Source organism: Trichloromonas sp., assembly GCF_034006665.1.
Classification (GTDB): Bacteria; Desulfobacterota; Desulfuromonadia; order Desulfuromonadales; family Trichloromonadaceae; genus Trichloromonas.
On record NZ_JAVESI010000024.1, the window covers coordinates 1 to 55482 of the forward strand.

At 59.1% G+C, this 55482-nt stretch carries 52 protein-coding genes and 1 pseudogene; 20 read left to right on the forward strand and 33 right to left on the reverse strand.

Annotated elements, in window-relative coordinates; translation table 11 throughout:
- Positions 1-418: 418 nt before the first annotated feature.
- The 5 genes from RBR25_RS10290 to RBR25_RS10310 all read right to left on the reverse strand — a co-directional run bounded on the left by RBR25_RS10290 (position 419) and on the right by RBR25_RS10310 (position 4936).
- Entirely contained in the window at positions 419-1285 is an 867-nt protein-coding gene (locus tag RBR25_RS10290) for a chemotaxis protein CheX (RefSeq protein WP_432819462.1), read from the reverse strand.
- Between the two features lie 66 nt (positions 1286-1351).
- Complete coding sequence (locus RBR25_RS10295) at positions 1352-1711, reverse strand: response regulator (protein ID WP_432819463.1); 360 nt, start codon at positions 1709-1711, stop codon at positions 1352-1354.
- Positions 1712-2189: 478 nt separating this feature from the next.
- Positions 2190-3362 (reverse strand): PAS domain-containing sensor histidine kinase, encoded by a 1173-nt coding sequence (locus RBR25_RS10300; RefSeq protein WP_432819464.1) that lies wholly within the window; start codon positions 3360-3362, stop codon positions 2190-2192.
- Positions 3363-3390: 28 nt separating this feature from the next.
- A complete protein-coding gene (locus RBR25_RS10305) occupies positions 3391-4137 on the reverse strand; it encodes a tRNA threonylcarbamoyladenosine dehydratase (protein WP_432819465.1) in 747 nt (248 codons plus the stop codon).
- A 19-nt stretch (positions 4138-4156) separates the two neighbouring features.
- Positions 4157-4936 (reverse strand): TatD family hydrolase, encoded by a 780-nt coding sequence (locus RBR25_RS10310; protein WP_432819466.1) that lies wholly within the window; start codon positions 4934-4936, stop codon positions 4157-4159.
- 154 nt (positions 4937-5090) lie between these two features.
- Here RBR25_RS10310 and RBR25_RS10315 point away from each other — a divergent pair, with 154 nt between their 5' ends.
- Entirely contained in the window at positions 5091-6821 is a 1731-nt protein-coding gene (locus RBR25_RS10315; RefSeq protein ID WP_432819467.1) for a methyl-accepting chemotaxis protein, read from the forward strand.
- A 252-nt stretch (positions 6822-7073) separates the two neighbouring features.
- Here the strand turns inward: RBR25_RS10315 and RBR25_RS10320 are convergent, their stop codons facing one another.
- Genes RBR25_RS10320 through RBR25_RS10330 form a run of 3 tightly spaced genes read right to left on the reverse strand, consistent with a single transcriptional unit; the run spans position 7074 to position 12736 of the window.
- Positions 7074-10295: an efflux RND transporter permease subunit gene (locus RBR25_RS10320; protein ID WP_432819468.1), complete on the reverse strand. Its 3222-nt coding sequence runs from the start codon at positions 10293-10295 to the stop codon at positions 7074-7076.
- 3 nt (positions 10296-10298) lie between these two features.
- Positions 10299-11405 (reverse strand): efflux RND transporter periplasmic adaptor subunit, encoded by a 1107-nt coding sequence (locus RBR25_RS10325; protein WP_432819469.1) that lies wholly within the window; start codon positions 11403-11405, stop codon positions 10299-10301.
- A complete protein-coding gene (locus tag RBR25_RS10330) occupies positions 11402-12736 on the reverse strand; it encodes a TolC family protein (protein WP_432819470.1) in 1335 nt (444 codons plus the stop codon). Before RBR25_RS10330 ends, RBR25_RS10325 begins: the two co-directional genes overlap by 4 nt.
- A gap of 290 nt (positions 12737-13026) precedes the next feature.
- Between RBR25_RS10330 and RBR25_RS10335 the strand changes: the two genes are divergently transcribed.
- From RBR25_RS10335 to RBR25_RS10405, 15 genes are all read left to right on the forward strand, one after another.
- Positions 13027-14034 carry a TRAP transporter substrate-binding protein gene (locus RBR25_RS10335; protein WP_432819471.1) on the forward strand — a complete coding sequence of 336 codons (1008 nt, stop codon included), beginning with the start codon at positions 13027-13029 and terminating at the stop codon, positions 14032-14034.
- Between the two features lie 124 nt (positions 14035-14158).
- Positions 14159-14644, forward strand: a complete 486-nt coding sequence (locus RBR25_RS10340) for a TRAP transporter small permease (RefSeq protein WP_432819472.1) — start codon at positions 14159-14161, stop codon at positions 14642-14644.
- Entirely contained in the window at positions 14641-15942 is a 1302-nt protein-coding gene (locus RBR25_RS10345) for a TRAP transporter large permease (RefSeq protein WP_432819473.1), read from the forward strand. Before RBR25_RS10340 ends, RBR25_RS10345 begins: the two co-directional genes overlap by 4 nt.
- A gap of 222 nt (positions 15943-16164) precedes the next feature.
- A complete protein-coding gene (locus RBR25_RS10350; protein WP_432819474.1) occupies positions 16165-17208 on the forward strand; it encodes a TRAP transporter substrate-binding protein in 1044 nt (347 codons plus the stop codon).
- A 64-nt stretch (positions 17209-17272) separates the two neighbouring features.
- The gene (locus RBR25_RS10355; protein ID WP_432819475.1) at positions 17273-17767 is read left to right on the forward strand and encodes a TRAP transporter small permease; all 495 of its coding nucleotides are present in this window, start codon (positions 17273-17275) and stop codon (positions 17765-17767) included.
- Positions 17768-17819: 52 nt separating this feature from the next.
- Positions 17820-19115: a TRAP transporter large permease gene (locus tag RBR25_RS10360; protein WP_432819476.1), complete on the forward strand. Its 1296-nt coding sequence runs from the start codon at positions 17820-17822 to the stop codon at positions 19113-19115.
- 19 nt (positions 19116-19134) lie between these two features.
- On the forward strand, positions 19135-19560 hold the full coding sequence (locus tag RBR25_RS10365; protein WP_432819477.1) for a universal stress protein: 426 nt from the start codon (positions 19135-19137) through the stop codon (positions 19558-19560).
- A gap of 286 nt (positions 19561-19846) precedes the next feature.
- Positions 19847-20248, forward strand: coding sequence for a hypothetical protein (locus tag RBR25_RS10370; RefSeq protein WP_432819478.1), 402 nt, complete (start codon positions 19847-19849; stop codon positions 20246-20248).
- 81 nt (positions 20249-20329) lie between these two features.
- Complete coding sequence (locus tag RBR25_RS10375; RefSeq protein ID WP_432819479.1) at positions 20330-21259, forward strand: hypothetical protein; 930 nt, start codon at positions 20330-20332, stop codon at positions 21257-21259.
- Positions 21260-21370: 111 nt separating this feature from the next.
- Complete coding sequence (locus RBR25_RS10380; protein ID WP_432819480.1) at positions 21371-21724, forward strand: hypothetical protein; 354 nt, start codon at positions 21371-21373, stop codon at positions 21722-21724.
- Positions 21725-21771: 47 nt separating this feature from the next.
- A complete protein-coding gene (locus tag RBR25_RS10385; RefSeq protein ID WP_432819481.1) occupies positions 21772-23172 on the forward strand; it encodes a DUF4384 domain-containing protein in 1401 nt (466 codons plus the stop codon).
- 4 nt (positions 23173-23176) lie between these two features.
- Positions 23177-23485 (forward strand): hypothetical protein, encoded by a 309-nt coding sequence (locus tag RBR25_RS10390; RefSeq protein WP_432819482.1) that lies wholly within the window; start codon positions 23177-23179, stop codon positions 23483-23485.
- Positions 23486-23496: 11 nt separating this feature from the next.
- Positions 23497-24240 (forward strand): hypothetical protein, encoded by a 744-nt coding sequence (locus RBR25_RS10395; protein WP_432819483.1) that lies wholly within the window; start codon positions 23497-23499, stop codon positions 24238-24240.
- Between the two features lie 14 nt (positions 24241-24254).
- The gene (locus RBR25_RS10400; RefSeq protein WP_432819484.1) at positions 24255-24566 is read left to right on the forward strand and encodes a hypothetical protein; all 312 of its coding nucleotides are present in this window, start codon (positions 24255-24257) and stop codon (positions 24564-24566) included.
- A 55-nt stretch (positions 24567-24621) separates the two neighbouring features.
- Entirely contained in the window at positions 24622-25338 is a 717-nt protein-coding gene (locus tag RBR25_RS10405) for a head GIN domain-containing protein (protein WP_432819485.1), read from the forward strand.
- Between the two features lie 421 nt (positions 25339-25759).
- Here RBR25_RS10405 and RBR25_RS10410 read toward each other — a convergent pair whose 3' ends face one another.
- Both RBR25_RS10410 and RBR25_RS10415 read right to left on the reverse strand, forming a co-directional pair.
- Positions 25760-26089 carry a hypothetical protein gene (locus RBR25_RS10410; RefSeq protein WP_432819486.1) on the reverse strand — a complete coding sequence of 110 codons (330 nt, stop codon included), beginning with the start codon at positions 26087-26089 and terminating at the stop codon, positions 25760-25762.
- 201 nt (positions 26090-26290) lie between these two features.
- A complete protein-coding gene (locus RBR25_RS10415; RefSeq protein WP_432819487.1) occupies positions 26291-26794 on the reverse strand; it encodes a rubrerythrin family protein in 504 nt (167 codons plus the stop codon).
- A gap of 239 nt (positions 26795-27033) precedes the next feature.
- On the opposite strand from RBR25_RS10415, the gene RBR25_RS10420 reads away from it, so the two are divergent.
- On the forward strand, positions 27034-27480 hold the full coding sequence (locus RBR25_RS10420; RefSeq protein WP_432819488.1) for a hypothetical protein: 447 nt from the start codon (positions 27034-27036) through the stop codon (positions 27478-27480).
- 9 nt (positions 27481-27489) lie between these two features.
- On the opposite strand, the gene uvrA is transcribed toward RBR25_RS10420, so the two are convergent.
- The 6 genes from uvrA to nadA form a co-directional block, all read right to left on the reverse strand.
- Complete coding sequence (gene uvrA, locus RBR25_RS10425) at positions 27490-30324, reverse strand: excinuclease ABC subunit UvrA (RefSeq protein WP_432819489.1); 2835 nt, start codon at positions 30322-30324, stop codon at positions 27490-27492.
- 23 nt (positions 30325-30347) lie between these two features.
- Positions 30348-31343 carry a 4-hydroxythreonine-4-phosphate dehydrogenase PdxA gene (gene pdxA, locus RBR25_RS10430; RefSeq protein WP_432819490.1) on the reverse strand — a complete coding sequence of 332 codons (996 nt, stop codon included), beginning with the start codon at positions 31341-31343 and terminating at the stop codon, positions 30348-30350.
- A 101-nt stretch (positions 31344-31444) separates the two neighbouring features.
- A complete protein-coding gene (locus RBR25_RS10435) occupies positions 31445-32398 on the reverse strand; it encodes a SurA N-terminal domain-containing protein (RefSeq protein WP_432819491.1) in 954 nt (317 codons plus the stop codon).
- Positions 32399-32455: 57 nt separating this feature from the next.
- A complete protein-coding gene (locus RBR25_RS10440; protein WP_432819492.1) occupies positions 32456-33379 on the reverse strand; it encodes a peptidylprolyl isomerase in 924 nt (307 codons plus the stop codon).
- Between the two features lie 86 nt (positions 33380-33465).
- Positions 33466-36942 carry a transcription-repair coupling factor gene (gene mfd, locus RBR25_RS10445; RefSeq protein ID WP_432819513.1) on the reverse strand — a complete coding sequence of 1159 codons (3477 nt, stop codon included), beginning with the start codon at positions 36940-36942 and terminating at the stop codon, positions 33466-33468.
- A gap of 74 nt (positions 36943-37016) precedes the next feature.
- On the reverse strand, positions 37017-37931 hold the full coding sequence (gene nadA, locus RBR25_RS10450; RefSeq protein ID WP_432819493.1) for a quinolinate synthase NadA: 915 nt from the start codon (positions 37929-37931) through the stop codon (positions 37017-37019).
- 178 nt (positions 37932-38109) lie between these two features.
- On the opposite strand from nadA, the gene RBR25_RS10455 reads away from it, so the two are divergent.
- On the forward strand, positions 38110-38430 hold the full coding sequence (locus RBR25_RS10455) for a twin-arginine translocase TatA/TatE family subunit (protein WP_432819494.1): 321 nt from the start codon (positions 38110-38112) through the stop codon (positions 38428-38430).
- Positions 38420-39208, forward strand: coding sequence for a twin-arginine translocase subunit TatC (gene tatC / locus RBR25_RS10460; RefSeq protein WP_432819495.1), 789 nt, complete (start codon positions 38420-38422; stop codon positions 39206-39208). The genes RBR25_RS10455 and tatC overlap by 11 nt, the downstream gene beginning before the upstream one ends.
- An 87-nt stretch (positions 39209-39295) precedes the next feature.
- On the opposite strand, the gene RBR25_RS10465 is transcribed toward tatC, so the two are convergent.
- The 4 genes from RBR25_RS10465 to RBR25_RS10480 form a co-directional block, all read right to left on the reverse strand.
- Positions 39296-39550 carry a GlsB/YeaQ/YmgE family stress response membrane protein gene (locus RBR25_RS10465; protein WP_432819496.1) on the reverse strand — a complete coding sequence of 85 codons (255 nt, stop codon included), beginning with the start codon at positions 39548-39550 and terminating at the stop codon, positions 39296-39298.
- Between the two features lie 25 nt (positions 39551-39575).
- Positions 39576-39965 (reverse strand): DUF3597 domain-containing protein, encoded by a 390-nt coding sequence (locus tag RBR25_RS10470; RefSeq protein WP_432819497.1) that lies wholly within the window; start codon positions 39963-39965, stop codon positions 39576-39578.
- 427 nt (positions 39966-40392) lie between these two features.
- On the reverse strand, positions 40393-40959 hold the full coding sequence (locus tag RBR25_RS10475) for a class I SAM-dependent methyltransferase (RefSeq protein WP_432819498.1): 567 nt from the start codon (positions 40957-40959) through the stop codon (positions 40393-40395).
- Between the two features lie 908 nt (positions 40960-41867).
- Positions 41868-43631 (reverse strand): DUF3373 family protein, encoded by a 1764-nt coding sequence (locus RBR25_RS10480; RefSeq protein ID WP_432819499.1) that lies wholly within the window; start codon positions 43629-43631, stop codon positions 41868-41870.
- Positions 43632-44637: 1006 nt separating this feature from the next.
- Between RBR25_RS10480 and RBR25_RS10485 the strand changes: the two genes are divergently transcribed.
- On the forward strand, positions 44638-44835 hold the full coding sequence (locus tag RBR25_RS10485; protein WP_432819500.1) for a hypothetical protein: 198 nt from the start codon (positions 44638-44640) through the stop codon (positions 44833-44835).
- On the opposite strand, the gene RBR25_RS10490 is transcribed toward RBR25_RS10485, so the two are convergent.
- The 13 genes and pseudogenes from RBR25_RS10490 to RBR25_RS10550 all read right to left on the reverse strand — a co-directional run.
- Positions 44832-45755 (reverse strand): HD-GYP domain-containing protein, encoded by a 924-nt coding sequence (locus tag RBR25_RS10490; protein WP_432819501.1) that lies wholly within the window; start codon positions 45753-45755, stop codon positions 44832-44834. The genes RBR25_RS10485 and RBR25_RS10490 overlap by 4 nt on opposite strands.
- Before the next feature lie 248 nt (positions 45756-46003).
- Positions 46004-46714, reverse strand: coding sequence for a GntR family transcriptional regulator (locus tag RBR25_RS10495; protein ID WP_432819502.1), 711 nt, complete (start codon positions 46712-46714; stop codon positions 46004-46006).
- A 255-nt stretch (positions 46715-46969) separates the two neighbouring features.
- Positions 46970-47383 (reverse strand): F0F1 ATP synthase subunit epsilon, encoded by a 414-nt coding sequence (locus tag RBR25_RS10500; protein WP_432819503.1) that lies wholly within the window; start codon positions 47381-47383, stop codon positions 46970-46972.
- Between the two features lie 57 nt (positions 47384-47440).
- The gene (gene atpD, locus RBR25_RS10505) at positions 47441-48847 is read right to left on the reverse strand and encodes a F0F1 ATP synthase subunit beta (RefSeq protein ID WP_432819504.1); all 1407 of its coding nucleotides are present in this window, start codon (positions 48845-48847) and stop codon (positions 47441-47443) included.
- Positions 48848-48901: 54 nt separating this feature from the next.
- Entirely contained in the window at positions 48902-49771 is an 870-nt protein-coding gene (gene atpG, locus RBR25_RS10510; protein ID WP_432819505.1) for an ATP synthase F1 subunit gamma, read from the reverse strand.
- Positions 49772-49797: 26 nt separating this feature from the next.
- Positions 49798-51306 carry a F0F1 ATP synthase subunit alpha gene (atpA, locus tag RBR25_RS10515; RefSeq protein WP_432819506.1) on the reverse strand — a complete coding sequence of 503 codons (1509 nt, stop codon included), beginning with the start codon at positions 51304-51306 and terminating at the stop codon, positions 49798-49800.
- A gap of 8 nt (positions 51307-51314) precedes the next feature.
- Positions 51315-51857, reverse strand: a complete 543-nt coding sequence (gene atpH / locus RBR25_RS10520; RefSeq protein ID WP_432819507.1) for an ATP synthase F1 subunit delta — start codon at positions 51855-51857, stop codon at positions 51315-51317.
- Positions 51854-52435 carry an ATP synthase F0 subunit B gene (locus tag RBR25_RS10525; RefSeq protein WP_432819508.1) on the reverse strand — a complete coding sequence of 194 codons (582 nt, stop codon included), beginning with the start codon at positions 52433-52435 and terminating at the stop codon, positions 51854-51856. The genes atpH and RBR25_RS10525 overlap by 4 nt, the downstream gene beginning before the upstream one ends.
- Positions 52436-52456: 21 nt before the next feature.
- A complete protein-coding gene (locus tag RBR25_RS10530; RefSeq protein ID WP_432819509.1) occupies positions 52457-52882 on the reverse strand; it encodes an ATP synthase F0 subunit B in 426 nt (141 codons plus the stop codon).
- A gap of 217 nt (positions 52883-53099) precedes the next feature.
- On the reverse strand, positions 53100-53456 hold the full coding sequence (locus RBR25_RS10535) for a bactofilin family protein (RefSeq protein ID WP_432819510.1): 357 nt from the start codon (positions 53454-53456) through the stop codon (positions 53100-53102).
- 40 nt (positions 53457-53496) lie between these two features.
- On the reverse strand, positions 53497-54348 hold the full coding sequence (locus RBR25_RS10540) for a ParB/RepB/Spo0J family partition protein (protein ID WP_432819511.1): 852 nt from the start codon (positions 54346-54348) through the stop codon (positions 53497-53499).
- Between the two features lies 1 nt (position 54349).
- The gene (locus RBR25_RS10545) at positions 54350-55114 is read right to left on the reverse strand and encodes a ParA family protein (protein ID WP_432819512.1); all 765 of its coding nucleotides are present in this window, start codon (positions 55112-55114) and stop codon (positions 54350-54352) included.
- A 156-nt stretch (positions 55115-55270) separates the two neighbouring features.
- Positions 55271-55482, reverse strand: a pseudogene (locus tag RBR25_RS10550) (hypothetical protein); the annotation flags it as partial.

Consider the following 55482-nt stretch of genomic DNA (forward strand, 5'->3'; position numbering starts at 1 on the left):
ACGCCTTGCGACGTCGGTAGCACGAGGCAGATTGACAGACCTCCCAGGGTAATGCGCGTGACCTTCCTCCCATATACCCGCCGCATCTACAGCCCCACCCTCCCGGATGACTATCGGGCTTTGAAGAGATTTGCCTTCTCGCCCGGATGGGACTGCCTCGTATGCGATTTCTGTTCGTCGGGCCGGGATTTTGCCTGTGGCTTCCTTCAGATTCCACCTCGCGATGGACACCCTTGCCGTTCGGCTAGCGGTTCCCGTCATCAGGGTCCGCAGAGGACTTTCACCTCCAAGTCCTTGATTGACCACCACGATCAATCATCTGGTGCTTGCGCACCACGTGCCATGCCTGGCGCACCCAAAAAAGCGGCGAAGGACTTTCACTTCGCCGCTTCCGCAATGGTATCGCCAATGGCGAAACTCAGTCTTTGATGAACAAGGCCAGGATGATGGCGTCGCCATCGGCGACATGAATGGGAAATGTGAGGATTTTTTCCCCAGGCTGAGCATTCAGAGAACCTGCCGAGGACGGATGCATGTAAGGAGGGTCGATTTCGAAGGAGACTCCGAGTTGCGCCGACTTGGCGGCGATATTGCCGCAGATGATATTGACAAATTCCAGCACCGTATCATTGAGCACTTCTTCCGCCTCTCCGGCCACGGAATCCTCTTTGAGAATCGCCTTGGCAATGGCGAGACGCGTCGCTTCGGTGACGCACAGAGCATAACGACCCTGTACCGTTCCTTTGAAGGGCATGATGGCCGCCTGAAATAACGGATCCAGAGTGTCGGAAATTTGACCTGCGGTCGTTCGCGTAGCGAGACCTGCCACGCGCAACAGCAGCTTGAAAGTCAGATCGGCACAGATTTCCCACACCTGGGGATGGGAAACTTCAGCGGGGATGACGATCCGATCGACCACATAGGGGGCCTGATCTTCCTTGAAGGCATCGAGATAATGCTTGAGATCCTCGGAGCTCAAGGCGCCGATGCGCACCAACGCCTCACCGATATACAAATGGTTGTTTTTTTGGCGGATCAGTACCTGTTTAACCTGTTCCTCAGTCAAAATGCCGAGTTTGATCGCCATATCCCCGAATTTGAGATCTTCCAGACGTTGAGCATTGTGGACGCGTTCGAAGGAGGTCAAGGAAATCAACCCCATGGCGAGAGCGGTGGCACCAAACTTGAGGTTGGTGGTCTCCTGCAACTCGATCGCCTTCAGCAGATCCTCTTGCTTGACCGCATGATGCTCCAACAGAAACTGACCGAAAAATTTGACAGCCATGAACGGCCCCCTTGTCAAAAAATATTTTATCTCCCTGGCGAATGGCCTCCAACCAGCAGGGTCCGGTCAAAGATCACGCAGAGTCTGAAGCACCGCATCGGCGTCAAACGGTTTGGAGATTACCGTTTTTGCTCCCAGGCGCAAAGCTTCAGCAAACTTGTCTCCAACCCCGCCGAGGGAAGTGACCATGACCACCTTGGCGTTGGGATCCATGGCCATCAGTGTGCGCAGGGCGGTTAACCCGTCCATGACCGGCATATTCATATCCATGCAGATCAAATCCGGCCGGGTTGTCTGCTTCATCTTAATCGCCTCGGCACCGTTTTTAGCGTGTCCGGCCACTTCGAACTCCTCGGAACCGGTCAGAATTTTTTCAAGCTGTCGGGCGACGGCGATACTGTCGTCCACAATCAGAACCTTTTTCATAACAAGACCTCCCATCGTGGCATACGTTGACAACACCGACCCGATATGCAATATCGAATCCAATTTCAGAAGAGAAAAGGCGTATCGCGTATCCCTTCCCTGGCTGGAACAGCGAAATCAAAAATGCGTTTTCGCTACAGAGCGGCAGGGTTCGAGAGGCGTCCATTTCCAGGTCATGATCCGGGTAGCCGACATAGCTGTTTTTTTACAAAGAAGCCGGGCATAACGAGCGTTACAGACGGTAACGGCGATCTCGCCAACGCCCCCATTCCCGGAATCCTCTGTCTGTACCCGAGTCCAATTGCGGTTGTCAGTCGACAGATACAGCTCGTACTCAACAGCGTCATTGGATGCCCGTTGATCACCACCCAGTTGATCTGTGCCCGTTGCATCAGATCGTCCATCAACCCCTCACTGCCGTCATCCCGAAACCGGCAGCACCAGCAACGGCAGGCGGACAAAATAATGGAGCAATTCTTTACCCGATACCGTTATCTCCGCGATCCTCCCTTCGAACATCCGGCCAACCCAGCGGCAGGCGCAGAGCGAAGCGGGTTCCCGTCTCATGGGCGCTGGTGAAACGGACCTCGCCGTGCAGATAGCCGCTGAGCAGGCGCATGCCGTAGGTGCCGAGACCGCGATCACCCCCCTTGGTGGAAAAATTTCTTTTGAAAATCTGCCGCTGGATGCGGGGAAGAATGCCGCCGGGATTGTGCACGAAAAACTCCGCCCAGGGCGCTTCGCCGCCACAGCCAAGGGTCACGGTTTCTCCCTCGGCGCAGGCCTCCAGGGCATTTTTCAGCATATTACCGAGAATCCGCCTGACCAAGGCACGATCGCTGACCAAGGGCACCGGCTCACCGGCAACCGCAAGCTCGATGCGCCGCCCGCCGCAAACAGGGTGGGCTCGATAAAGCTCGGCCAGGTGCGCCAGCAACTCCCTGCCGTCGAAGGGTTCCGGCTTGAGCTGCAAACCACCCCGTTCAGCGGCGAGAAGCAGGCGTTGCCCCTCGATTTCGTCGATGACCTGATCGGCGGCCTCATGCAACAGGCGATAGATCTCGGGGCGCCGATCCATGTCATAGGTCTGCAACAGCTCGGTAAAGCCGCGAACGCTCCCCATCAGATTAAGCACATCGTGAAAAAAGATGCTCTCCAGCACTTGGCGCCGTTTCTCGTGGCTGATGTCGGTCAGGGCCATAATCACGAAATCCTCTCTCCGGTAACGCAGAGGAGTCGCTTCAGCACGCAGATCAAGGGCCTCCAGACGCTCGCCGCGCAAGCGGGTCAGGCGACACTCGCGGCTCGCGCCGACACCGGCCAAACCGGAGAGTGCGGCGAGAATCGCGCCGCAGCTTTCGCAGGGTCCGGCACAACCGCAACCGTCCGAAGCTTGGACGGCGTGTTCGCATTCGAGCAGATCGCCGATCCGCCTGCCGATGCAGGCCGCCACATCGGACAACCCGCAGAGGTCGAGCAGGGCACGATTGGCGTGCACGATCCGACGCTGGCCATTAAGCACCAGCAGCACCCCCGGCAAGGCATCGAGCAGTTGCCGCGCCAGCGCTCCGTCGGCAAAATAGGCTTCCTGACGCCGAACATCGTTTAGTGCCGACGAAGTGGAATTCGTTGAGGAAAGGGAAGGGGACACGGTCATCAACCTCCAAAAAGAAATTTCATCAGATTTCATCTACCCCCCCGCGACGGGCCGGGTCCGCGACCAGTTCACGGATGACTTCGCCGGCCATGGTCAGGCCGAAGAGCGGGGGGATATAGGAAGAACTGCCAAGGGTCACCCGTCGCCTTCCCGCTTCCGGATCCGCACCGGTGAGCGGACGAAATTCCTCCGTCGAGTAGACCACCGGAACTCCGGACTCAATCCCGCGCTTGCGCAGTTCCTTGCGCAGGATCTTGGCCAGCCGGCATTTCTGGGTCTGAAAGAGATCCGCCGTCGTCACTTTGGTGGGATCGAGCTTGTTCGCCGCCCCCATCGAGGAAATGATCGGCAAGCCCCGCTCCTTGCAGCTCTGGATCAGATGCAGCTTGGCGGTAATGTGATCGATACAGTCGAGCACCCGATCGTAGCCGCGCCCAAGGAGCATTTCAGAGTTCTCTGCGCCGTAGAACTCGCGCAAGGGTTCCACCTGGATCAGCGGATTGATCGCCCGGCAACGCTCGGCCATGACCTGCACCTTGGCGCGGCCAACCGTCTCCTCCAAGGCATGGATCTGGCGGTTGATATTGCTCGGCGCGACAACATCGAAATCGACCAGGGTCAAGCGGCCGACCCCGGCGCGGGCCAGAGCCTCGACGGCGTAACCGCCGACACCACCGACCCCGAAGACCGCCACCGAGGCCTCCGCCAGACGGCGCAGACCGTCGCCCCCAACCAGCAGTTCCATGCGACTGAAGCGATTTTCGGACAAAAGTGCCACCTCCTGCTCGTCAATAAGGATGCAAGCCCAGCACCCGCCGGGCATTGGCGGTGGTGATCGCCGCCGTCTCCGCCGGCGACCAGCCGCGCAGGGCGGCCAAGCGCTCGGCCACCAAGAGCAGATAGGCGGGACGATTGCTTTGCCCCCGGTAAGGCTCCGGCGCCAGATCGGGGGCGTCGCTCTCCAGCACCAACCATTCACGGGGAAGGACACGGGCCAGTTCCGGCCCACGCCGGGCGCCGGTGAAGGTCAGGGCACCGCCGAAAGCGATGGCGAAATTCAACCGCAAAGCTTCCCGGGCCGATTCCAGACTGCCGGAAAAAGCGTGAAAGATCCCCCCCACCCGCTGTGCTCCTTCGTGCCGCAGAATCTCCAGGGTGCGCCCCATGGCTTTCCGGCAATGAATCAAAATCGGCCGCCGCGCCACCACCGCCAGACGCACTTGGGCACGAAAGGCCCGCTCCTGAAGAGCCGGGGAGGGGAGATAGCCGTCCAGCCCGATTTCACCGACGGCCACCGCCCCATCGAGCAGGGCCGTCAGGACGGCCGCAGTCTCCTCGTTCCACTCCCCCGCCGCCAGGGGATGCACCCCCGGCGCCGCCAGCGCTTCCGGAATATCTGCGGCCGTCGCCATCAGCGCCGGCCAGCCGTCGGGGCGGACCCCGGGAACGACCCAGGCGCCCACCCCGGCGGCGCGGGCGAGGGCGAGTTCCGCCGCCAGATTTTCCCGCAACGGAGACAAATCCAGATGCGCATGGGTATCGAAAAACAGAGGCGGGTCAATCATCATGGCCTGATGCTAGCACAGCCCCCCTTCCGGTGAAAGTTTTCCCCCTTCCCAAGAGATTCACTCAAGATAAAGACCTTGTCATGACCATCATTCTGTGTTATTTGGCAAGGCACCGATTTTTCTTGGAAAGCGGCAACAACAGCGGGGAGGATCTATGCCGGACGAGGGTTACAGCAAAATCTCCTATCTTCGCAAGCTCTTCTATCTGACCCATGGCCTCGGACTAGGCGCCGGATTTCTCTTCCCGCTGGCGATCGGTCCTCTGCTCGCCACCGAGACCTCCTTTCCCCTCGTTTTCGCGGGCTGTCTACTCGTCGGCCTGCTGCTCTCCTCAGCCATGTTCTGTGTCGGCCGACTGACCCTGAAAAAGCAACTGCGTCGCCAGATCGATCTCTTACGTCCTCTGGTCGGTGACATCCCCATTGCCCAGGAGAGTGTTGAAGCCCTGGACGAAGCGCTGACCGCCGCCGTCGGTCGGGCCGACACCCTCGTTCGCCAGTTACTGGCAACCACCGACCAGTTTCTTCCCCATCACCGGGGACTGACCCAACTCAGCCATTTCCTCTCCGAACGCTCCAAGGAGGGGATCAAAGCAGCCACCCACGCCCGTCAGGACATGCAGACCATGGAAGGGCAGCAGCAGGAGGTCATTCTGCAAGTCGAATCCCTGAGTGAAAAAGCCCAGGACGAGGCGGCCTGGTCGCGGGAGCTTTCCGCGTCTCTGGCGGAAATGAGCGGCGCCATGGAACATTCGACGGCCAAATTCCTGGAAACTACCGCGACCGTTGACCAGATGGCCGCCAGTATTCATGAAATCGTCACCCAGACCGAGGCCGTAACCCATTCCGTGGAAGGGACCACCCACGATCTCGATTCCATCGGCGAGACCCTGGCGCGAGTGCAGTCCGGCGCCATCGCCAGCGCCCAGTCGGCAAACATGGTCAAGGAAGATGCCGAAAACGGTTTGCAGGTTGTGCGCAGCTCGATGGCCGAGATGGCCCGGATCGAGGAGGAAAGCCGCAAGGCCACCGACGCCATGGAACGCCTGTCCCGGCAGACCCGGGAAGTGGCGAAGATCATCGAGGTCATCAAGGAACTGGTCTCCGATACCGAGCTCCTCGCCTTCAATGCCGCCATCATCGCCGCCAAGGCTGGGGAAGAAGGCAAGGGATTTTCCGTCGTCGCCGAGGAAATCCGCGACCTCGCCGACCGGACCACGACCAGTGCTCAGGACATCCAACAGATCGTCAAGGCCATCGGCGGCGATACCCAGGAAGTCACCACGGCGGTCGACGCCACCGCCCGAGCCATTGCCAAAGGGCGGGAGCTTTCCCAATCCGCCGGCGAGGCGCTGAGCAAGATCTTCGAAAGCTCCAACGAAGCGGCCGCCGCCTCCGACGAAATCGCCGAACTCACCGAACAGCAGGGGCGCCGCGCCCGTGCCCTGCTCAATGACGCCGGCCGCAGCCTGCAGTCGGTCAAGTCGATCACCCGTATCGTTCAGGAGCAGCAGGTCGCCATCGCCCAGACCCAGGAAGGGGTTTCGGAAATGAAGGCCGCCGCCGACCAGATTGCCCGGGGCATGGCCGAACAGGTCAAGGCCAACCGGCAGTTCGACCATGGCCTCGCCGAGCGGGAAGTTCAGGTCCGTACCATCTTCGAGGCCACACGCCACCAGCGGACTATGGCCGAGCAGATTCTCGCCCACTTCGCCAAGTCGGAAGAGCGCCTGAAGAATAACGCCCTGAAATCCGAAGCCATCGGCCGGGAAGCGGCGGAACTGGAAAACCTCACCCGGCAGCTCAAGGAGCTGGGCGGCACCTTTATCCACTTGGAAACGCCCGGTACCCCTACCGCCGCCGACAAGGAAAAAAGCCGCCGCTGATTTCTGCGCACAGCACAAAAAAATCCCCGCGATCCCAAGACAGATTGCGGGGATTTTTTTGTTCAGCGTCCGGGGTTTCTCGTCCTTGACTCCCGGTCTGCGCAGGACGGTCATTAACCGCTGAGAAGGCTCTGAATCAGGCGGCGAGCGACGAAGGCAGTCAGCCACAGCCCGTGGCCGGCGTGATCGGCGCGAGCAGCACGCTGAGCAGGACAACAGAGCCGGCGAAGAGACGGAGAGGGCGGTGGACGGTCATGAGTCGCGCCTTCCTTGTGAAGGTTGCTCGGCTTTGCCGTAAATGAGCCAGTAAACCACGGGGATGACGACCAGGGTGAAAGCGGTAGAGGCGAAGACCCCGAAGATGATCGACCACGCGAGACCTGAGAAGATCGGGTCGAGGGTGATGATCCAGTTGCCCAAGAGCGCCGCTCCGGCGGTAAGCAGGATCGGCCGCAGGCGCGTCGCACCGCTCTCCACCAGAGCCTCTCGGAGAGGCAGACCGCGCTTCACCGCATGCTGAATAAAGTCGATGAGAATAATCGAGTTGCGCACGACGATACCGGCGAGGGCGATCATGCCGATCATGGCGGTGGCGGTGAAAAACACCGGCGTATCGTAGCCGCCCACCGGACGGTTCAACAGCAAATTGAGCAGCCAGAAGCCGGGCATGATGCCGATCATGGTCAGGGGAATCGCCCCCATGATGATCATCGGCAGGCCGTAGGATTTGGTTTCGATGAGCAAAAGCAGATAGATCAGCAGCAGCGCGGCGCCGAAGGCGATGCCCAGGTCGCGGAAGACGTCGAGGGTGATCTGCCACTCCCCTTCGCCGCTCCAGACGACCCGCGTCCCCGCAGGCAGGGGGTTTTCCCGGAAATGGTTGCTGAGATTGAGAACGGCGTTGACCGGACTCTTTCCCGCCATCTCGCCGAAGACGTAGACGACCCGTTGCAAATTCTTGTGGTAGATGGTCGGCTCCAGATGCTCGGGAAGGAAACGCCCCAACTCGGAAAGGCGCACCAGCTGTCCCGCTCCCCCCTTGAGCAGCAGCCCTTCCAGGGCCGCCAGGGAGGAACGCTCCGCCGTGGACAGCCGCAACAGGATACTGAGCGGGTGGCGCTCGCTGTCCACATGCACCGTCCCCACCCCGGCGCCGCCCAAGGCGACGGCCAGCGTCTCGGCGATGCGGGTGGTGTCGATCCCGGCCAAGGCCGCCTTCTCCCGGTCGGGGACGAAAACGAAACGACGCTGGGCATATTCCACCGTGTCATCCACATCCCGCACCTTGTCTTCAACGACCATGCGTTCCCGTACCAGCCGGGCGGCCGCTACCTGCTCGGCGTAAGGAACCCCGGGTTCGGCATAGATCTCGGCAGTGAGGGTGGCAATGACCGGCGGCCCCGGCGGCGATTCCACCACCTTCAAGCTGGCGCCGTGACGGGCGGCGATGGCGGCAAGATCGTCGCGCAAGCGCAGGGTTAGGGCGTGGCTCTGCAGGTCACGCCGGCTTTTGTCCACCAGATTGACGCGGATATCGGCGAGGTTCGCCCCCTGGCGCAGATAGTAATGGCGCACCAGACCGTTAAAGTCCATGGCGCTGGCGGTGCCGACGTAGGCCTGGAAGTCGGTGACCTCGGGAACGGTCGCCAGATAGTCCTCCAGCGCCCGCGCCGCCGCGTCGGTGCGCTCCAGGGTCGTCCCTTCGGGGAGGTCGAGCACCAGCTGAAACTCGTTCTTGTTGTCGAAGGGGAGCATCTTCATCGGCACCAAATTGAAGGCCGGCATCGCCATGGAGCCGACCAGCAGCGCCACCACGCCCCCCATCAGCAACCAGGCCCGGCGCCGCGACGCCAGAAAGGGGAGGAGCAGGCGCCGGTAAAGCCGGTAGGTGCGGGTCTCTTCGAGGACGAACTCTTTTTCCTCCTTGCCGTATTCGCCCTTGAGCACATGGTAACTCATCCACGGCGTGATGGTGAAAGCGACAAGCAGCGACATGACCATGGTCAAAGGCAGATTGATGGCCATCGGCCGCATGTACGGCCCCATCATGCCGGTGATAAAGAGCATCGGCAGAAAGGAGAGAATGACCGCCAGCGTCGCCAGGATCACCGGCGGCCGCACTTCGTCGATGGCGGTGAGAACGGCGTCCCGGGGGGGCTCTTTCTTCATCTTGAAGTGGCGGAAGATGTTCTCCACATCGACGATGGGATCGTCGACCAAAAGCCCCAGGGCGAGGACCAGGGCGAAGAGGGTGACGCGGTTGATGGTGTAGCCGAACCAGTAGTTGACCAGCAGGGTCAGAGAATAGATGATGGGGATGGAGACCGCAACGATCAGCGCCTCGCGCCAGCCGAGGGCGAAGAGAACCAGACCGAGGACGGTAACGATGGCAATGACCAGATGGGTGATCAGCTCGTTGACCTTGTGGTTCGCGGTTTCGCCATAATCGCGGGTGACCCGGACCTCGACACCATCGGGGATGATCGTCCCGCGCATGTCCTCCACCGCGCCGATCACCTCCTCGGCGACGCGCACGGCATTGGTCCCCTTCTGCTTGGCCACGGCAATATGCACCGCCTGATACTCACGCCCCTCGGCGGCGGCCTCGGCATCCCCGGCCGGGCCGAAGCGCAGCCGGGTATAGCTGTCAGGTTCGGCCATACCGTCCTCCACCCGCGCCACCTCCCGCAGGTAAACCGGACGCCCCTGATGGACGCCGATCACCAGATCGGCGACCTCGGCGGCGGACTGGAAGAAGGCGCCGCCGCGCACCAGCAGTTCTTCGTCAAGCTGCTGAAACGTTCCGGACGGCAGTTCCAGGTTACCCCCGGCCAGGGCGCGCCGGACGTCGAGCAGATCGAGACCGCGCCCAGCCAGGGCCGTCGAATCAATCTCGACCCGCAGTTGCCGGGGGCGACCACCGATGACCGTTGTCGCCGCGGTCTTACCCACCGCTTGGAGACGATCGACCACCTCCTCAGCGACCCGGCGCAGCTCGTGATCGGATGCGCTTTGCGAATAAAGGGAGAGGTTGACGATGGGCACATCATCCACCTCCACCGGCTTGATCACCCAGCCGGCGACCCCCGGCGGAACGATGTCGGTGTGGGTGGCGATCTTGTTGTGCAGCTTGACCAGCGATTCGATGCGGTTCTCGCCAACGTAGAAACGCACCGTGACGATGGCCAGATCGGGCCGGGACATGGAATAGACGTACTCGACCCCGTCCACCTGCCAGAAGAGTTTCTCCAGGCGGGTGGCAACCTGATTCTCCACCTCCTCGGCGCTCGCCCCGGGGAGATGCACATAGACGTCGGCGAGGGGGACGACGATCTGCGGTTCCTCCTCGCGCGGGGTCAGAAGCAGAGCGACGGCGCCGGCGAGCAGCGCCAGCAGGATGAGGATCACCGAGAGATTGCCGTCAAGAAAGTGCTCGACAATGCGGGTCGGCAGGGCGTGCTTCTTCGCGCTCATCCCCTAGTCCTCCACCCGGGCGCCATGTTTCGCCCGCGCGACGCCTTTGACCACCAGCGTTTCTCCCGTGCGCAGGCCAGAAAGGATCTCCACTTGGTCACCGACGACCCGGCCGGTACGCGCCAGCCGGTAGCGCAGGATGCCCTCTTCGACGACATAGATCCCGTCCAGCTGTCCGCGCCGGACCAGCGCCGCGCGGGGCACCAGCAGCGCCACCGTGTCGTCACCGTGCGGGCGAACCCGGGCGAAAAGCCCGGCGGGCAGGGGTTCGTCCGTCGCCAGTTCGATCTTCACCTGAAAGGTCCGGCTCGCCGGGTCGGCGGCGGGGATCAGCTCGCGGACGCTCCCCGCCACTTCCCGTCCCAGAGCCGGGATCTCCACTGTAAAGGCGCTGCCAAGAGCAATGCGCGCCGCCAGACTTTCCGGCAGATCGACCCGGGCCAGGGTCCGCCCGACCCGATCGAGCGTGAACAGCGGAGCGCCGGGAAAGACCGTCCCCCCCTCCTTGATCAGCAGCGCAACCACCACTCCGGCATAGGGAGCCTTTATGCGACTGTGACCGAGCGTCACGTCGGCACCGTCCCGCGCCGCCGCAGCGCGGGCAATCGCCGCCTGTGCCGCCGCCTCTAACTGACGGGCTTCTTCCAGCTCGGCGCGCACCTTATCGAACTCCTGAGCGGTCAGGGCTTCGCGCTCGAACAGCCGACGATAGCGGGCCTCGGTCTGTTCCGTCAGACGCAGGCGCGCCTCGGCGGCGGCCGCCGCCTTGCGTGCTTCGGTCAAGGCGCCTTCAGCCTCGCGCCGCCCTTCCGCCGCGCCATGATCGGCGATGACGGCCAGCAGTTGCCCTTCTTCCACCCGCTCTCCCGCCCGCACCATCAGCCGCGCCACCCGCCCGTCAAGGCGGGCCGCCAGCGTCGCCCGATCGGGACTTTCAAGGGTCGCCACATAGGCTTCCCCCGCCGCCAGCGGAGTGACGTCCGCCTTCGCCAGAGTCAATCCTGTGATCGCCTCACCGGCCGGGGAAGCGATCGATCTGTCGCCGGTTTCGCCGCAGCCGAACAGCATGAGCATGAAAAACGCGATCCCGAAAGCCGGCCACCTGTTCATGGTTTATCCTCCCCCTCGATTCCCAGGGTCTGTAAAAAGGTGCCTTGACAATAAGCGATTTCACCGCTCGCCAGCAGCTCCCGGCTGTCGGCAGCGACATTTTCAAAGCGCGCCCGGTCAAGAGCTTCCTGGGCCGCCAGCAGGGTCGAAAATTCTTCCAGCCCCACTTCGTAGCGTTCCAGAAGCAGTCGGCGGCTCTCCTCGGCGGCGGCCAGTTCCTTTGCGGCAACAAACTTCTGCTCCCCGGCTTCCCGCGCCCGCAGGCGCGCTTCCTCCAACTGGTAACGGGCCTGCCACGACGCTTCCCGCAGACGCGCGCCCCGCATCTGCCGTTCAGCCGCGGCCTTCTCCAGCTGATGCGAACGCCGGAAGCCGTCGAACAGCTCCCAGTTCAGTCCGGCCCGCACCGTCCAGGCTCCGGCATCGGTGCCAAAGGGCATTTCCTCGTCGTGCAGGGCATAGTCGGCGCTCAGGCCGAGGCGGGGAAGGTAGGCGGCGCGCCCCTGGTGATAGCCGAGTTCTGCCTCTTCGACACTCAGGGCCAAAGCCTGCAGATCGGCCCGCGCCAAGGGGCCTGGAGCGGGCTCGGAAAGCGGAAGAAGATCAGGACTCGCGACGATGCCGACTTCTTCGTCCTCGCGCCCCAAGGCCAACCCCAGGCCCCGACGGGCAAGACGCAGATCGTTTTCCGCCGCGATCAGCATGCGCTCGCTGCGCCCCAGTTGCGCCTCGGCGCGCAGTACATCCGCCTTCAACCCGACCCCGGCGGCCTGCCGCTCCCGGGCCAGGCGCAGGATTTCACCGGCCTCGGCCCGGGATCCTTCCACCCAGGCCAGAGCGGCCTCGGCCTGGCGCACCTCCAGATAGGCGCAAAAGGCGGAGAAGGCGACATCTTCTCGCGTTTGCCGCAGACCGGCCGCGGCCAGGGCCTTCCCCTTTTCCGCCCGCTTCACCCCATAACCGATATCCGGATCGAACAGAGATTGCTCAAGGGTCAGGCGGGTTTCGAAGTCCTTGCGCGACGGAGGGAAATTGTAGGTGTCGGCATTCTGGCTGAGCCGAAGGTTTTCCTGGTTCATGCTGACAAAAAGACTGCCGGCCGGCTCGTCGGTGGCGTAGAAGCTTTCGGAAAGGGTCAGGCGCGGGAGCCTCCCGGCCCGGGCCACATTGACAGCGGCGGCGGTGGCCCGGGCCTCCTGTGCCGCCGCTTCCACCCGCGGCCGCCGCTGTACGGCTTCGGCCACCGCCTGGCGCAGATCAACCGGATCGGCAGAGGCCGGCTCCCCACCCAACAGTAAAGAGAGAAGCAGGATTGCCGGTTTTTTTTTCATGGGGCACCTCCGTTCAAATTTTCTGTATATATAATAAGATCAATAAATTAACAACCCTTTGAGGGCATTAAATACGGTTTAAAATACCCCATTCCTCGCCCCGAGCAAGCCGGTCCACTCTTCCGCCTCCTCCCCCGCAAAACGCCCGCAATCGTCCGGGTTTTTCCCTTGACCTTTCCCAGGGGCTCGTTTATTTTTGCGAAATTCCCTTAAGTTAGCTTGATTTATCGGGATACCCCGCGCCGCCGGCGGGTGTCCGCCGTGACCAGACCTTTTCCCCGGAGGCTCCCATGCACGTGAAATCCCTCGTATCCCTGCTCGCGACCATCCTTCTGACCCTGCCGGGAATCCTCCTCGCCCCCGGCACCGGCTACGCCAAGAACTATACCTTCAGCATCTTCTTCCCGCCGACTCACGAGCAGGCCATCGCCGCTACCAATTTCGCCAAGGAAGTCGAGAAACGCACCGATGGGCGGATCACCATGACCCCCTTCCCCGGCGGTACGCTGACCAAGGCGCCCCAGGTCTATGACGGCGTCGTCACCGGCATCAGCGATCTGGGCAACTCCTGCTTCGCCTATACCCGCGGCCGCTTCCCGGTCACGGCGGCCCTCGATCTGCCCATAGGCTATCCCAACGGCAAGGTGGCGACTTGGGTCGCAGATCGCTTTACCAAAGCGATCAATCCCGAAGAACTCAAGGATGTCAAGGTGCTTTACGTCCATGCCCACGGCCCGGGTCTGCTCCACACCAAGAAACCGGTGCGCAAACTGGAAGACCTCAAGGGGATGAAGATCCGCGCCACCGGCTTGAGCGCCCAGGTGGTCGAAGCCTTGGGCGGCGTGCCGGTAGCCATGCCCCAGGGCGATACCTATGAAGCCCTGCAGAAAGGGGTGGTGGACGGCACCTTCGCTCCCATTGAAACTCTCAAGGGCTGGAAGCAGGGAGAAGTCATCAAGTACACCACCGAGTGCTACGACATCGGCTACACCACGGCGATGTTCGTGGTCATGAACCTGAAACAGTGGAACAGCCTGCCTGTGGCCGATCAAAAGATCGTCGAGGACGTGGCCGCCGAATGGGTGAAGATTCATGGCGAGGCCTGGGACAGGGCCGACGAGGAGGGCAAGGCCTTTACCCTTGGCCTCGGCAACGAAATGATCCCCCTCTCCGCCGAGGAGAGCGCCCGCTGGCGCCAGGCGGTGGAGCCGGTGATCAATGACTACATCGCCAAAACCCCCAACGGCGCCCAGTATGTGAAAGAGCTGCGTGCCCTGATCGCCGAAACCTCCAAGTAGCCTCGCCCGTGATAACCCTTATGACTCAGCCCCGCCCTCTCCATGGAGGGCGGGGCTGAGCCGTCAAATCTCTTCCGCTCCGTGGGCCTAACGTCTGGCCCCGCCCCGAAGGAACTCGCTTACCATGCACCATCTGAAAGTCACCGCCGGCTTTTTCGCCCGACAGCTCTTCGGCTTGGCCGGCGCGGCTATCGTTGCCATGATGTTGCTGACCTGCGCCGACGTCATGTTACGCCTCTTCGGTCACCCGATTCCTGGAACCTATGAGCTGGTCTCCTTTTTCGGTGCGGTCGCCGTGGCCTTCGCCATGGCCCACACCTGCGTGGAAAAGGGGCACATCGCCGTTAGTGTCCTGGTTCAGCTACTGCCCCGACGCGGACGGGAGACGGTCGACGCCCTGACTTCGGCCCTGAGTCTTCTGCTCTTTGCCCTGATCGCCTGGCGATCCGTGCTGTACGCCGAAGACCTGCGACGTTCCGGCGAGGTCTCCCTGACTCTGCAACTCCCTTTCTATCCCTTCATTCATGGGATCGGTCTCGCCGCCGCCGCCGTCTGCCTGGTGCTGCTCGCCGATCTTGTCCGGCATCTGCAAGGAGCCTTTCGCGGATGAGCATGACCACTATCGGAATCATCGGTATTCTTCTGCTCGTCGTCGGCCTTTTCTCGCGCATGCCGGTGGGCTTCGTCATGGCCATTCTCGGCCTGGCCGGGTTCAGCTACGTCGTCAACTTCGAAGCCGGTCTCAACCTGCTGGCCCGGGACATCTGGGATACCTTTTCCTCTTACGGACTGACCGTCATCCCCCTTTTCGTCTTCATGGGGCAAGTCGCCTACCAGTCGGGAATCAGTCGCCGCCTCTATCATGCAGCCTACGTCATGCTCGGCAACCGCCCTGGCGGACTGGCCTTGGCCACCATCGGCGCCTGCGCCGGTTTTTCCACCATCTCCGGTTCGACCAACGCCACCGCCGCGACCATGGCCACGGTAACCATCCCCGAAATGCAGCGGCGGCGCTATGACATGGGTCTGGCCGCCGGCACCGTCGCCGCCGGCGGCAGCCTCGGCATCCTCATCCCGCCGAGCGTGATCTTCATCGTTTACGGCATCATCACCGAACAGTCCATCGGCAAACTCTTCGCCGCCGGCATCCTTCCCGGCATTCTCCTTTGCGCGCTCTTTTTTCTGACCATTCTGCTCCGGGTGCGCCTCAACCCGGCCTTGGCACCGCCCGGGCCGAAGACTTCGCTGAAACGCAAGATGCGCTCCTTCGCCGGCATCATCGAAACCCTGATCCTCTTCGTGCTGGTGATGGGCGGCATCTTCCTGGGCTTCTTCACCCCAACGGAAGCAGCCGCCGTCGGCGCTTTTCTCACCATCGTCCTCGCTCTGCTCCGGCGCCGGCTGAGTTGGCAGGGCTTCGTCCAGTCCCTGCGCGATACCACCCGGATCAGCTGCATGGTCATGATGATCGTCACCGGCGCGGTGATCTTCGGCAAGTTCATGGCCATCACCCGGGTGCCCTTCGAACTGGCAGGCTGGGTCGGCTCCCTGCCCCTGCCCCCCTATGCGATCATGGGTCTGATCATCCTCATCTACCTCTTCGGCGGCTGTTTCATGGACTCCCTGGCCATGGTCATGCTCACCGTGCCGATTTTTTATCCGGTGGTGCAAGCCCTCGGTTTCGATCCCATCTGGTTCGGGGTCATCATCGTTCTGGTCACCGAGATGGGGGTCATCACCCCGCCGGTCGGGATTAACGTCTATGTCGTTCACGGCATCGCCAAGGACGTCCCGCTGGAAACCATTTTTCGCGGCGTTTTTCCTTACCTGCTGGCGCTTCTCGCCTGCTGCATCTTTTTGCTCCTCTTCCCGCAACTGGCCCTCTTCCTGCCCGGCTTAATCCAGTAAACCTCACAGGCCCGCGGCGTGTTTCAACCGCGGGCCTGTGAGTTGCCCAAAATCATTTTGATTACGCCAAAATTCCGTCGCCGACCCCCGACCTTCTCCTCTTCCGACTAGCCAAGCCTCTTCCTTCACCCTATAATCAAACGCGGTTTTTCTCATCAGAACAGAATTTTTTAGCGCTCCCCATCCCGCGATTTCGCCATTTGTGGAAAGGAAAAACACTTCATGGCCCGAAGACTCATCTGGCTGCTCTCCCTGTTGCTCGTAACCCTGCTTGTCTCGCCCGCCCTCGCGGAGGACAAGGCCGATCCCCTGGCCTCGTGGAAACCGGCTTTCGACCCGAGCAGCGCCGAGTATACCTACCTTCTCTCCAACGTCTCCCATCCGGCCATGGAGGGGATCGCCGCCGGCTACCGGATTCGCGACAAGGCCTGGGAACGCAGCAAGGGTCGGCTCTATGTGGACTTCCGCCCGCTCTCTCAGCTCGGCGGCGAGAAGGACGTGCTGAGCAAACTGCGAATGGGGGCGATCCAGGGGATTATGTGTTCGTCGGTGGCGGCCGCCAACGTGGCCGACAAACTCGGCATTGTCAATCTCCCCTACGTCGTCGATACCTTCGAAAAACTCGACAAATTTCGCGCCAATGAAGAGCTTTTCCGAGAGTTCGCCGAGAGCGCCAAGCCGGCCGGCCTGAAAGTCGTCGACATCACCGGCTACGGCACCTACGGCTGGGCAACCACCGTGCCGGTACGGACCCTGGCCGATGCCGCCAAGGTCAACTTCCGCATCGCCGAAGCCCCGGTGAACACCGATCTCTACAAGGCCTGGAAGCTCAAGTTCACGGTCATGCCCTGGCCCGACGTTCCCCAGGCTCTGCAGACCGGCGTGATCAACGGTCTCGACCACACCCCGACGGTCTGCAATATCACCAAGAAGTTCGACATCGCCAAATACTTCACCGAGGTGAACTACGCCCAGGGACTCTTCATCCACATGATCAATCAGCGCTGGTTTGACCGGCTTCCGGCGGACCTGCAAAAAATCCTCATCGAAACGATCGAAGAGGAGAGCGCCAACTCCCGTGCGCTGACCAAGGCCCAGCATGAGGCGATGATCGCCGACGCCAAGGCCAAGGGGGTGGAGTTCTACACCCTTTCCGCGGACGACAAACAACAACTGATCGAGATGGCGGCGCCGATGCTGGGGACCTGGGGCAAAAAGATCGGTCAGGACTACCTGAACAAGGTCCGGGCCGCGCTCAACCCCTGAGGCGACCGATCCGTTCAAAGCCGGCCGGGGAGAGGAACTCCCCGGCCTTGATGAGATTTTCCCCATGCTGAAAAAAGCCTTCAAAACCATCGACCGAACCTTCGCCGCGATCGAGGACTGGTCGCTCTTTCTCGCCGTCGGCCTGGCTCTGTGCGCGGCCATGGCCAACGTCATCCTGCGCAAAACCACCGACATCAACCTCTACTGGTCGGACGAAGTGGTGCGCAAGGTGATCTATTTCACCACCTTTGTCGGCTGCAGCGCCGCCGTGCGTCACCGCTCGCTGATCCGCATCGACGCCCTGCCGCAGATGCTGCCCATTCTCAAGCGCGCGCTGAACCTGTTCAGCCATCTGGCGGTCCTGGCCTTTTCCGCTACCCTGGTGTGGCTGGGGGGACAGCTGACCCTGGAGATGTACGCCGACGCCTACGCCCGCACCCCGACCCTGCAGATCCCCGAATGGTACTTTTACGCCGTGCTCCCGTTGGTGGGGGGAATGATGTTTCTCCGCACCTTGGTGGTCATGGTGGAAGACTGGCAGGGGGAACGGGAACTCTGATACCTTACCGCCGCTCTCCCGTTTCTTTTACCTTTTCAGCAATCCCGGATTCATGGAAAACAGCTATCTGATCATATTGGCTATCCTGCTCGGCGCGCTCGCCACTACGGTGCCGGTCTTCATGGCGCTCTTCTTCACCGGGCTCCTCGGCCTTTCCTGGCTGATGGGGATCGATCCCCGCATCGTCATCGAAGTCCTCTACCGCAGCATGGACAAATTCGCCTTGATCGTGGTCCTCTTCTTCGTCCTCTGCGGCAACGTCATGACCACCGGGACGATTGTCGAAAAGCTGATCAAGACCGCCAATGTCCTGGTCGGCTTTCTCCCTGGCGGACTGGCCATGGCCGGTATCCTTGCCTGCGGCCTGTTCGGCGCCATCTCCGGCTCGACCGTGGCCACGACCGTCGCCATCGGCGGCTTCATGATCCCGGCCTTGATCGACAACGGCTACGAAGAACGCTTCAGCGTGGGGATCATGACCACGGCGCCGATTCTCGGCATCGTCATCCCGCCGTCGATCGCCATGATCCTCTATGCGATGGTGACCAACGACTCCCTGGAAGCGCTCTTTCTCACTGGGTTCATCCCCGGCTTCCTGATCATGCTCGCCATGTCCCTATACGCCTATGTCGTCTGCCGCTCCAAGGGCTACGCCGTCCGCTCCAAGCCGACCCTGACCGAAGCCATCGCCACCCTGAAGGAGAGCTTCTGGGCTCTGCTCTTGCCGGCAATCATCTTCATCGGCATCTACGGCGGGGTCTTTACCGCCAACGAAGCGGCGGTAGTCGCCTGTTTCTATGCCTTCTTCGTGGAGATCGTCATCCACCGCGACATGCGTCTGCGCGACGTAAAGACGGTGATTGTCGCTTCCGCCGTCACCTCGGCGACCCTGCTCATTATCGTCGCCGGCGCCTCGGTCTTCGGCGAGTACCTGACCTTCGAGCAGATTCCCGACAAAATCGCCAACGCCGTTGTCGGCAACATCCAGTCACCGTGGGTCTTCCTGCTGGCGGTCAACATTCTCCTCCTGATCATCGGCATGTTCATGGACATCATCTCAGCGACCCTCATTCTGACCCCGATCTTTCTGCCGCTGCTCGCCAAGTTCGGCGTCGACACCATGCACTTCGGCCTGCTCATGACCATCAACCTGGGGATCGGCTACTGCACCCCCCCCCTTGGCGTGAGCCTCTATATCTCCGGAGCAACGGTCAACCGCGACCTGCTCTACGTCTCGCGCGCGGTCTTTCCCTTCCTCGTGATCCAGATACTGTTGCTGCTCCTCTTCACGTTCTGGCCCAATCTCGTTCTGCTCCTGCCGCGCCTGATTTACGGCTACGGCGGCTGAGCATCGGAGGCCGCCCGGCATGAGCGACAAAATTCTCGTTCCCCTCAACGGCTCTTCCACCGCAACCCGTGTCGTTCAGGGAATCATCCGCGAACAGCAACGCTTATTCGGCGAGATCACCCTGCTCCATGTCCTCGATGAAGACAAGCTGAACTACCGCATGATCCCCGATTTTCAGGTAGAAATGATTCGGGAGCATGCGCGCAAGGCCGCCCGGCAGATTCTGGAAGCGCACCGCGACACCCTCGCTCGGGGCGGCGTGACGACGGAGATTCGCCTCGCCTCCGGCTCCCCCCGGCAAATCGTCTGTCGCATCGCCAAGGAAGAGAGCTTCAACCTGCTCATTCTCGGCCGGCGGGGGACCGGTGAGATCCGCGACATGCTCTTCGGCTCGGTGGCTAACTACGCTCTGCATAATGTTCTTTGCCCGGTTCTCCTTTTCTGAGGACTCTTCTGTTCCTGCCAGGCCTATTTTTTTACCAGAAAAATCAAAAGATTTTAGCATGTTAAAAATCCTCTAAAGAAAAATACCGGGGCTATTGACAAAAACCCGGCGGTTTCATGTAAAATGAATTCCTATTCGCAGAAGCGCCGTGAATCGGGGGAATTCCCGGCCCCGCCAAATGAATAATTCCGACAAGACATTCAATAGTTTTTCTGTATTGTCCTTCCAAAAAAACGAACATATCTACCAACCGGCAAAGAGAGGAAAATCCCAAAGGACAGCCTGAATGTTTTCTCGGCTTTTGACACTCTCATTTCTGTTTCTTGTTGCGCTGACCCTTGTAGCAGTGCCGGTGGTATCCCAGGAACTTTCCCGGCCGCTCACCTTTTCCGGCCCGCAATTTGAAATCATCGACCTGACAGCCAACTTTCATTCGGACGGGCGAATTTTGGTGGTCAACGGACGAGTTAAAAACAACGGCTTCTCTACCGTCACCGGCTTTGCCACGGTATACTTCAAAAGTGCCGACCACTCTGTTCTCAAGGCCGTGGAAGTGGAAGTCAACCGTAACCATCCCATTGCGCGGGGCCATACGGGTTTTTTTGAAACCAGTACCCGGGTCGACAGCATCGGGGGTCTCGCCAACGTTTCGGTGGAATTTACCGAAACCGCAAGATTGCTTAAATGAAGCATCGGGTTTCAACACACGGGAGGAACCCGTAACCGCCGCAACGGCACTAAACCAACGGGGAACAACGAAGGAGGAAACATGAAGAAGCAGGTCGCAATCGTAGCAGGGATGTTCGTATTGGCCGGTACCACCGCTTTCGCCGCATCGGACATCAAGGGGGCACTGATTAACCAGTCCAACGCCCAAGGCGCTGCCAACATCGCCATTGGTCAGGACAACAAAGCCGCCATGGGCGCCCTAGGCGTCAGCAATTCGGCGATCAAGGGCGCCGTCATCAACCAGTCCAACGCCCAGGGTGCCGCCAACATCGCCATCGGCCAGGGCAATACCGCCAACATGGGCTCCACCGGCATCAGCGGCTCCGACATCAAGGGTGCCGTCATCAACCAGTCCAACGCTCAAGGCGCCGCCAACATCGCCATCGGCAAGGACAATACCGCCAACATGGGCTCCACCAACATCAAAAATTCGGCCGTTAAAGGCGCGGTGATCAACCGTTCCAACGCCCAGGGTGCCGCCAACATCGCCATCGGCCAGGGCAATGAAGCCAACATGGGCTCCACCAACATCAGCGGCTCCGACATCAAGGGTGCCGTCATCAACCAGTCCAACGCCCAAGGCGCCGCCAACATTGCCATCGGCAAGGACAATACCGCCAACATGGGCTCCACCAACATCAAAAATTCGGCCGTTAAAGGCGCGGTGATCAATACCTCCAACGCTCAAGGTGCCGCCAACATCGCCATCGGCCAGGGGAACACCGCCAACATGGGCTCCACCAACATCGTCGGCTCCGACGTCAAAGGCGCGGTAATCAACCAGTCTAACGCCCAGGGCGCCGCCAACATCGCCATCGGCCAGGGGAACACCGCCAACATGGGCTCCACCAACATCAAAAATTCGGCCGTCAAGGGCGCGGTGATCAACACCTCCAACGCTCAGGGCGCCGCCAACATCGCCATCGGCAAAGGCAACGAAGCCAACATGGGCTCGGTGACCGTGAAGTAATCCCGCTCGATACGCCGCCCCCGCCCCAAGCGGGGGCGGTAATGACAGTGCAAGAGTCGATGAACCCGTCGATGCCGGCCAGGCGTGACGGGTTCCCTTTAAGAAAGGACCATGGCGATGACAGGCAAATACTGGGCCACTCTCTTTCTATTCGTCGGATTGCTCCTGGTCGGCACCGGTGTCGCCCTGGCGGATGACCTGGATGACGGCATCAGTAAATTTACTGATGACGGCGTGGATAAATACGATGAACTGGGGGAAAAAGACCGTAACATCAGCTTTATCGTCCAAGACGCTAAAAGCCGCGCCAATGTGCGCGCCCAGGCTGGGCAGGAACAAGGCATGGCCGGCACCACTGGTGGAGGGAACATGAACAGTGTGATCTTGGGTCCGGGCGGCAACGTCAGGGGGGATATCATCATCATCGACCAGAGCAAGGGGGACAAGACCCAGGTGGTCGAATAGCCAAGCCCGTTTCGGTGTATCACATACAGTGATGAAGGGATAGATGGATGGAACGTATTGCTCGCTCTTGTCGATATCTGCTGTTGCCGCTTTTCCTGCTGTTGGCCGCCTGCGCCGGCCTCGATCCAGCCAATGTGGACGTCCAGCTGCCGGATTCGGCGCCTCAGGCGAAAACAACCTCCTACACCCAGGCCTTGCGCGATCTGGGGCTCATGACCGAAATTTACGGCTCTCAGATAGTCAAGATCCAGAGCAATCCCATCGGCGACAATACCGGGACCTCGGGCACTACCGGCGGGGAGATCCCCCGGGATATCACCGAGATGATCAAGAGTTCGCTGAACTCCATCGGCGGGCAGGTAACTTTCATCCCTTACGACCCGGCCTTCATCCAGAATCAGATCGTCACTGGCTATTCCACCTTCGACAACAAGCTGATTCCCGACGTCGTCATCAGCGGTGGCATCACCGAGTTTGACCGCGGCCTGGAAACCCGCGGCAAGGGGACCGATGCCGGTGCCGAAGCCACCTTCACCCATGCTCCCGGCTGGGCTCCTTCCAAGTCGGTGAGCGTTGATTACAGTGATTCGGACAAAGTCGGTCTGGCGCGCATCACTCTCGATTTCAACCTGCTCGACTTTCAGACCATGGCCGGTATTCCCCGCATGAATACCACCAACAGCATGGAAGTGAGCAAGGGCATGGCCGAGCGGGAAATCGGCATCACCCTCTTTGGCCCCACCTTCGGCCGCAAAGGCTCGATCAAGAAAGTTCAAGGTCGCCATGCGGCGGTACGTCTGCTGGTGGAAGCCAGCATGATGCAGATTGTCGGAAAATACCTCAATCTTCCCTATTGGAAACTGCTTGGTGAAGATGCCGAACCGGACCAGGTGGTCATGGACTCCATCTCCCAGGAATTCTACCGCAGCACGGAGGCGGAACGGATCGCCAAGGCGCAGGTCTGGCTCTTCCTCATGGGTCATAACGTTCCGGTTAACGGCGTTCTCGATCAGCCGACACTGGCGGCCCTGACCACGGTCGACTCCTCCGTCTCCATGCAGACGACCAGCGTCAGCGTTGAAACCTACGGCAAGCTTTTCCAGTCCGTTCCTATTAAACCGGCTACCCTTGGACGCAGGAATATGCTTCTCAGCGGCGTGACTCCGCCCGCCACCCCTGTTGCTGCGCCGCCACAGCAGGCGCCAACACCGACACCCGCGACCGTCCAATCCACTCCGGCTCCGACGCCAGCCCCACCGGCTCCGGCTCCGGCTCCGGCTCCCACGCAGCCGGCGTCGCGAAAGGCTCAGGCAAGCAAGGCTGCAGCTGCTGCCGCCGCCAGCAAGCCGACACCGCCACCGGCACCCAAAGCCGCACCGGCTACGGCTACGGCACCTGCATCGACCGGTGCTTCGGTCGGGCGAAAACTCAGCGACGAGGAATGGTGAGAAAATGCCGACCAAAGCACCTCATATTGTCGCTATTTCCCTGTTGCTCTGCGCCTTTGGACCCGGCGCCGCCCTAGCGACCGCCGGTAATCGTGCCATGGTCGAGGAAAGGGTAAAGGAGCTGTCCGAGCTCAATCAACAACTTCTTGATCAGGAAGATCTCTCTCGAGACGGAAAGCTCGAACTTAAAGCCGAGGCCCGATATCTTGAGGACGGAACTATCAATCTGAGGGTTTACAGCCGAAAGTTCTCTACGATCGAGGAAAAACCTATTACCTTCGAAGGCCAGCAAACCAAAATTTCTGCCGAATAAAGGAGCGTTACATGCCTAGCAAGTATCCTGGTTTTTTTCTGGCGGTGCTGAGCTGCCTGCTGCTGGTGGCAACGCCGGCGATGGCCGGCAACAAACGCATCATGAGTGTCAAGGCCGCGAAGGTCATGGCGGAACGCGCTTTGGTTGAATCGGTCTATGGACTCAAGCTGCGGGCCGAAGAGCGGGTTGAGGACATGGTTGCCGCAAGCTTCATCGGCAACACCGAGTCCAAGACCGCCGCCCAGATCAAGGGAATTGTCTTCGAAGAAGTCATTTACGACGCCAACCAGGATATTGCCCAGGTGACGGCCTCAGTGAAAATACCGAGTATCACCAACATCGATGGCCAGACGGTGAACCTTGGAAATAAAGTCTTTCGGCGCGTCGGCTTCGCCACCTCCACCCCCAAGGCGGCTGGTCCACTCAAAGCTCTGCGCGCGGCGGAACTGGACGCCTACAAGGAACTGATCAAACAGCTGGTCGGCTTCGAATTGGAAAGCCATACCACCGTAGAAAACTTCATGCTCACCTCCGACTTGGTAAAAACCAAGGTTATGGCGACTCTCTTCATGGCGGAACTCGCCGAATACGGCTGGACGCCAGAAGGGGATGCCTATGTGAAGATGCAGCTCAACCTGAAGGATGCCTCGGAAGTCTTGGGGCAGAACCTCATCACGGACCGGGAAATCATCGACGTTGAAGGACAGGGCGCTCAAGTTGATGATTTTACTGCCGCTAACGGCAAAAAAAGATAATTTCCGGAGAATCAATGGATACTCAGCCGCAAAAAGGTCGTTTCAAATATTTCTGCCTGGGCTTGCTCGCCGCCTTGGCCGTGATGCTGTTGGCCGGTGCCGGAGACATTGTCGGCACAAACAATTTCGGCCCGCCCAATTATGGTCGTTACCAGATCTCATCATGGAGCGCCGACTTTGGTGAAAAAGGCGGCGGGTTTGGTCTCTTCATGGCCGATACCGCAACCGGCGAGGCCAAGCTCGTCTACAGCCGGGTCTTCGGTGGGCTCGGCAACGGCGAGATCAAAAAGGATGAACTGGGTAAGCCCTTCGGCAGTATCAAGTAGCTACCGCTTGCGATGGCATGCAAATGACCAATCCCCCAGACCTTAAGGAGCTGCCATGTGCGCTCGACATCTTAAAACGTTCTTGTTCCTTTCCTGCGTCGGCATCCTGCTCGCCTCGGGACATAGCTGGGGAGCCGTGCAGATCAACATCGGCTCGAACATCGTCAATACCGGTAACGTCAGCGGCTGCGTTCAGGGAAGCGGCTCCGCCAAGGAGCAAAGCCGCTCTCTGCCAGCCTTTCACGCATTGGAAGTCGACGGTGCCTACACGGTCCGTATCGCCTGTCAAAAGGATCAGAGCGTCGAAATCTCCGCCGACGACAACCTCCTCCCCTTGATCCTGACCGAGGTTCAAGATGGGATCTTACGCGTCACCTCGAAAAAATCGATCTGCGCCAGCGCGCCCATGACCTTGACCATCAGCGTGAAAACCCTCGACTTGATCCGTTCCAGCGGCGCCAATGAGTTTCAGGTACAAAATCTCAACGGAGATGACCTGAAAATCGAACTTTCCGGTTCCAGCAACATGACCCTGGAGGGTAGGGCGGAGCGCCTGAACGCCAAAATCGACGGCGCCTCGGGGCTTCTCGCCCGGCAACTGAAAGCAAAAACAGTTACCGTGGCAATCAGCGGCGCCGGTTCCGCCGAAGTCCACGCCAGCGAGCGTTTACACGGGGAGATCAGCGGCGTCGGCAGTATCCGTTACGCCGGGAATCCCGGCGAAGTGACCCGAAACATCACCGGCTGGGGGGATATCACCCCCTTGAACTGAAACCTGTTTTCACAACGGCGACTCCAGTGCGGAATCGCCATTTTTTGCTTTCACCTTAACCTCGAGCCACCGCTATCCGCTTCTGCGAAACCGACTCCCTTGATAAGAATCGAATTCTGTTATATATTGCTAGACAAATCAAAGGAGGTCGACAATGGAATGGCTCTGGTTTATCGGTCTTATCATCCTGTGGTATGTCGTTAACCGCTGGATTTTACCTCGTTTTGGTGTGCAGACTTGAATCTCCAGTTCCTGCAACCTTCCCGTGCGGAAGGACAAGAACAAACAGTCAGCCAATGACGAAACGGGCAGCCCTTAGGCTGCCCGTTTTTTTAACAGATCATCGGTGGACAATATTGCATTTCTCCGCTGGCAAACAGGTCAACATCCTAGACCACGCCAACCCCTTCACCTCGCTCCGTCAACGCAGGGGGGTAGCGCACCGGGGACAGGTCAGCATGCTGGTGGAAGGAACCTTGTGTCCACAGGTCGGACAGTTGAACCAGTACTTGCAGAACTTGCACTGGGGATCGGAAAGACCCTGCTTCTTCTTACATTTGGGGCACAACCGGTACATCTTGCGGGATTCGATATATTCCTTGAACAACAGTCCACAACGAGGGCAAACGTCCTCTCCCCGCTTCCGAATTTCCGCCCCGCACCCCGGCGCCGGACAGACAAAAACCGTCTTGCAGGCCTTGCACCAATATTTACCCTTTTGCTCTTCCTTACATACCGGACACTTTTCCATAGAAACCTCTCTTCTTCCCTTTCCGGGCATCAACAAGCTCGGAAATGCATGCTCTGTAGCATTTCTGTAAAGCGGTCTTCGTCCCGAACCGAAGACAGGGTGAAGGGCTGATGCGGAGCACGGACCAAGCGGCAGATCGCAGCCTTGAAAGAGGGGAGAACCGGAGCGCCGGTTCTCCCCGGTGCTCCGGCAGGAGGAAAATCAGTCGATCTTCTTGAAAGCGCTTTTCGCAGCGTTGCAGACCGGACAGGCTCCGGCGGGTTCGCCTTCGTGGGTATGCCCGCAGACCTGACAAACGTAGTAGTCCACGTCCTCGTTCCGTCCGAGACTGTCAAGGGCTTTCTGGTAGAGAGTGGCATGCTCCTTTTCTACGGCATTGGCGAACCTGAAATTGCGCAGGGCAACCTGCGCCCCTTCCGCTTCGGCCTCGGCGATCATGCGCGGATACATGCTGGTAAATTCATGGGTTTCACCACCAATGGCAATCCGCAGATTTTCCGCCGTATCGGCAATGCCCCCCATGGTCCGCAAGTGGGCGTGAGCATGCACGGTTTCGGCATCGGCAGCCGCGCGAAAGAGTTTGGCCACCTGAAGAAATCCTTCTTGCTCCGCTTTTTTCGCGAAGGCCAGATAGGTCCGGTTGGCCTGTGACTCTCCAGCAAAGGCTTCCTGAAGATTCTTTTGGGTCTTGCTTGCTTCGGTCATTCCATAACTCCCTGGTGGTTGAGGGTGGGTCTCATACAAACCTGCGGCACTCAAAGCCGGGAGGTTTCACTTATCACAGTCTTAAATTTTAACGAACCACGGCAGCCTGTCAATCACGCCAGAGGCAGCTGCCCCTTTTGCCGCGTGCCTTTTGCTTGCGTCCCACCCCGAAAAAGATTAGCATAAGTCGCTGGAAGCTATTGATATCAACTCCCTTTTTCCGACCAGGAGACAGTTCGATGAACGATTACCGGGTGGAGAAAATCGAACTTCCCGTCACCCTCTTTCTCGCCGACGGCGTAGTGCATGAAGGCATTCTCTTTCTCAGTCCCTTCAGTCCTTCCCACAGCGGACAACAGCGCTTGGTAGAAATATTTCACGAACCGGATGTCTTCTTCCCCTTTCGGGACAAAAGTGGCCGCTTTGCCCTAGTCAACAAGAGCGCGATCACCCATGTCCGTTATCCCCTCCAAGAAGAGGAAAGAGAGTTTGGCAACTGGAACCGCGTACGCCTGACCTTCTACGGCGGCGAACTTCTGGAGGGAGACATTATCATCGCCATGCCCGCCGGCAAAGGGCGGCTGCAGGACTACGTTAATTCAACCCCCGGCTTTTTCTGCCTCTACAGCCACGACGCCCACTATATCGTCAACGGCGACCTGATCCGGGAAATCGCCCCTGCCTGAGCCTCGATCCTACAGGTTGAGGTAAGCGCGCAGATAACGCCCGGTGTGGGAACGGGAGTCCCGCGCCACCTCCTCGGGAGTACCGACAACGACGATCTCCCCCCCCCGGCTCCCGCCCTCGGGACCGAGGTCGATGACGTGGTCGGCGGTCTTGATTACGTCGAGATTGTGTTCGATGATCACCACTGTGTTGCCGCTCTCCACCAGCCGCTGCAGCACGTCGAGCAGTTTCTGGATGTCGGCGAAATGCAACCCGGTGGTCGGCTCGTCGAGAATGTAAATCGTCCGGCCAGTAGCGCGCTTGCCCAGCTCCTTGGCCAGCTTGACCCGTTGCGCCTCGCCGCCGGAGAGGGTCGTGGCGCTCTGCCCGAGCTTGATGTAGCCCAGGCCTACATCGCGCAGGGTTTCCAGCTTGTTCTTGATGCGCGGAATGTTCTCCAGGAATTTCGCCGCCTGGTTGACGGTCATATCCAGCACCTCGGCGATGCTCTTCCCCTTGTATTTCACCTCCAGGGTTTCCCGATTGTAACGCGCCCCGCGACAGACCTCGCAGGTTACGAAGACGTCGGGCAGAAAGTGCATCTCGATCTTGAGAATGCCATCCCCCTCGCAGGACTCGCAACGCCCCCCCTTGACGTTGAAGGAAAAGCGTCCCGCCTTATAGCCCCGTACCTTGGCCTCGGGCAGTTGCGCGAAGAGGTCGCGGATGTCGGTGAAGACCCCGGTGTAGGTCGCCGGATTGGAGCGGGGCGTGCGCCCGATGGGAGACTGATCGATGTCGATGACCTTGTCGAGTCCTTCCAGGCCGAGGATGTCGTCGACCTTGCCGGCCTTCTCACGGCTGCGGTAGAGGCGCTGGGAGAGCGCCTTATACAGGGTATCGATGACCAGGGTCGACTTGCCGCTGCCGGAAACACCGGTGACGCAGGTCATCACCCCGAGGGGGATTTTCACATCGATTCCCTTGAGATTGTTTTCCGCAGCCCCCTTGACCTCGATGCAGCGCTCGCTCCGGCGCCGCTGGGCCGGCAGGGGGATGGTCAACTCGCCGGAGAGATAGCGCCCGGTCAAGGATTTCGGGTTGGCGAGAATCTCCTGGGGCGTTCCCTGGGCCACCACCTCACCGCCGTGAACACCGGCCGCCGGTCCCATATCGATCACAAAGTCAGCTTCGAGGATCGTTTCCTCGTCATGCTCCACCACCAGCACGGTGTTGCCAAGATCGCGCAGCTTTTTCAGGGTTTCCAGCAGCCGCCGGTTGTCCCGCTGATGCAGGCCGATGGAGGGCTCATCGAGGATATAGAGTACCCCCATGAGGCTGGAACCAACCTGGGTAGCGAGACGGATGCGCTGCCCCTCACCGCCGGAAAGAGTGCCGGCGGTGCGATCGAGGGAGAGGTAGTCGAGGCCGACGTGGGAGAGAAAGGAGAGACGCTCGCGGATCTCCTTGAGGATGCGCCGGGCAATCTCCGCTTCCTGCTTCTCGAAACGCAGCTCGGCAAAGAAGCTTTCCGCCTCGGCGATAGAGAGCGCCGTCACTTCGCGGATGTTGCGCCCACCGACACGCACGCAGAGGGATTCCTTGCGCAGTCGGGCGCCGTCACAAGTGGGACAGGGCATGACGTTCATGAACTGGCCAAGATGCTCCCGCACCCCATCCGAATCGGTTTCATGATAACGCCGCTCGAGGTTGGGGATCACCCCTTCGAAGGGCTTGTGGTAATACTGGCGACGCCCGCCCCCCTGATCGAAGTAGAAGCGCACCTCCTCCTTACCCGAGCCGTACAGCAGCACCTGCCGTACCCGCTCAGGGAGTTTCTCGAAGGGTTGGTTAATGTCGAAGCCATAATGGTCGGCCAGCGCCTCGATCAGCTGGAAGTAGTAGCCGCCGCCTCCCCGCGTTTCCCAGGGGACGATCGCCCCCTCGCGCAGGGAGAGGGCTGGATTGGGTACCACCGCCTCGGGGTCGAAATACATCCGCGTCCCCAACCCCGAGCAGTCGGGGCAAGCGCCGTAGGGACTGTTGAAAGAGAACATGCGCGGAGCGATCTCCGGGTAGGAGACGCCGCACTCGACACAGGCGTGCTGTTCGGAAAAGAGGAAGGAGCTTTCCGTCGTTCCCGCGCCGTCAACGATCTCCACCCGGACAATCCCCTCGGCCAGACGCAGGGCGGTCTCCAGCGAGTCGGCCAGGCGCCCGCGCACATCGGGCTTGACCACCAGTCGGTCGACCACCACCTCGATGGAGTGTTTCTTGTTCTTGTCGAGAGCGATCTCCTCGGCGAGTTCGCGCATCTCGCCGTCGATGCGCACCCGCACGAACCCGTCGGCCATGAGCTGCTTCAACTCCTTGCGGTACTCCCCCTTGCGCCCGCGCACGATGGGAGCCAGAATCAGCAGCCGGCTCTTTTCCGGCAGGGCGAGGACGCGGTCGACCATCTGTTCCACCGTCTGCGAGGTGATCTCCTTGCCGCAGGAAGAACAGTATACCCGGCCGACCCGGGCGTAGAGCAGACGCAGATAGTCATAGATCTCCGTCACCGTCCCGACCGTCGAGCGGGGATTGTTCGAGGTGGTCTTCTGCTCGATGGAGATGGCGGGAGACAGCCCCTCGATACTCTCCACATCGGGCTTCTGCATCTGCCCGAGAAACTGGCGGGCATAGGCCGAGAGGCTCTCAACGTAGCGGCGCTGACCCTCAGCATAGATGGTGTCGAAAGCGAGGGTGCTCTTGCCGCTCCCGGAAACGCCGGTGATGACCACCAGCTTGTCCCGGGGAATCTCGACGTCGATGCATTTCAGGTTGTGCTCGCAGGCACCTTTGATAACGATTTTATTAGCCATGAAAACCGGTGATGGGTAATTGGTTATAAATGCGCCGCCATTTTTTCGGCCAGGCGCACCGCCGCGACCAGACTGGCAGCGCTGGCTTTGCCGGTGCCGGCGAGATCATAGGCGGTGCCGTGATCGACGGAGGTGCGAATAATGGGCAGCCCCAGGGTGACGTTGACGCCATCCTCGAAATGGAGGAGCTTGAGGGGAATCAGCCCCTGATCATGATACATGCAGACCACCGCATCATATTCCCCGCGCACGGCGAAATAAAAGAGGGTATCGGCGCTGTGCGGTCCGCTTGCCGCGATCCCCTCAGCCCGGGCGGCGGCGATGGCCGGAGCGATCAGGCGCGGCTCCTCGTCGCCGAACATCCCTTGCTCGCCGGCATGGGGATTGAGGGCCAGAACTGCGATCCGCGGCCGCTCCAGATCGAAGAAGCGGCGAAAAGCGGCATCGGTGATGCGGATGGTTTCGAGAATCTCCCTTTCGCTGAGCACTCGCGGCACCTCGGCCAAGGCCAGATGGGTGGTCACCAGGCAGACCTTGAGGCGCTCGCCGGCCAGCATCATGACCACCTTCTCGACGCCGCAGCGCTCGGCAAGCAGTTCGGTATGGCCGGGAAAGTCGCAACCGGCGGCATGAATCGCCGCCTTGCTGATCGGCGCCGTGACCATCGCCGCCGCCCGGCCGGCCAGACACTCGGCGCAGGCCCACTCGATGTAACGCAGCATGGCCCGGCCGCAAGGGATGTCCGGTCGGCCGTAGATCAGCTTATCCGCCACCAGCGCCGACAACGGTACGACGTCGAGAGCGCGCCCGCCACAGACCAGCCGGAGCCGTTTGCCGGCGGACTCGACCACGCAAGGAACGCCGAAGACCGCTGCCGCCCGGCGCAGAACCGCCCCATCCCCGGCCACCCACAAAGGGCGGGAAAGGGCATCGAAAGCGCCGTCGAGCAGGGCCTTGAGGATGATTTCCGGTCCGATCCCGGTGGGATCCCCCTGGGTAATAACGATCGGTCGCCGCATAAGCCTCCGGACCTTGGGCAAACGCCCAACAAAAAATTATTCTCGTAAAAAAAAGCCCCGCCGGCAAAGGCGGGGCTCATGCTCTCGCATGGACAAGACCGCTATTGCCGGATATCGATCCGCGCCGACTTGCGCAGGCTCTCGGCCCAACTCTTGAATGCCCCATCGGTCTTCTGTTCGGTGAGTGTCTTGGCGATCTCATCCTTGACCGCGTCGAACTGCCGCACCGAACCGGCATTACGCTCCACCACCTTGAAAAGATGAAAGGCCCCGGGGGTCTCCACCGGCTCGCTGATCTTCCCAGCCGTAAGACCTTTCACCGCATCGGCGAAGGCCGCGGTCAACTCTTCCTCGGCCACCTTCCCCATATCCCCCCCCTGGGCACGGCCGGCCCCGGAATAGTCCGCCAGCACCGCGAGAAAATCTGCGCCATCGCGCATGCGATCCCGCGCCTCCACGGCCAGGGAACGCACCGACTCGACCTCGGCGGGTCCGGGTCGGTCGGGGAGAGGAAAAGTCATGCGGGCCAGATGAACCGTCGGCTTCTGCCGATAGTCATCGATGTGCTCACGGAAGTAGTCGAGCAGTTCCTGCTGGGAGACGTCGACTTTGCTTTTGACCTCACGCCCCAACAACTTGAAGCGCAGGATCTGTTCGCGCAGATTTTCCTGATAGGCCTTGAATTCCATCCCCTGCAGGCTCAGGGCTTCGATCAGTTCCTCGCGAGACAGCTGGTTCTGCAGAAGGACATCATTGATGGCCGCCTCGATCTCTTCCTGACTCACCTCCAGCCCCAGCTCCTTGACCCGCTGCCGCACCAGGGTTTCTTCGATCAGGCTGTTCAGCGCCCGCTGTCGCAGTTCGTCCAGATCGCCGGAGGAAAGACGCGCCTGAGCCTCAGCGCCCATCTTCCGTTTTTCCAACTCCCGGTCAATCTGGTACTGGGTGATGACCTCCGCATTCACCACGGCAACAATACGATTAACGGTCTGCGCAGCATAAAGCGTCGCGGGAAAGAGCGCCAACATGAGCAGAAGGGCGAGAAAACGATGCATCGCATATCCTTGTGTGGAAAGTTTGACCGAAGGGGGCGCTCAGCGCCCCAAAAGAGATCAGTCGAGCAGCGACCAGTTGATGGAGATGGCCGCTTGCTCGCGCAGTCCCCGCAGCCACTCCTGATAGGCTTCCTCCTCGGCGCCTTGGCGCAGTCGCGAGCGAATCCGCTCCCGCGCTTCTTCCAGGGAAAGCCGCAGCGCCGGACGGCGCTCCAGAAACTGGAAAAGATGATAACCGTACTCGCTCCGAACCACGCCACCCAGGTCCCCCTCGGCCATATTCCAGAGAACCTCGTCGAACTCTGGGGGCATTTCCCCCTGGGTGAAAAATCCGAGATCCCCTCCCTCCTCGCTGTCGGGGGAAAGGGAATGGAGGCGCGCCAGTTCGGCGAAATCGGCGCCCGCTTGCAGTTCCGACAGCAGCCGTTGCCCTTCAGCCGCATCGGCGACCAAAATCTGCCGCGCCCGCACCTGCTCAGGCTGGGCAAATGCCTCGGCATGTTCCCGATAGTAGGCGGCGACCTGCTCGTCGCCGACCGCGATCCGGTCGTAGACCGCCAGGCGCACGACCTTCTCCATCAGCAGGCTCTCTTCCAGTTCCCGTCGCCAGTCTTTTTCATCGAGGCCACGAGCCTTGAGCCCGGCGCGGAATTCCTCTTCGGGGTAATCGCTGCGCGCCTCGGCCTCCGCCGCCGCCAGCTCCTCCGCCGTCAGAGCGATCTCCAGGCGCTCCGCTTCCGCCAAGGTCAGTTCACGGTCGACGATGCGCACGAGAAAGGCCCGCTCCAGCTCGATCCGCTCGTCGTCGGCAAGCTGCTGATCTTGCGGCAGACTACGGGCGAAATGTTTCTGGAATTCATCGAGACTGACCTCGCGGCCGTTGACCTTGAGCAGCACCTGCGGCGCCGCCTCTCCACGCTCGCGGCAGCCCAGAAGCACCAGCCCGAACAAAAGCAGCAGGAGGAATCGATAGCGGCCCATGACCATGCAGTCCTCACGCGGAACGCCCCGCCATGAAATCTTAAACCAGGGAAAAACAACGAATACAAAAGGGAAAGCTAGCACAGCTAGAGAAACTGCTGCAATTCTTTTTTAGCTACCGCCAGCGCCTCTTCCGGCGCCAGCTTGCCGATGCGCACCGACAGGCGATAGTCGGGGGAGAAGCGGTATTTGCCCGGATCATCCATGAGCTTGAGGATTTTCTCCGGCGGCACCGGCGTCCCGGCATGAAAGGCGAAAAGCAGTTGGCGGCCGTCGTATTCAGCCAACTCGACCTTGAGTCTCTTCATCAGCACCCGCAGCTTCATCACCTCGATGAGCAGAGTCGCCGGTTCAGGCAGTTCCCCGTAACGGTCACGCAGCTCGTCGGCAAGGTCGTACAGCTCCTCCACGGCTTCGGCGGCGGCCAGCTGTTTGTAGAAAACCAGACGCTGATTGGGATCGGGCAAATACTTTTCCGGAAGGAAGGCCGAGAGCCCCAGGCGGACTTCGGGGTCGATCTTCTCCTCCCGCTCCAGGCCTTTGAGCTCGTGGATCGTCTCCTCCAGCAGTTCGCTGTACATCTCGAAGCCGATGGCGGCGATCTGCCCGGCCTGGCGGGCGCCCAGCAGATCGCCGGCGCCGCGCAGCTCCAAATCATGGCTGGCGACGCGGAAGCCGGCGCCGAGTTCGGTGAGATCCTGCAAGACTCGTAGCCGCTCCCGAGCCTCGCGGGTCAGACTCCCCTCACCGGGGATGAGCAGGTAGGCGTAGGCGCGGTGGCGGCTGCGCCCGACCCGGCCACGCAGCTGGTAGAGTTGGGAGAGACCGAAGCAGTCGGCGCGATTGATGATGATGGTGTTGGCCCGAGGGATATCGATGCCGTTCTCGATGATGGTGCTGCAGACCAGCACCTGAGCCTTGCCTTCGATGAAGTCGACCATCACCTGCTCCAGCGCCTTTTCCCCCATCTGCCCATGACCGACGAGAATCTTCGCCTCGGGGACGAGGGTGCGCAGGAATTCGGCCATCGCCTCGATGTTCTTCACCTGGTTGTGAACGAAGAAAACCTGTCCGCCCCGGCGGATCTCACGCAGAATCGCCTCGCGGATGAGGTCGTCGTCGAAGCGGGTGACGTAGGTGCGCACCGCCAGCCGGTCCACCGGCGGGGTCTCAATCACCGAGAGATCGCGCATCCCCATCATGCTCATGTGCAGGGTGCGAGGGATGGGGGTGGCCGTGAGGGTGATGACGTCGACCTCGGCACGCAGCTTCTTCAACCGTTCCTTGTGGCTGACGCCGAAACGCTGCTCCTCGTCGATGATGACCAGGCCGAGATTTTTGAAACGCACGTCCCGCTGCAAGATCCGGTGGGTGCCGATGAGGATGTCGACCTGACCTGCCGCGGCACGCTCCAGCACCTGCTTCTGTTCGCTCGGGGTACGGAAGCGGGAAACCATGTCCACCTCCACCGGATAACCCTTGAAGCGCTCACGGAAGGTCTCCCAGTGCTGGCGGGCGAGGACCGTGGTCGGCACCAGCACCGCGACCTGGCGACCATCGAGAGCGGCGCGGAAGGCGGCACGAATCGCCACTTCGGTCTTGCCGTAGCCGACGTCGCCGCAAACCAGGCGGTCGACGGGACGACTTGACTCCATATCGGCCAACACCTCCTGGATCGCTCGCAACTGATCGGGGGTCTCCTCGTAGGGAAAGGCCGCCTCGAACTCGCGGAAAACCCGATCCGGCGGGCTGTAGGAAAAGCCCTGACTCAACTCCCGGCGGGCATAGATCTTGAGCAACTCGCGGGCCAGTTCCTCTACGGCGGCGCGGGCCTTGAGTTTGGCCTTCTCCCAGGCTCCCCCGCCCATCTTGTCAAGACGCGGCGTCTGCCCCTCGCCGCCGACATACTTCTGCACCTTCTCGATGCGCTCCACCGGTAAGTAGAGCTTGTCGCCGCCGGCATACTCGAGATGAAGAAAATCCCCCTCGGTCGGCCCCATGCGGAGATGCTGTAAACCGTGGTAACGGCCGATGCCGTGATCGGCGTGAACGACGTAATCCCCCTCCTTGAGCTCGGCCAGGGAAGAGAGCAAGGCGCGCACATCCTTACGCGGCCGTCGCCGCACACGCTGACCGAAGATTTCCTCCTCAGTGACCACCGCCAGCTTTTCGTCGGGCAGACGAAAGCCGTCGGCCAGCTCCCCCAAAGTGACGACGAGATCCCCGGGGCGCAGGTTCTTGCAGGAGAATACCGGGTCAAAGCCGGGATGCATCCCCTCGGGTGCAAGCAGGTCGATGAGCCGCTCGGCCTGCCCCTGCTGCCGGCAGACCAACAGCGTGCGCCAGCCTTCCTCGCGCCACTGCCGCAACTGCCCGGCCAGCGCCGCGAAACCGCCGGCCTCGCGCAGGCGACCGTGGATGTCGCCGTTACCGAAGACGTTGATTCGAAAACGCTGCCGCTCCTCGTCCAGGCGCAGCACGTCGAGAGCGGAAAAATCCTGGCGGTGGCGCAAAGCCAGTTCCCGTTCTAGGTCGGCCGGGGACAGATAGAGCTCCGCCGCCTCGACATAGGGCTCCTCGCGGCGAGCCAGACGCTCCACCCCTTCGGCGACCTCGGCGGCGAACTCGTCGCCGGCCTGCTCCACCGCCGGCGGATCGAGAATCACCCAACGCCCTTGAGGGGCATAGTCGAAGAGGCTGTCGAGCCGGTCATAAACCAGGGGGAGGAGAAACTGACGCCCGGGAGCGAGAAGTCCCTCCCGCGCTTCTTCCAGCACCGCCTCCCGCAGGGTGCGGGGCAGGCCGAGGAGATCGCAGCGCTCCTTGAGCCGCCGGGAGAAGTTGCTCAGAAATTCGCCGGTCAGGACCATCTCCCGCGCTGGTAGCAACCTTAGTTCCTTGAGCTCAGCGGCGACAGAACGCTGACTGACGGGATCGAAGGGGCGCAGCCGCTCCAGGCTGTCGCCGAAGAATTCAAGGCGCACCGGTTGCGGCAGGGTCGAAGGAAAGATGTCGAGGATGTCGCCACGCACTGAAAAGGTGCCGCGATCCTCCACTAGAGGGACGGCGTTGTAGCCAAGGCGCAGCAGCAGTTCGGTAAGTTCGGCCCGGGCATAATCCGCGCCGGCGCGCAGGCTCGCGCTCAGCGTTCCCAGCACCGCCCGGGGAATAACCCGCTGGGAAAGCGCCCGCGCTGTCGTCACCACCGCCCGCGCCCGCCCTTCGTGCAAAGCCGCCAGAGCCGAAAGGCGACTCGCCTCGACCTCGGGATGGGGGTTCAACGGCTCGTAAGGACGAATCTCCCAATGGGGAAAGAGCAGCACCTCTTCGGGGCGTCCGTGATAAAAGGCGAGGGCGGCGGCGCAGCGTTCCGCCTCGCGGCCATCAGCGGCAACCACCAGCAGCGGTTCGGAAAAGGTTCCCAGTTCCGCCGCCAGCAGATAGGCATTGCTGGAACCGAGCAGCCCCAGCACTTCGAGGCAGCGAGTGCCGGTACTCAGGCCGTCGAGAACTGAGCGGACGGTGGCATGCACAACTTCCGGGGCTTGTGGAGACTGCTCCATGACTTCAGCCTGTCCTAAAAAAACGGGGCGTGCCAAACACGCCCCGCCTGATGATTTCTTCAGCAAAAAACGGGTCAGTCCCTGGGCACAGCCAGCATCCGCTCCAGAGCGACCCGCGCCTTTTCCCGCACCTCATCCGGTACGGTGACCCGCGGAGTAAGGGTCTGCAGGCTTTTCAGAACGTCCTCCAAAGTCGTCAGCTTCATGTTGGGACAGATCAGCCGTCGCGAGGGGAGGATGAATTCCTTGTCGGGACTCTCCAGGCGCAAGCGGTAGAGAACGCCCGCCTCGGTGCCGACGATGAATGTTTTTGCCGGATTGTTCTTGGCAAAACCGTACATGCCGGAAGTAGAGCAGATATGATGAGCCAGGGCGAGAACCTCCGGGGTACACTCGGGATGGGCCATGAAGAGAGCACCGGGATGCTCGGCCAGGGCCTGTTTGACCTCTTCCACCGTCAGGCGGTCATGGGTCGGACAGTAGCCCTTCCAGAAATGGCACTTCTTATCGGTATTGGCGGCGATGTAACGACCCAGGTTGCGGTCGGGCACAAGAATCACCTCGTCGGCGTCGAGGGAGTTGACCACTTTGACGGCGTTGGCGCTGGTGCAGCAAATGTCGCTTTCAGCCTTGACCGCCGCCGAGGAGTTGACGTAGGCCACCACCGGACGCCCGGGGAGCCGGGCCTTCATCTCCCGCAGGCCCTCAACGGTAACCATGTCGGCCATGGGACAGCCGGCGTCGGGACGGGGGAGGAGGACGATCTTCTCCGTCGCCAGAATCGCCGCGCTTTCGGCCATGAAATGAACGCCGCAAAAGATGATCACCCGGCGCTCGGTGCGCGCCGCTTCCAGCGACAGAGCCAGGGAATCACCGGTAATATCGGCCACAGCCTGAATCTCGTCACGCTGATAGCAGTGCGCCAACAGCAGGGCATCGCGTTCCGCAGCCAGCCGGCGAATTTCCTTGAACATTTCTTCCTGGGTCATAGGGCCACCTTCCGTCGGTGTGCAGCATAGGCTTGCTGAATCGCCGTATAATAGTTTAAAAGCCCTGATATGTCAAACCCTTATCGAATCCCTTTGACCTTGACAGGTTGGGGGAGAAGGGATAATCTCGGCACGCTGCAACGCATCCCGCATCCCCTCTATCCTTGAGGTTTTCTTTATGTTTGGCATCGGCATGCCCGAGCTTCTGCTGATTCTGGCCCTGGCGCTGATCGTCATCGGCCCGAAAAAACTTCCCGATCTGGCCCGCGCCCTCGGTCGGGGCCTCGCCGAGTTCCGCAAGGCCACCGACGAACTTAAAAGCACCCTGAACGAGGAGAGCCGCACCGAGGACAAACCCGAGTCGCTGCGTTCCGCCGCGCCACCGGTGACAGCCGCTACCCCGCCTGTCATCGACACCCGCGCCGGTATCGAGGAACAAACCCCCGCCCCGGGGGAGGCGCCCCGCCAGGCACCCAAGGACACCTTTCATGGTGGATGACCAGCTGCCCCTCACCGCCCATCTCGAAGAACTGCGCAAGCGTCTGATCATCGCCGTTTGCGCCTGGATCATCGCTTTCCTCGGTTGCTACGCGTTCGCCGAAAAACTCTTCCAGTATATCGCCGAACCGGTGCAGGCGGCCCTCCCCGAAGGCAGCTCACTGGTCTTTATCAACGCCACCGAACCCTTTTTCACCTATCTCAAGATCGCCGCCATCGCCGGCGTGCTGGTGGCCCTGCCGGTCATCCTCTGGCAGCTCTGGGCCTTTATCGCCCCTGGACTCTATGGCCACGAAAAGCGCTTCGCAATCCCCTTCGTGCTGGTCAGCTGCCTCTGTTTCGGAATCGGCACCTATTTCGGCTTCTTCTATGTTTTCCCCACCATCTTTACCTTTCTCATCGGCTACGGCACCAGCGTCGCCGGGATCAGCGCCATGCTCTCCATGGGCAGTTACCTGACCCTCTCGACCCGACTGCTCTTTGCCTTCGGCCTGGTATTCGAGCTGCCGGTGGTCATCTTTTTCCTCGCCCGCATGGGGGTGGTCGACCATCTCTGGCTGCGCAAAAACCGCAAATACGCCATTCTCGTCGCCTTCATCGTCGGCGCCGTCCTCACCCCGCCCGACGTCTTTTCCCAAACCGCCATTGCCGTGCCTTTCATTATCCTCTACGAAGTCGGCATCCTTGCCGCCCGCTTCTTCGGCAAGAAGAAGACCGATCAGGACGAGGAGGAGGATGAAGAAGGCGAAGGAGCGAAGCCGCCAGCGAGCAGCGGCTGAAACCAGCTCCACATCAGCGAAAAAACGCCCGTTACCGCAATGGTAACGGGCGTTTTCGTTCTCAGACGGAGAGAACTGAATCAGCCGTCATTTTTTCCGGAAGAAACCAACCTTGCCGAGGATGAAGATCAGCAGCACAGCGCCCGCGATGGCGATGCCAAAGCGGAGAATACCGCCGGCGGGGGCAATGCCGAGCAATCCCGCGAGCCAGAAGCCCAACGACGACCCCACCAGCCCGACCAGCACATTGGCGATCATGCCCATCTGCGCGTTGGTTTTCATGACGATGCTCGCCAGCCAGCCGACCAGACCGCCGATAATCAAAGATACGATTAAACTCATCTTTATCCTCCTTGGTTAAGTTTCTTCAGTCCAAAAGATCCTGGGGGATATTGCCGCCGTTGGCGGCAATCCGCGCAAGCACCGTTTTGTGCAGCCACATGTTCATTTTCGCCGAGTCCTGCATCAGGTCGGCCGGACAGCCCAATTCCACCGCCAGTTCCTTGCGCGCCGCGAAGCTGCTGTCGATTTCGAGAAGCTTCAGCAGGTCGACAATGGAGGTTCGCCAGTTGAGCTTCTGCGGATTCGCGGCCGCGCGCTGCTCCAACTGGGCGACGACATCGACCACAGCGATCGACTTGGGGGCTTGAGTAACAACCGGTTTCGCAGCGGCGGACGATACGGCGGGAGCCGGGGTCGCCTCGGTAGAATCGCTGCCGATACCGAGCTTGGCGAGAATTTTGCTGAAGAAACCCATGGTTCTCTCCTTTGCTGGTGAGGGTGAGGGTGAGGGTGAGGGTGAGGGTGAGGGTGAGGGTGAGGGTAGTGCCTGCCGGGTTGCCAATCAGGTGAGATTCCGGGATGTCAAGAAGCTGAAACACCTTTCAGTGGCGCTTTAAATGACAAAAGCCACTTACAGAAAAAATCCCGATGCGGCTCGGCAACCAATCATCCCCCGGCGACAGCAACCACTACAGGCAAAATCAACACCATAAGCCTATCGCAACCAAGGCCAACCGACAAGGACGATCCTAGAATAAGACCAGATCCCTGCCGGAGATGACGGACTGGGTAAAAGATGGGGGATTAAGGCTGGAGGTCTGTGAGTTTATTTTAAAGCAAGTTGTGACCCCACTAGCTTTTTTCGAAACGCGCATCTGTGTGAGTACTGCTTTTTGATGAATCTATCTCTCAAATAGTTGCATATAGAAGAACTCGCCGACCTCAACATATCGAGTAGGATTCAAATCTATGATTTCTTTGAGTTCTTCAGGCGAAAACCGCATATCAAGGGGAGGACCGAAAGGAGTGTCTGACTTTTCGATTTCGACAATGGCCAGTGTACCATTGGTTTTGAGAAGTCGTTTCACTTCATTCACAAATCCAGTCAGTTGCGTTCTTGAAAATCCATGAATGACTGTCGAGATATAGACCAAATCAAGACAAGATGCCCCCAATTCGGTTTGCTTTGTTATGTCTCCGACAAATGCTTCGATGTTTGTGTTCAGGGTTTCTGCTTTCAGGACATCTATTGAAACGGCATCCGGATCTAAAGCATACACCTTGCCCAGTTCTCCAGTTAGCTTATAGAATTCCTTCGACATGTACCCGTTCCCACACCCGGCATCAAGAATGACTTGGCCAAGTATTATAGGCAAATTGGCAAGAATTTTCGTCTTGTCCAATAATATCTCAGATGACTTACCACGATGGTGATGATTGTGATCGGTTTCGCTTCTGCATTCTGACATTTTGGTGCTCCTTTTCATCTAACAATATCTAGACGGATCCGTATAAGATGCGTATTTTCGGAACCATGCCGTATAATCCTCCATTTTCACTTCTCAATAAAATTGCCAATCTACTGAAATCACATTGTCTCCCGCCTTGTCCCGGTATATGACGGCATCTTATGCGGATCCGGATAAAATACCTTGTGAGCATCGTGATCCTGTCTTTAGCCCCCTTGCCATCCCGAACCAGAATCTCTTTACGGGAACTGTCGATCACTTGAACCCGTAGGCACAGGCATTCCAGAAAGCGCAATCCGCCCCGCACATCTGCGTCGTCGGGGTCACATCTTGCGAGCAAGCAACAAACAGAAGATTCCCTTGTCACCGCCATCTTCCTACCTATAAAAACCCTGAGTCCTTTTCTTCTTTTTTAATTTATTCCTCCCCTCAAATCTCCGTCAAGTCGGGAATCTGTTTACTTTGCTGATCTTTTTCCCGCCCCTTACCACCGCCAGATCCTAGGGCTCAGGCCAGCGATGTTGCCAGACACAGCGCTACGGCGGTAATCAAGATCTATGTCGGTTTTTTCATCGTGTCTTCCTATCGTTTAATGTGAAAAAACCCCTGCCAATACGGCAGGGGTTTTTCAGCTGAAGCGCCCTTGAGGGCGTTGACCCGGGTCAGCAGCCGGTCAACGCATTCATTCCGGCTTTGGGAGCCTTGCTTTTCTCACTTTCTGGGTCACGCTGTTGCCTTCGCTGTTTTTTGTCAACCTGAACCGTTACTAGGTCGCCTCAACAGCGGGTTCTTTGCCGGCAAGGAATGCTGTCCCAGGCACCGGAACAATCCGTTTTTTTCATGTTTTCTCTTCGTTGTTGGGGTGGTGGGGATTATTGCGCCCTCTCTGGCCAGAACGAATTTTTGATCTAGAACCAGGCTTCCATGGTCAGATAAACCTGGTCCATTTTGTCGATCGGTGCGAAAAACTGTGCGTTGAGCGGATCGTCGAGTTCGTCGATATCCACTGGGGCACCCAGCCAGTTGCCGCTGCCGGTGTACTCGTACTCGTAGTGCTGGTAGCCCAGGCGCATAAAGGCCTTGGCCTTGTCGCTCAGCAGATCGCCCACGGGCAGATCCCAGATCAGGTAACCTTCACCGACGTGACCACGAGTGGCCAACTTGGCCTGGGTCATATCGTCATGCGCCGGGGTCATTGAAATCCAGTTTTTGGTGCCGTAGTTGTACTCAAGACCGAATTTCAGACCCAAGTCGTCCAGATCATAGCGAACGCCGCTGTAAATGCAATAGCCGTCCTTGGTTTCCGGATCTTCCCACCAAGAGCCGAGCAAAGTCGACCCCATCTCGTCAACACCGTCCGGATCGGTACGGCTCCAGCCGCCGGCAAGGAAGTAGTTGAGATCACTGTATTTGTCCATATAGACAAAGGAGGTGTGATAAATGTCGCCCAGGTTGGCGGTGTCTAGGGTACCGTTGCCGGTGTTCAGAGCCATTTCCAGCGGATTGCTGAAGGTGACGCCATCAGGCACGTTGACGATGTTGGCCGCTAGGAACGACTGGATGTTCATGAAGCGGGAGCCCTTGTTGATGATGTCCCAGCTCAGACCGCCGAAATCCATATCGTCAAGTTCATTGGCCTGTTCCGTGGGGCCGGCTTCGAAGCCGCGACCGTAACAGATGCGGATTTTGCTGTAGCCCATGAAATCGATCGGGTTCTGAAACATGGCACCCAAAGTGGCACCGTCAAAGGCGTAATCCATGAAATTGACCGGGGTGGCCATCCGTTCGCCAGTATTCATACGCAGCTGTGCAGGCGGACCATCGGTGGTCGGACGGCGGCCAACGGAGAACCAGATGGGCAGATCGGCGACATTAGTCCAGTTGATGTAAGCACGGTCGACGCGCAGTACGCTGTCGGCCGGTTGACGGGTGGTGGCACCGTCCATTTCATAAAACTGGTTCATCATGTAAGGACCAACATCCGTCGGATTGGACTGCATGCCCCAGGCCTTGTACATGGCCAGGCGGCCCTTGAACTCCAGATTGTCAGAGATGTCGGCGGTAACACCCAGCCGAAAACGGTTGGTGTAAAGGATATCGTTGTCGAAGGTGTCCTTCGGCGTCATGCTGTAGCCGTTGACGACGCCAAGGGAATTGACTCCAGCCAGGGCGCTCGGGAAAGCGGCACCGAACTCGGCGGTGCCAGGCATCAGACCATTCTGCATCAGGCCCATCTGTGCCAAGGAGGCCGGCAGGTTTTCGATCATGCCCTTGCGTTCGGCCGCACTGTAGCCATTCATCATGCCGAGAATGGACTGGACGTCGTAACCAGTGACGGTCTGCATGTCGCGCACGGCGCCGGCGATGGCATCGGCGCCCCAGTAGGCCTTGGTGTCGGCATCGCTGTAATCCATGCGGAAGCGGTAGTCGCCGGAAAACCTGATACGGCTCTGCTCGTCCCATTTGGGAGCACTGCTTTCAAGTTGCTCCACCGAGTCGGTGTTGTCATCGGTGGTTTCACGGACCTCTTCAAGTTGTTCCCGCAGGGCGTTCAGCTGCTGGGTCAGCTCGCTGATCTGCTTAGCCAGATCGTCTGTACTGGGCGCCGCGAACGGCGTGGCCGGTGCCAGCAGCAGAGCTGCGAGGACCAGAGCCAGTGTTTTTTTCACCATGGGTTTGCCTCCTTGTGGTGAGATGATGGGCGGGAATAGGGATTTCCCGGACGTACCTCCGCCCGACAGGCGTTTCTGGCGACCGGAGGATTAAAACATTGACGCGTGGCGGAGCGCCAATCACATAAACGCAACGTGTAACTCCTCAGCATGGCAGTAAAAACAATTTTTAATACAGGAGACTTTTGCAAAAACGTATTCACTTTTCTGAATAAACCTGGATTGATGACACAAAAAGAGCTTCAAGGGCAACTATCTGATATCATTAGATTACAGTGCCAAAAAATAATCAGATAGCTACTTATGAAGCTCGCGAAAAAAAATTCCATGACTGATGAAAGCCGTACCAAAAATGCTGTGGATCATCTGCCGATCCGGCAAGCGGCAAGATGTTCCTTCGAAAGCGACCGTTTCCCAGGATTTTTCCGAACCTGCCAATACCCGCTTAGGGACCGTGGTTCACAAAGCCTTGGTTAGGGAGCATCTCGACACGGGGCCATGCAAAATCCAAGCCTCTCCGAGACCATCCCCACCGCCTGGCTCATAACGCTTTCAAAAGCGATTTCAAAGGCGGATCGATGCGGAGAAAGCAATCCACATTCAACCGGGGATCCGCAACCCTGACAGAGTCAAAATCCCACCCAGAAGCTTTCGCTCGGCCAGTGCCGAACAAATCTAAATGTTTGGTTTTAAAGCACAATAACGAGCGCTTTCCCGTCAGTTTTCCTATCCGACTTGACCGGAATACGCCAAAAACAAAGAAAACGGTCCATCAGGGAGGAGTCCGTCGGAATTTGGGAAAAATGGCTCAGCAGGATTCTTTAGGTTGGTTGCTTTTACAAGAGTGAGGTGAAGTCGGCTTTTTGGCGGAATCTTTTCGTCAGATCACTGATCAACGTCAACTACTTTTCTCCTTTCCAACCTTTCCACCTCCGCTGCAAAACTTTCTCCGAGGGAGGCACTGATACGTAACGGCTGGCCGGTTATGGGGTGAGGAAGGGCGATTTTGCTAACGACGAGGAGCAGACACCCGGAGTCGGAGACAGTCGGCAAGGAGGAGAAAAACCTGTTCGCCGATGCAGCGGGGGAGGAATACGGCGTCGGCCTCATGAACATCACGGAAATCAACATCATCTCGGCGGACAAGCGGACGCGCTGCTGGCGTGGACTCCGCGCAAAACAGGGTAGGGGGGCTTTCTCTTAGGCGGCGAAGAGCTGGATGAAGAGTTCGAAGAGCTTGCGGTCGAGCTCCGAGGTGAACTGCTGGTACATGATCTTGAAGGCCTCGAAGGTCGACTTGCGCTGGTGGTAGGGGCGGTTGGCGGTCAACGCTTCGTAAACGTCCGCCAACCGGCAGATGCGGGCGTAAGGATGGATGTCGTCGCCTTTCAGGGCATTGGGATAGCCCGTGCCGTCATCCCGCTCATGATGCTGAAGGGCGATAATCTGCGCCTCTTCGGTCAACAGCCCGCTTTCGGCAAGCATGATATGACCGTCGTCCGGATGCCTGTTGACGATCTGACGCTCGCTGTCGGTCAGGGCTCCCGGCTTATTAAGAATCTCGATGGGAATTCGACATTTACCGAGATCGTGAAGAAAAAACCCAGGACCCAGGGTCTCCATCTTCTTCATGGACTCGCTGCCGAAGAAGATTTTTGCCAGGGCAACACCGTAAATACCCACATTGGTACAATGGGTATAGGTTGAATGGTCGTAGGCGGTAAGCCGGATCAGGTGCCGGGTGGCGCTGTCGTCATGCATGATCAGGCTGACCGTAGGCAGAATCGCCTCTTGGGCTTGGCGAACGAAGGGGGCCCGAGGCTCGTCGAAGGCCCAGCGGAGAATTTCCTGACAGGAGGCATGGACCGCCTGCGCCTTCTTTTCTGAGGAGGTATGGGGATCGCGGACGACGGCGATCAGCGAGTTTTTGATGAACTCGAAATAGATCGGGCTATCGGACTCCTGAATATAGAGATAGTTGAGGCCATAAGCGAGTAGTCGCTCGCGAGTGACGTGATCTACCGGCACTCGACGCTGAGAAAAGAGCACGAATCGATTCTGCCCTGTCTTGCGGTAGAGATCACAAGGGGTGACCATCTCCGGATCAATACAGCGCAGATCCACAGGATACCATCCCGGTTCATTAGCCGGCGGCAAAGAGGAGTTATCCGGGGGCTGGATCAATGATGTGACAGGTTCCTGCAAGAGCCCTCGCAAGGGTTAAAAAACGTGAGCGGGTCATCTTTTTACCCCGTCATATTACCCTAGGCGACTGAAGAAAATCCAGTTTCCCGCATCGTGACCCGCCGCTACTTAAAAAAAACGGCGCCCCTACGGAGCGCCGCCTTCAATTCTTTTTTCAGCTTGGCCTCTCAGACATCGCCGACCTGCTGTAAAATCGACCCTTCCACCGGCCGCCCTTCCTTCTGGGCCATGCTCTGGATCAGTTGCTGACCACCGAAGGCCGCTGTCTTCGTCACCAGACTCTCCGCCAGTTCTCCATCCCGGGCCTTAAACGCCTCTAGAAGCTTGCGATGCTCCTGCACAGAAACCTCCATCCGCCCCGGCAGGGAAAGAGAGGCCATGCGTAAGCGGTTGAACTTGAGGAGCAGCTGACTGATCAACTCCAGCAGTTTTTCGTTTCCGGCGGCGCGAATAAAAGACTCATGAAAATCACTGTGGACCCGAAAAAAACTTTTAACGTCTCCCTCGCGGGCAAGCTTTTCCAAACGGTCGTTGATCACCTCAAGGCGTTCGATTTCCTTGTCGCTGAGACGCTCCGCCGCCATCCGCGCCGCATATCCTTCAAGTACGCTTTTAATGGCATAGAATTCTTCTACATCCCGTTCGGAGAGGGAAGCCACCACGGCACCCTTACGCGGAATGACAGTAAGATAGCCTTCCGATTCGAGCTGACGAAAGGCCTCGCGGATCGGCGTGCGACTGATTCCGAAACGCTCGGCCAATTCCGGCTCAGCAACCTTTTCCCCAGGCTTCAAGGAGCCTTTCAGTATGGCTTCACGGATCGTTTCAAGAATTTTCTCCCGTAAAGTCAGGTGGCTGTCGACAAGTTTTTTTCTCACCGAAATACTCCCATCCCCCTGATGAGTCATTCTTCATCCCAGAAAATTGTATACAGTATACATTCTATGTCAAGTTTTTTCCGGAAAACCGTTTTGCTTCCCCTATATTTCCAAACCCTTATCAGCGAATCGGATATGGCAATGAGTGTTTTTGATAACCGCGACTGTCAGTAAAGAAGAGGATTTTGGAGGTGTAAATAAAAAAAGGCGATCCTTGAGATCGCCTTTTTTTCTACTTTGAAACCAGTGAGCCGTTCAGCGTCCGAGCTTACCGGCAACCTGGATGCGGATCAGTGCCCGCTCCAGAGCGGCCTGCATAACCAGAAACTCCTTGTCTTCGGAGGAGAGCTTGCGCAGCGCTTCCTCGGCACGCCCCAAGGCAGCCCGAGCCCGCTCCAGATCGATCTCGTCGGCCGGCTCCGCGGTTTCCACCAGGACGGTCACTTTGTCGTCCTCAACTTCCACATAACCCCAGTTCACGGCTAAATGAAATATTTCTCCGCCCCGACGATATGTGAGCTCGCCGATCTTGAGGGTCGTCAGAAGGGGAGTATGCCCGGGAAGAATGCCGAATTCGCCCAGCGTGCCGGGGGCCGTGACCTCATCGACTTCCTCGGAGAGGGCCTTTTTATAGGGAGTGACCAATTCGAGTCTGAGCTTCTCTGCCATTACGAACATCCTTTACCGGAGTGGCGAGGCATAACGTCCCGCCGCAACCAACATCTATCAGGCCGCGAGCTTTTTGGCCTTTTCCAGAGCTTCCTCGATGGTTCCGACCATATAAAACGCCTGCTCGGGAATGTCGTCGTACTTGCCGGCGACGATCTCCTGGAAACCCTTGATGGTATCCTTCAGCTCCACGTACTTGCCGGGAGAACCGGTGAAGACCTCGGCGACGTGGAAGGGCTGGGAGAGGAAACGCTGGATCTTGCGGGCGCGCGAGACGACCAGCTTGTCTTCCTCGGAAAGCTCGTCCATGCCGAGGATGGCAATGATGTCCTGGAGATCCTTATAGCGCTGGAGTACGTACTGAACGTCACGCGCGACCTTGTAGTGTTCCTCACCGACGACCTGGGGATCGAGAATCCGGCTGGTGGAGTCGAGGGGGTCGACGGCGGGGTAGATGCCGAGCTCGGCGATCTGCCGGGACAGAACGGTGGTCGCATCCAAGTGGGCGAAGGCCGTGGCCGGCGCCGGGTCGGTGAGGTCGTCGGCGGGAACGTAGATCGCCTGTACCGAGGTGATGGAACCCTTGGTGGTGGTGGTGATCCGTTCCTGCAGCTCGCCCATCTCGGTGGAGAGGGTCGGCTGGTAACCGACGGCCGAGGGAATCCGACCAAGTAACGCCGAAACCTCGGAACCCGCCTGAGTGAAACGGAAAATGTTGTCAATGAAAAGAAGCACGTCTTGGCCTTCTTCATCGCGGAAGTACTCGGCCACAGTCAGGGCGGAAAGGGCAACGCGGGCGCGAGCCCCGGGGGGCTCGTTCATCTGGCCGTAAATCAAGGAGGCCTTATCGAGAACACCCGAGTCTTTCATCTCGTGCCAGAGGTCATTTCCCTCACGGGTACGCTCGCCGACTCCGGCGAAGACGGAGAAACCGCCGTGTTGCTTGGCGATGTTATGGATGAGTTCCATAATGAGCACGGTCTTGCCGACGCCGGCGCCGCCGAAGAGGCCGATTTTACCGCCGCGGGCGTAGGGAGCTAAGAGATCGACAACTTTGATCCCAGTCTCGAAAGCCTGGACGGTTACCGACTGCTCAACGAATTCAGGGGTCGGACGATGGATTTCCCACTCCAGTTCGGCGCCGACCGGACCCGCTTCGTCCACCGGCTCGCCGATGACGTTGAGAATGCGGCCGAGGGTCTTGCGGCCGACCGGCATGACGATCTGCTTACCGGTATCAAGAACGTCCTGGCCACGCACCAGACCGTCGGTGGAATCCATGGCAATGGCACGCACAGTGTTCTCGCCAAGATGTTGGGCAACTTCGACGACCAGGTTCCATTCACCTTCGCCAAGAGCAGGGTTGGTCACCTTGAGAGCATGGTAGATTTCCGGAAGCTTGCCGGCTTCGAATTCCACGTCGATGACGGGACCGATGACCTGAGTAATTTTACCTTTATTCATGATGAACCGTTCCTCCTTTATCACACCGGCGCCCGGTGCGAAAGATCGTTCGAATTAGTTCTTGATCGACTCCGCCCCGGAAATAATCTCCATGAGCTCCTTGGTGATAGCCGCCTGCCGGGCGCGATTGTACTGCAGGGTCAACTTGCCGATCATTTCCTTGGCATTCTTGCTGGCGCTGTCCATGGCGCTCATGCGCGCGCCATGTTCCGAAGCCACGGACTCAAGAAGAGCCCGAAAGATCTGCACTTCGACATTCTTCGGCAGTAATTGCGCCAGCACCGCACCCCGATTCGGTTCATAGAGATACTGGGTCATATAGGTCCCTTCGGGGACTTCCCGAGGGATGATCGGCAACAGCTGAGCGGTGGTGACCACCTGGGAAATGGCACTACGGAAGTCATTATAGATCAGATAAACCGCGTCATACTGCTCGTTGACATAGCTTTCGACGACCTCCTGCCCGAGCAGGGAAGCGGTTCCAAAAGAGATGATGCCGGTAATATTCTCATAAACCTTGCTGATATTGAGACCAGCCCGATGTTTAAGATATTCCTTCCCTTTGCGACCGATAACCATCAGGTCATAAGCCTCGAAACCATCTTCATTCTTACGGACAAAGCGCTCGGCGGTTTTACAGATGTTCGCGTTAAATCCACCGCACAGACCCCGGTCCGCCGTCAAGACAACCACCAGTGCCCGTCGTTTGCCCCGGGAGAAGAGCAGAGGATGAGCTTCCGCTTCCTCTCTGGCCGCCAGGCTGGACAACACCTCAAGCATCTTGTCGGAGTAGGGCCGCGAAGCAACCACCGTTTCCTGAGCACGCCGCAGTTTCGCGGCGGAGACCATTTTCATAGCCTTGGTGATCTGCTGGGTGTTTTTGACCGAGCCGATCCGTTTTTTTATGTCTTTCAGACTTGGCATCTGTCTAACCTTTGGCTGGCGATGATTTACGCTACGAACTGACCCTTGAATTCGTCAAGTGCCGCCTTGATGCGCCCTTCAAGATCGGTATCAATGGCCTTCTTCTCGGTAAGGTCGGCGATCAGCTGGCCATGGTTGGCTTCAAGGAAGGTCAGCAATTCCTGCTCGTAACGCCCAATGACGGTCGTCGGATACTCATCGACATAACCGTTGTTGGCGGCGTAGATCGCCAGAACCTGTTTTGCCACAGGCAAGGGCTGGTACTGACCCTGCTTGAGGATTTCGACGAGGCGGGCACCACGGTTGAGCTGGCGCTGGGTCGCGGCGTCAAGGTCGGAGCCGAACTGAGCGAAAGCGGCCATCTCGCGATACTGGGCAAGGGCCAGTCGCAGGGTACCGGCGACCTGTTTCATCGCCTTGACCTGAGCACTGCCGCCGACGCGGGAGACCGAGAGGCCGACGTTGATTGCCGGGCGGACGCCCGAATAGAAGAGGTCCGTTTCCAGAAAGATCTGACCGTCGGTGATAGAGATAACGTTGGTCGGAATATAGGCGGAAACGTCACCGGCCTGGGTTTCGATGATCGGCAACGCGGTCAGGGAACCCGCGCCGAGTTCGTCGTTGAGTTTCGCGGCGCGCTCGAGCAGGCGGCTGTGCAAGTAAAAAACGTCACCCGGGTAGGCTTCACGTCCCGGCGGACGACGGAGCAGCAAAGACAACTGGCGATAAGCGACAGCCTGCTTGGAAAGATCGTCGTAGATGATCAGAGCGTGACGACCGCTATCACGGAAGAATTCGCCCATGGTCACGCCGGTATAGGGAGCAATGAACTGCAGGGGCGCCGGGTCGGAGGCGGTAGCAGCAACAATGATGGTGTAATCCATAGCGCCGTGCTTCTTGAGCTTGTCGACAACCTGGGCAACAGTCGAACGCTTCTGGCCGATGGCGACATAGATACAGATGACGCCGTTGCCTTTCTGGTTGATGATGGTGTCGACGGCGACGGCGGTCTTGCCCGTCTGGCGGTCGCCGATGATCAGTTCGCGCTGACCACGGCCAATGGGAACCATAGCGTCGATGGCCTTGAGGCCGGTCTGCATCGGCTCATGAACCGACTTACGGGCGACGATGCCGGGGGCCTTAATTTCCACCTGGCGGGAATCCTTGGAGTTGATCTCCCCCTTGCCATCGATGGCGATGCCGATACCGTTAACCACGCGGCCTACCAAGGCCTCGCCGACGGGAACCTGAACGATACGCTCGGTCCGCTTGACGGTGTCGCCTTCCTTGATGTGGTGGGCCTCGCCGAGGATGGCCGCACCGACGTTATCCTCTTCCAGGTTGAGAACCATGCCCATGATACCGCCCGGGAACTCCAGGAGCTCACCGGCCATGGCCTTGTCGAGACCGTGGATGCGGGCAATACCGTCACCGACGGAGATAATGGTTCCGGTTTCGCTGACCTCGACTTCGCGACCGAAGTTTTCGATCTGCTTCTTGATTATCGCGCTGATTTCTTCTGCTTTGATTTCCATTATCCTTCTCACCCCTTCTTTAAGGTATCTTCAATCCGCTTAAGCTGGGTCTTAATACTGCCGTCGAATATCTTGCCACCGACCTGGGCCTGAAGGCCGCCGATCAGCGCCGAACGAACGCTCACCGTCAACTCCACACGTTTTCCGGTCTTTTCCTCCAGCCCACCGGCGATCGCCTTACGCTGATTCTGGTTGAGCTTAGAGGCCGATGTGATGTGGGCACGCAGTATTCCGGAAATTTCATCGGCAAAGTCGCGGTAGTGCGACTCGATCTGCGGCAACAGGCGCAGCCGCCCCTTGGCCAGAAGCAACCCGAGAAACTTACGCATCCCCTCCGAGAGCTGGAGCTTGGCACCCAGATCGGTCAGGATGGCGGTCTTCTTTTCCACGGGGAAGGAGGGACTCTCGAAGATCAGGCGAAGCATTTTCTCCTTGGCCAGGAGATATTTGACATCGGCCAGTTCCTTACCGTAGCCTTCCACCATCTGCTGCTCGGACCCCAGGGTCACCAGGGCCTTGGCATACCTCTTGGTAATCGCGCTGACGCTCAATGTAGTTCTCCCACCTTCTTCATGTATTCATCAACAAGACGGTTCTGATCGTGGCTGTTGAAGTTCTTTTTCAGCAGTTCTTCGGCCAGCTTCAGGGCCATATCACTAGCTTCCCGCTGCAATTGAACGCGAGCCTTGGCGATCTCGAGACCGGCAGACTTCTTCGCTTCTTCTTCGATTTTCAGCGCCATCTCCCGGGCATTGGCGAGAATACGCTCGCGCTCCATCTCGCCTTCTCGCTTGATGGCAGCATAAATGTCGTCGATTTCCGCCGAGGCCTTGGTTAACTTGTCGTCGTACTCAGCAAATTTCGCCTCAGCTTTTTCCTGGGCGGCCTTGGCTTCGGCCAGCGCTTTTTCAATTCCCTCGCGCCGTCCGGCCAACCCCTTGCGAATCGGCTTAGTAATAAAATACGCAAGCAGGCCGAAGGTAACAGCAAAATTGAACAGACGGTAGAGAAAATCCTTGAGCAGGACGCCGCCGTCGGCGGTGTGCCCGTCGCCACCGGTAGCCAGGGCGGAGGCGGCCGTCGCCACCACCAGGATTCCGGCGAGGATGCCGGTCAACTTGGTCTTCATGCGAACCCCCTTGACGTTCATTTACACCGCCCTCCCGAGAATCTTGGAGGCAATCTGCGAAGCCAGGGCATTCGCTTCCTTTTTCAGGATCTTGCCGGCGGCCTCAGCTTCACCAGTGACCTGGGTTTTGATCTCCTGCAACTGCGCGGCGGCCTTACCCTGCGCCTGGGTCAAAATCGTCGCCTCATCGGCGGCGGCGACTTTGCGCATCTCGGCCCGCTCTTCGTTCCCTTTGATCTTAGCGGCCTGCAATTGCTGCTGATAACGCTCCATCTTCTCATTGATCGAGGCTTCCAGCTCCTTGGCCCGGGCATAGGAACCGTCGATGGTTTCCCGGCGGCGGAGGATCATCCCACGCAGCGGGCGGTAGAGGATGAAATTCAGCGCCGCCATCAGGAAGAAGAAATTGGCGAACTGAAGCCAGATTGTCCAGTCGACTTTGATCACTGCACACCCCTTGTTTTGAGCCTTGAGATAAAGAAGCCGGTTCGGAACTCAAGCTTTCGAACCGGTTGATTAAAAATTCCACGTGTCCGGGAAGTAAAACAGGGCATTGCTATCACAGGAGATCCTTGACTGTCAAGTCTCTTTAATTCGCTAATACCCCTTTTTCAGATTTTTTCCGGCACCCCTTCTCCGGCATGAAGCCGGGAGATCAACCAACTTACACGGATTCTGCCGGGATCATTGCGAGGGTTCCATTAAGAACCACCCCTTCTTCCACGGTCAGGGCCGGTGTCTGTAGCGTTCCCTCCACCTGCGCGGGCGCACGCAGTTCCACCTTATTCAACGCCTTGACGTTACCGTGCAGTGTCCCGCTGACGATCAGGGTTCCTACCGAAACCTCCGCCTGGATATCCGCTCCCGGTCCGATAATAAGAATATCCTTAGACTCGATTTCGCCGCGGAAAACGCCGTCGATGCGGACGATCTCATCGAATATCAGTTTCCCTTCGAATCGACTCCCTGGGCCGAGAAATGCCTTGATATCCCTTTTATCCACGGGATTATCCTTGCGCATCTGCTTATTGTCCTTCCTTTTCGACAGTAGCATGAATTTTTCAGGAAACCCCAAAGAGCTCCAACAAGCGGTTCAATTCCTCCGGGGAGTAGAATGCGATTTCGATCTTTCCCCCCTTGCCCCGGCTGTTAATTTTCACCTGGGTGCCCAAGACTTTTTTCAGTTCACTCTCCAGATGCTGCATCTGTGTACTGCCCTGAGGCTTTTTTCGTGTTTTGATCGGGGCGCCGAAATTTTTGATCTTTTTCACCAGAGCCTCGGTTTCGCGGACCGAGAGAGCCTTCTGCATGACCTGATCGCGGGCTTCGAGCAGATCCTCGTCGCCTTCCAGGGACAGGAGGGCGCGGGCATGGCCCATGCTTAACCGTGCCTGCATCACATCCTCGCGCACCCGTTCGGGCAGACGCAGCAGACGCAGGGAATTGGCAACAGTGGAGCGGTCCTTGCCCACCCGCCGCGCCATTTCCTCCTGGGAAAAATCGAAGTTTTCCATCAGGTTCCGATAGGCTTCCGCCTCTTCGATGGGATTCAGATCCTCCCGTTGGATGTTTTCAATGAGTGCCATTTCCAGCGCCCAATCCTCCGAAACATCCTGGATTACCACGGGAATCTCCGTCAGGCCGGCCTTTTGCGAGGCCCGCCAGCGACGCTCGCCGGCAATGATCTGATAATGGTCATCCACTTGGCGAACGACGAGGGGCTGGATCACCCCCTTTTCCCGGATAGAGGCGACCAGTTCGGCCATCTTTTCGTCGTTAAAGGTCTTCCGGGGCTGCTGACTGTGAGGTCGCAAGTCTTCGATCGGACAGAGAAAATATTTTCGGCCCCCCTCCTGGGTGGCGGAATTCAGAAGGGCGCCGATGCCTTTGCCGAGGGCGGGTCGTTTTGCCATGTCAATGTCCTGCTTCGATGATTTCCTTGGCCAGCTCCAGATAGGCCTGCGCCCCCCGCGAGGTGATGTCGTAGAGCAGTACCGGCAGTCCGTGACTTGGTGCTTCGGAGAGGCGGACATTGCGGGGGATAACCGAGGTAAAAACCTGATCGCCAAAATGGGAACGGATCTCTTCGCTGACTTGGTGGGAAAGGTTGTTGCGACCGTCGAACATGGTCAGAAGAATACCGAGGACCCTGAGTTCGGGATTGAGCTGCTTCTGAATCAAGCGAATGGTCTTCATCAGCTGACTCAGCCCCTCCATGGCGTAGAACTCACACTGCAGAGGGATCAGAACCGAATCGGCGGCGGTCAGGGCGTTGACCGTCAGCAAACCGAGGGAGGGTGGGCAGTCAATAATAATATAGTCATATTCCTCGCGAATCTGGCCGAGCACATCGCGCAGCTTACCTTCGCGAGCAAAGGCCGAAACCAGCTCGATCTCGGCTCCGATCAGATCGGTATTGGAGGGGAGAATGTCAAGGTGATTGAGGTTGGAGCGAACCCGCACTTCCTGGGCCGAGGCATCTCCGAGCAGCGCGTGATAGATGGTCAACTCCTGACCGCACTTGTCGATACCCACCCCACTGCAAGCGTTAGCCTGGGGATCCATATCGACCAACAGGGTCCGTTTTTCCGCGGCGGCAAGTGATGCGGCCAGATTGACGGAAGTGGTCGTCTTACCGACCCCGCCCTTCTGGTTGGCTACCGCGATGATTCGAACCATAGATCTTCTCCTTAGATTTAACCAGAACGCAGAGGGTAGCATAACCCCCTTATTCCGAAAAGAAAAAACTCTTTTCGGGGGGTCATCTCAATAACCTCCGGAAGATCTGGGGGAATAAGATCATCGCCAGCACTATATATTGTAGAATCTCTGTAACTATTCACCCGCCAGCGACAGGCCATCGGATTTTGGTCGCACGTGACCATCCGGCGACATGAAATCCGGCTGCTTGCCTTCGAACAGTAGACGCAAGGCTTCGGCGGCCGTGATGCCGTTTTTGCGGCAGGTCGACAGGTAACCACGAACTCGGCAGAAGATCTTGGCCCCCTCCCAAGAGCGGAAGCATCCGGAGATTTTCTGCTGAACCT

Bases quoted from the DNA above. Each gene is read 5' to 3' on its own strand.
- RBR25_RS10290 (WP_432819462.1), bottom strand. From the start codon at position 1,285: ATGGCTGTCAAATTTTTCGGTCAGTTTCTGTTGGAGCATCATGCGGTC.
- RBR25_RS10295 (WP_432819463.1), bottom strand. From the start codon at position 1,711: ATGAAAAAGGTTCTGATTGTGGACGACAGTATCGCCGTCGCCCGACAG.
- RBR25_RS10310 (WP_432819466.1), bottom strand. From the start codon at position 4,936: ATGATGATTGACCCGCCTCTGTTTTTCGATACCCATGCGCATCTGGAT.
- RBR25_RS10315 (WP_432819467.1), top strand. From the start codon at position 5,091: ATGCCGGACGAGGGTTACAGCAAAATCTCCTATCTTCGCAAGCTCTTC.
- RBR25_RS10320 (WP_432819468.1), bottom strand. From the start codon at position 10,295: ATGAGCGCGAAGAAGCACGCCCTGCCGACCCGCATTGTCGAGCACTTT.
- RBR25_RS10325 (WP_432819469.1), bottom strand. From the start codon at position 11,405: ATGAACAGGTGGCCGGCTTTCGGGATCGCGTTTTTCATGCTCATGCTG.
- RBR25_RS10330 (WP_432819470.1), bottom strand. From the start codon at position 12,736: ATGAAAAAAAAACCGGCAATCCTGCTTCTCTCTTTACTGTTGGGTGGG.
- RBR25_RS10335 (WP_432819471.1), top strand. From the start codon at position 13,027: ATGCACGTGAAATCCCTCGTATCCCTGCTCGCGACCATCCTTCTGACC.
- RBR25_RS10340 (WP_432819472.1), top strand. From the start codon at position 14,159: ATGCACCATCTGAAAGTCACCGCCGGCTTTTTCGCCCGACAGCTCTTC.
- RBR25_RS10345 (WP_432819473.1), top strand. From the start codon at position 14,641: ATGAGCATGACCACTATCGGAATCATCGGTATTCTTCTGCTCGTCGTC.
- RBR25_RS10350 (WP_432819474.1), top strand. From the start codon at position 16,165: ATGGCCCGAAGACTCATCTGGCTGCTCTCCCTGTTGCTCGTAACCCTG.
- RBR25_RS10355 (WP_432819475.1), top strand. From the start codon at position 17,273: ATGCTGAAAAAAGCCTTCAAAACCATCGACCGAACCTTCGCCGCGATC.
- RBR25_RS10360 (WP_432819476.1), top strand. From the start codon at position 17,820: ATGGAAAACAGCTATCTGATCATATTGGCTATCCTGCTCGGCGCGCTC.
- RBR25_RS10365 (WP_432819477.1), top strand. From the start codon at position 19,135: ATGAGCGACAAAATTCTCGTTCCCCTCAACGGCTCTTCCACCGCAACC.
- RBR25_RS10370 (WP_432819478.1), top strand. From the start codon at position 19,847: ATGTTTTCTCGGCTTTTGACACTCTCATTTCTGTTTCTTGTTGCGCTG.
- RBR25_RS10375 (WP_432819479.1), top strand. From the start codon at position 20,330: ATGAAGAAGCAGGTCGCAATCGTAGCAGGGATGTTCGTATTGGCCGGT.
- RBR25_RS10380 (WP_432819480.1), top strand. From the start codon at position 21,371: ATGGCGATGACAGGCAAATACTGGGCCACTCTCTTTCTATTCGTCGGA.
- RBR25_RS10385 (WP_432819481.1), top strand. From the start codon at position 21,772: ATGGAACGTATTGCTCGCTCTTGTCGATATCTGCTGTTGCCGCTTTTC.
- RBR25_RS10390 (WP_432819482.1), top strand. From the start codon at position 23,177: ATGCCGACCAAAGCACCTCATATTGTCGCTATTTCCCTGTTGCTCTGC.
- RBR25_RS10395 (WP_432819483.1), top strand. From the start codon at position 23,497: ATGCCTAGCAAGTATCCTGGTTTTTTTCTGGCGGTGCTGAGCTGCCTG.
- RBR25_RS10400 (WP_432819484.1), top strand. From the start codon at position 24,255: ATGGATACTCAGCCGCAAAAAGGTCGTTTCAAATATTTCTGCCTGGGC.
- RBR25_RS10405 (WP_432819485.1), top strand. From the start codon at position 24,622: ATGTGCGCTCGACATCTTAAAACGTTCTTGTTCCTTTCCTGCGTCGGC.
- RBR25_RS10410 (WP_432819486.1), bottom strand. From the start codon at position 26,089: ATGGAAAAGTGTCCGGTATGTAAGGAAGAGCAAAAGGGTAAATATTGG.
- RBR25_RS10415 (WP_432819487.1), bottom strand. From the start codon at position 26,794: ATGACCGAAGCAAGCAAGACCCAAAAGAATCTTCAGGAAGCCTTTGCT.
- RBR25_RS10420 (WP_432819488.1), top strand. From the start codon at position 27,034: ATGAACGATTACCGGGTGGAGAAAATCGAACTTCCCGTCACCCTCTTT.
- uvrA (WP_432819489.1), bottom strand. From the start codon at position 30,324: ATGGCTAATAAAATCGTTATCAAAGGTGCCTGCGAGCACAACCTGAAA.
- pdxA (WP_432819490.1), bottom strand. From the start codon at position 31,343: ATGCGGCGACCGATCGTTATTACCCAGGGGGATCCCACCGGGATCGGA.
- RBR25_RS10435 (WP_432819491.1), bottom strand. From the start codon at position 32,398: ATGCATCGTTTTCTCGCCCTTCTGCTCATGTTGGCGCTCTTTCCCGCG.
- RBR25_RS10440 (WP_432819492.1), bottom strand. From the start codon at position 33,379: ATGGGCCGCTATCGATTCCTCCTGCTGCTTTTGTTCGGGCTGGTGCTT.
- mfd (WP_432819513.1), bottom strand. From the start codon at position 36,942: ATGGAGCAGTCTCCACAAGCCCCGGAAGTTGTGCATGCCACCGTCCGC.
- nadA (WP_432819493.1), bottom strand. From the start codon at position 37,931: ATGACCCAGGAAGAAATGTTCAAGGAAATTCGCCGGCTGGCTGCGGAA.
- RBR25_RS10455 (WP_432819494.1), top strand. From the start codon at position 38,110: ATGTTTGGCATCGGCATGCCCGAGCTTCTGCTGATTCTGGCCCTGGCG.
- tatC (WP_432819495.1), top strand. From the start codon at position 38,420: ATGGTGGATGACCAGCTGCCCCTCACCGCCCATCTCGAAGAACTGCGC.
- RBR25_RS10465 (WP_432819496.1), bottom strand. From the start codon at position 39,550: ATGAGTTTAATCGTATCTTTGATTATCGGCGGTCTGGTCGGCTGGCTG.
- RBR25_RS10470 (WP_432819497.1), bottom strand. From the start codon at position 39,965: ATGGGTTTCTTCAGCAAAATTCTCGCCAAGCTCGGTATCGGCAGCGAT.
- RBR25_RS10475 (WP_432819498.1), bottom strand. From the start codon at position 40,959: ATGTCAGAATGCAGAAGCGAAACCGATCACAATCATCACCATCGTGGT.
- RBR25_RS10480 (WP_432819499.1), bottom strand. From the start codon at position 43,631: ATGGTGAAAAAAACACTGGCTCTGGTCCTCGCAGCTCTGCTGCTGGCA.
- RBR25_RS10500 (WP_432819503.1), bottom strand. From the start codon at position 47,383: ATGGCAGAGAAGCTCAGACTCGAATTGGTCACTCCCTATAAAAAGGCC.
- atpD (WP_432819504.1), bottom strand. From the start codon at position 48,847: ATGAATAAAGGTAAAATTACTCAGGTCATCGGTCCCGTCATCGACGTG.
- atpG (WP_432819505.1), bottom strand. From the start codon at position 49,771: ATGCCAAGTCTGAAAGACATAAAAAAACGGATCGGCTCGGTCAAAAAC.
- atpA (WP_432819506.1), bottom strand. From the start codon at position 51,306: ATGGAAATCAAAGCAGAAGAAATCAGCGCGATAATCAAGAAGCAGATC.
- RBR25_RS10525 (WP_432819508.1), bottom strand. From the start codon at position 52,435: ATGAAGACCAAGTTGACCGGCATCCTCGCCGGAATCCTGGTGGTGGCG.
- RBR25_RS10535 (WP_432819510.1), bottom strand. From the start codon at position 53,456: ATGCGCAAGGATAATCCCGTGGATAAAAGGGATATCAAGGCATTTCTC.
- RBR25_RS10540 (WP_432819511.1), bottom strand. From the start codon at position 54,348: ATGGCAAAACGACCCGCCCTCGGCAAAGGCATCGGCGCCCTTCTGAAT.
- RBR25_RS10545 (WP_432819512.1), bottom strand. From the start codon at position 55,114: ATGGTTCGAATCATCGCGGTAGCCAACCAGAAGGGCGGGGTCGGTAAG.